This window comes from Proteus sp. HMSC14B05 (genome assembly GCF_001808035.1).
GTDB lineage: Bacteria > Pseudomonadota > Gammaproteobacteria > Enterobacterales > Enterobacteriaceae > Proteus > Proteus mirabilis.
Genome location: NZ_KV791996.1, coordinates 1 through 57,671 on the forward strand (window position 1 = coordinate 1; position 57,671 = coordinate 57,671).

Consider the following 57,671-nt stretch of genomic DNA (forward strand, 5'->3'; position numbering starts at 1 on the left):
GGTCGCGGGTTCGAGTCCCGTCCGTTCCGCCAACTATTTAGGGGCGTAGTTCAATTGGTAGAGCACCGGTCTCCAAAACCGGGTGTTGGGAGTTCGAGCCTCTCCGCCCCTGCCAGTTACCAATTAAGTAATAACAAAATTTATACTACTTTGTAGCCCAGTTAATTAACTGGGCTTTTTGTTATATAAAAACCACTATATTTTTCTCCAATCCTTCCAACTCTGCCAATCCTAAATCGTATTTATAACTTTATGTATCATCCAAATGATTAATCTAACATTATTCACATAATATTTTTCTGGGTATTGAGTCTGTTATTAGTAATAACATGTGCTTCAATCATCAATTTTATTACTGATATATCAATTTGACTGAAGCACAATGCTACTGATGGTTGGAGACAGGTTGAGAAAGTAGTTGCTGAATTAACACTTGTTGATCACTGGTATTGAGCCATACAGCAAATAGAGGTTTTTGGATGATCTCTACTGCTGCTGGTGAGAGATCGGGATATAAATCGAGCCAATGAGTAGGTAAAAAAGCAACGGCATTTGTTGTTTTCATTAACTGATAAGCAATCATAGCTGAATTTGTTGTCAAAATAGGTTCTGTTTTTGGTGCAGAGCTATTTTGTGAAAGTGGTGACAAATCAGCACTCCACTCAATTTTGATAAATTGTGCGCTTTGCTGGTTCAGATGTGATGCTCTTTTCATTAGTTGAAATGTGATATTACCAATTACTTTACTTTCCAACTCATCCATTTTGGGTGCTTCTGTAGTAAAAAGCAGATCTAGCTCACGAGCATGAAGCTGCTTTACTAGAGATTGCCTTGTAGAGACTCTAGATTCAATTCTAAGCTCATTTCTTTTTAAGTAAGCCTCTTGTAGCCAAGAGGTTAGATAAGCGTCCCAGAGCGATGCTGTCGCACCAATTGAAAGTTCTGAGTGTTGGGAGGCGTGGCTAATTTCTTTTTTTGCCTGTAACCAGGTATTCATTAATGACTCAGCATAAGGGATAAGCCTTTCTCCAGCGAGTGTTAAGCGAATATTGTTACGATGGCGAGTAAACAAATTTGTCCCAAGTTGGGTTTCTAATTGGCGTATTCTAAAACTGACCGCAGACTGTGTTAAATAAAGAGATTCAGCGGCTCGGCCAAAGTGTCTTGTCTTACTGACTTCCAAAAAGGTTTTCAGTAATTCGGTATCCACATCTATCTCCAAAAAAATTTGTCGTTACGATTTAAATATTTTGTTTTACAGAACCGCATGACTCCCTAATACTCCGCGCCATAAGTATGACGATAGAGAATTAGGAGTGTGTCAGATGGCAGAAAGTTTTATCACGACTAATCGTTTTTTTGACAATAAACATTATCCGCGTGGTTTTTCTCGTCATGGCGATTTCACTATCAAGGAAGCCCAGATATTGGAACGTCATGGTCAAGCTTTCAATGAACTTGATTTAGGCAAACGAGAGCCTGCAACTGAAGCGGAAAAATTATTTGTTGCCATGTGTCGTGGCGAACGAGAAGCAGCTACTGTTGAAGAAAAAATTTGGAAGAAATATACCAGTCGTATAAGTCGTCCAAAACGTTTTCATACCTTATCGGGTGGAAAGCCACAGCTCGATCCATCTGATGACTATACCGATTCTGATGATTAATATCATTAGTTTTAATTTAAAAGGGGCGTATTTCGCTCCTTTTTTACTTACCCTTCTAACTGTTTTTGTAAATAGATCATCAGTCTATCCATGGCGCGAAAACTCAACGCTTCAATAAGATGATTTCGTTGTATTTTTTGCTCATTCTCAAGATCGGCAATAGTTCTCGAAACTCTTAAAATTTTATGCCATGCACGAATAGATAAGCCTAATTTATTCAATGTCTCTTCAAGAAAGAGTGCATCTTCGGTATGTAATTGACAAAAATGTTCAATCTCTTTACTTGATAAATAAGTATTAAGCTTGCCACTTCGCTGGAACTGACGTTCCCTGGCTTGTAAAACTCGAGCTCGTATGATGCTACTCGATTCATTTGTATGGGTCGATTGTAGTAGTGCACCTTGAGGTAATAATGGCATTTCAACGGATAAGTCAAACCTATCTAAAAAAGGTCCCGATACTTTGCTTAAATAACGTAATACTTGTTTTACGGGCGTTCGATTATGAGTACCTTGATAGTGCCCTGTAGGACTTGGATTTAATGCACCGACAAGTAACACATTTGCGGGATAGCTAATTTTGGCTTTAGCGCGTGAAATGGTAATTTTGCGCGCATCAAGAGGCTCTCTAAGTGCATCTAACACACGTCTATCAAATTCCGGCAATTCATCTAAAAATAAAATGCCATGATGTGCAAGTGTAATTTCACCGGGTTTAGGAATAGATCCACCTCCGGTTAAAGCAACGGCAGATGCCGTATGATGAGGTGCTCTAAAAGGACGTAAAGGCCATTTACCATCATGATGTATCGTATTTGATAGGCTACTGATAATTAATACATCAAGGGCTTCTTTAGCTGTAAGTGGAGGTAAGAGAGTATTAATGCGTTGCGCCAACATTGTTTTTCCTGTGCCGGGAGGGCCAAGAAATAAAATGTTGTGATTTCCTGCTGCTGTGATTTCTGCAGCTCTTTTTGCGTTATTTTGTCCAATAATATCACTAATATCTTTATTATTTTGGTTTTCAATTGTTTTGTGATTAATATTGTTTTTAGCTTCAATTAATGGAGTGTTATTTTCTAAATGATGACAAATATCCAAAAGATGGCTAGCTAATAACGCGGATTTATTAGGTAAGAGCGAAACTTCTGATTGATGTTCAATAGAAATGATAGATATTCTATTATCTTTGTTGGCGCTTAAAATTGAGGGAATAACCGCATTCACTTTTTGTAATTTACCGGAAAGTGCAAGCTCACCGATAAATTCATAACTATTTAATTTATCAGAGATTAATTGCTCTGAGGCAATTAAGATAGCTAACGCAATGGGTAAATCATAGCGGGCTCCTTCTTTAGGTAAATCAGCGGGTGAAAGATTAATCGTAATTCTTTTTGCTGGATAACTATATCCACTATTTATTAATGCGCTTCTTACCCTATCTTTCGCTTCTTTTACGACAGTTTCAGGTAAACCAACTAAAGTGAGTCCTGGTAATCCCTGGCTAATATGAGCCTCAATAGTAATAAGTGGTGCAGAGATCCCTAATGAGGCTCGCGTATATATTACTGCTAATGCCATTTTTTTATTCTCCATTATTTTCTCTCTTTTTAATTTATTTTTATTAAGGTGTTAAATAAGAAGTTAATTAAATGAGAGATATCTCGTAAATATTTAATTTATTGAAAAATATAGAAAATAAATAAAGTTAAAAAATAATTATTGGATAAAAAATTATTATTTATACGAAACTTTTTATTTTTGAATTTAATTATTTCTATTAACAGAACAAATAGTAAATTAATGGTTTTTCTTTCAGTATTAACCACTGCAATATAATTATTAAGTAGTGTTATATTCTGGTGCGTGACGGAGAGATAAAAATAGCTATATGTTTCATGTGGTTAGAATTATTTTAAAAATAATCATTGTCAACATGAAAATATCATGGTAACTCTAAAAGGACAGAGTGAAAGAGAACACAACACATACTATTTTTTACTACAGAAAAAGAATTTTAATATTATGAATACTATCGTCCTAGTGATTAGCCTAATTATTGTCAGCGTGGTGGTGATTATTAACCCACTGTGCGGGGCTGCACTAGGACGAAGAAAGGCTAACTAAACTAGCCGGATCTCAGAAAAACCCCCGCACCGAAAGGCGCGGGGGTTTTTTTTGAGCCAAGGTTTTTAAAGAGAATAAAAAAGAAAATAAATTAATATTAAACAAGAAGTTAAGACGCAGGGTGAAAGAATGAATGGAGCACAGTGGTTAGTTCAAGCATTACGAAAACAGCGAGTGGAAACGGTCTTTGGTTATCCTGGCGGTGCGATTATGCCTGTGTATGACGCACTCTATGATGGCGGTGTCGAACATGTTTTGTGTCGTCATGAGCAGGGAGCCGCTATCGCTGCTATCGGATTTGCTCGTTCTACCGGTACAACTGGTGTCTGTATCGCGACATCAGGCCCAGGCGCTACTAATGTCATCACAGGTCTTGCTGATGCATTGTTAGATTCTGTGCCTGTTGTTGCTATCACAGGGCAAGTTGCTTCAAATTTAATCGGGACAGATGCTTTTCAAGAGGTGGATGTACTTGGGCTCTCTTTAGCATGCACCAAACATAGTTTTCTGGTTTCTGATGTGAATGAACTGCCAAGAGTCGTATCAGAAGCATTTTCGATCGCTAAGCAAGGGCGTCCAGGCCCTGTGTTAATTGATATTACTAAAGATGTGCAATTAGCAGATGCTTCACATTTAGCTGATTATCCATTGCCACAAGAGCAAGAGTTTCCCTATCCCGAACACGAAATCGCGCAGGCTCTGCAGATGTTAGCACAAGCGAAAAAGCCGATTTTGTATGTTGGGGGCGGTGTAGCAATGAGCCAAGGTGTTGAGGCGCTAAGATCGTTTGTAAAACAGACGCAAATCCCCGTTGTTTCGACATTGAAAGGGTTAGGTTGTGCTAATGCATTTGATGCCAATTATTTAGGTATGTTGGGTATGCATGGTACAAAAGCTGCTAATTATGCCGTTCAACGTAGTGATTTATTAATTGCTGTAGGCGCTCGTTTTGATGATCGCGTAACGGGTCGTTTAAATACTTTTGCACCCAATGCAAAAGTGATCCATATCGATATCGATTACGCAGAGCTTAATAAATTAAAACAAGCCCATATTGCTTTGTTAGGTGATGCCAAAGTGTTATTACCTAAGTTATCTCAACCGTTAGCTATTGAGGCATGGCAAGAAGAGGTACAGCAATTAATCGCTGAATATGCTTGGCGCTATGATCATCCCGGTGAAGCAATTTATGCTCCTTTGTTGTTAAAACAGTTATCTGATGCTAAGCCTGAAAATAGCATTGTGACAACAGATGTTGGACAGCACCAAATGTGGTCAGCACAGCATATGACATTTGATGCGCCAGAAAATTTTATTACTTCTAGTGGGTTAGGCACGATGGGATTTGGTATCCCCGCGGCTATTGGTGCGCAAATAGCTAGACCTGATGCGTGTGTTATCTGTGTCTCTGGTGACGGCTCTTTTATGATGAATGTGCAGGAGTTAGGCACCATTAAACGTAAGCAATTACCTATTAAATTGGTGTTATTGGATAACCAGCGGCTTGGTATGGTACGCCAATGGCAAGAGCTGTTTTTTGAGCAACGTTATAGTGAAACCATTTTAACGGACAACCCTGATTTTGTTGCTTTGGCAAAAGCTTTTGATATTCCGGGGCAGCGTATTACAGAAAAAGCACAGGTTGCTGAAGCAATTAAATGTTTATTAACCAGTGATGGCCCTTATTTATTACAGGTATCTATCGATGATGCAGAGAATGTCTGGCCTTTAGTCCCGCCGGGCGCAAGCAATGATGAGATGATGGAGAAATCAAAATGAACCAACACAATATCACAATTGAAGCCCGTTTTTGTCCAGAGATCTTAGAACGTATCTTGAGAGTTATCCGCCACCGTGGTTTTCATATATGCTCAATGAATATGAATATCACAGAAAGTAACTATATTAATTTAGCTCTGACTGTGAGCAGTCAACGACCTGTTGATCTTTTATGTAGCCAGTTAACAAAGTTAGCTGATGTTGCAGGTATTCAGGTCTTACATCAACAACAAAAAGAAAAATTACAATTCATAAGTGCACTTAGTGCCATGTAAGGATAGAAGAATGACAAAGCAAGCTGATTATATTTGGTTCAACGGTGAAATGGTTCCATGGGCTGAGGCAAAAGTACATGTCATGTCTCACGCACTACATTATGGAACGTCTGTATTTGAAGGAGTACGTTGCTACGATTCCCATAAAGGGCCTGTCGTTTTTCGCCATCGTGAGCATATGCAACGATTGCATGATTCTGCCAAAATTTATCGTATGCCTGTCGCGCAAAGTGTTGATGAGTTAATGGAAGCTTGTCGCGAAACATTGCGCAAAAACCAGTTAGTCAGCGCTTATATTCGTCCTTTAGTTTTTATTGGTGATGTCGGAATGGGGGTTAATCCACCAGAAGGTTATAAAACCGATATCATTATTGCTGCATTCCCATGGGGGGCATATTTAGGTGAAGAGGCGTTAGATAAAGGGATTGATGCGATGGTTTCTTCTTGGCATCGAGCAGCACCTAATACTATTCCTACGGCTGCCAAAGCAGGAGGTAATTATCTCTCTTCATTGTTAGTGGGCAGTGAAGCTCGTCGCCATGGTTATCAAGAAGGGATTGCATTAGATGTTCATGGTTATCTTTCTGAAGGGGCTGGTGAGAACTTATTTGAAGTAAAAGATGGCGTTATTTTTACTCCTCCATTTACCTCATCTGCGCTACCGGGGATCACTCGCGACGCAATTATTAAATTAGCGAAAGATCTCGGTTATGAAATTCGTGAACAAGTCCTGTCTCGAGAATCTCTCTATCTTGCTGATGAAGTGTTTATGTCTGGTACCGCTGCAGAAATTACACCAGTTCGTAGCGTTGATGGTATTCAAGTTGGTATTGGTCGCTGTGGTCCAGTAACAAAAGCTATTCAGAAAGCTTTCTTTGGTTTGTTTACGGGTGAAACCGAAGACAAATACGGCTGGTTAGATCCTGTCAATCCATAATCATAATTAAATACATTTATTGAGCGAGTAGTTCGTTCCCTACTCGCTGTTATTATCGCAGGAGTGTGAAAAATGCCTAAATACCGTTCAGCAACAACGACACATGGTCGCAACATGGCTGGCGCCCGCGCATTATGGCGTGCAACAGGAATGACTGACGCTGATTTTGGTAAACCTATTATCGCAGTTGTAAATTCATTTACTCAATTTGTACCCGGTCATGTGCATTTGCGGGATTTAGGAAAACTGGTTGCAGAGCAAATTGAAGCTGCGGGTGGTGTGGCTAAAGAATTTAATACTATTGCGGTGGATGACGGTATCGCGATGGGACATGGTGGCATGCTTTATTCGTTACCTTCCCGTGAGTTAATTGCTGATTCTGTGGAATATATGGTCAATGCACATTGTGCAGATGCCATGGTATGTATTTCTAACTGCGACAAAATCACACCGGGTATGCTGATGGCGTCTTTACGCTTAAATATCCCAGTCATTTTTGTTTCTGGTGGACCGATGGAAGCGGGTAAAACCAAGCTTTCTGATCAATTGATCAAGTTAGATCTGGTTGATGCGATGATCCAAGGGGCTAATCCTAATGTCAGTGATGCTGATAGTGAACAAATTGAGCGTTCTGCTTGCCCTACATGTGGATCATGCTCTGGTATGTTTACGGCAAACTCAATGAATTGTTTGACTGAAGCGTTAGGATTATCGCAACCGGGTAATGGTTCATTATTAGCAACCCATGCTGATCGTAAAACATTATTTATTAATGCGGGTAAGCGTATTGTTGAATTAACTAAACGTTATTACGAACAAGATGATCTATCTGCATTACCACGTAATATCGCTAAAAAAGAAGCATTTGAAAATGCGATGATCTTAGATATCGCCATGGGGGGATCAACAAATACCGTTTTACATCTATTAGCTGCCGCGCAAGAAGGTGATGTTGATTTTAAGATGGAAGATATCGACAGACTTTCTCGCCAAGTTCCTCATTTATGTAAGGTGGCACCAAGTACCCAAAAATATCATATGGAAGATGTGCACCGAGCAGGTGGGGTGATGGGGATTTTAGGTGAATTAGACAGAGCAGGATTACTTAATCGTAATGTTAATAATATCTTAGGCTTAAGTTTGCCTGAAACATTAGCACAATATGATGTGATGCTAAGCCAAGATGAGCAAGTGAAATCAATGTACCAAGCCGGTCCCGCAGGTATTCGTACCACAAAAGCTTTTTCACAAGATTGCCGTTGGCCGACTTTAGATACCGATCGTGAACAGGGGTGTATCCGAAGTAAAGCGCATGCTTATAGCCAAGATGGTGGTTTGGCCGTGTTATCAGGTAATTTAGCGCAAGATGGTTGCATTGTTAAAACCGCGGGTGTGGATGAAGATAATTTAGTGTTTAGTGGCCCTGCTAAAGTATACGAAAGCCAAGATGATGCGGTAGAGGCAATTTTAGGTGGCAAGGTCGTTGCGGGTGATGTGGTCATTATCCGTTATGAAGGCCCGAAAGGGGGGCCCGGTATGCAAGAAATGCTCTATCCAACCTCATATTTAAAATCAATGGGATTAGGCAAAGCGTGCGCATTAATCACGGATGGACGTTTTTCTGGTGGAACCTCGGGGTTATCTATCGGACACGTTTCACCGGAAGCGGCAAATGGTGGGATCATTGGTTTAGTGGAAGAAGGGGATATTGTTGATATCAATATTCCAAATCGCGAAATTAACTTACGGGTAGATGAGAAAACACTAGCAGCCCGTCGTGAAGCACAACTTGCTCGTGGAGATAAAGCGTGGACACCTAAAGATAGGCAGCGCCAAGTCTCTTTTGCTTTACGTGCCTACGCGTCTTTAGCAACCAGTGCAGACAAAGGTGCTGTACGTGACAAATCTAAACTAGGGGGCTAACTCATGGCAGCCTTTAGACCTTTAACTTCAGCACCCAGTAGTGCTGAATATTTAAAAGCCGCATTAAGTGCGCCTGTTTATGAAGCTGCTGTCGTGACACCTTTGCAAGAGATGGCAAAAATTTCTCAGCGTTTAGAAAATACCATTTTAGTTAAACGAGAAGACCGACAACCGGTGCATAGCTTTAAACTGCGTGGCGCTTATAACATGATTGCAGGGTTAACGCCGGAGCAAAAGGCAAAAGGGGTGGTTACTGCATCAGCGGGAAATCATGCCCAAGGGGTGGCGTTATCAGCTAATCGAATGGGCGTAAAAGCATTAATTGTGATGCCTATTGCAACGGCGGATATCAAAGTGGATGCCGTACGCCAGTTTGGTGGTGAAGCATTGTTGTATGGGGCTAACTTTGATGAAGCAAAAGCAAAAGCCATCGCTTTGGCAAAAGAGATGGGATATACCTTTGTGCCTCCTTTTGATCATCCCGCCGTGATTGCAGGGCAAGCAACATTAGCAATGGAGCTGTTACAACAGGACGTCCATCTTGATCGTATTTTTGTACCTGTTGGCGGCGGCGGTTTAATTGCTGGGGTTGCTGTATTAATTAAACAACTGATGCCTGAAATAAAGATCATTGGTGTTGAGGCGGAAGATGCTGCTTGTTTAAAAGCAGCGTTAGAAGCAGGACATCCTGTTGAATTACCTCGCGTTGGATTATTTGCCGAAGGTGTTGCTGTCAAACGTATTGGCGATGAAACCTTCCGTTTATGCCAAAAGTATGTTGATGATGTGATAACCGTTGATAGTGATGCAATTTGTGCCGCAGTAAAAGATCTGTTTGAAGACGTACGCGCTATTGCAGAGCCTTCTGGTGCTTTAGCATTAGCAGGGCTAAAAAAATATGTTGAGGAGCATCAGATCAAAGGGGAACGTTTAGCCCACGTACTTTCTGGCGCTAATGTCAATTTCCATGGCTTACGTTATGTTTCGGAACGTTGTGAACTAGGTGAAAAACGAGAAGCGCTATTTGCCGTTACAATTCCCGAACAAAAGGGTAGTTTTTTGCGTTTTTGCCAAATTTTAGGACAACGTGTTGTTACTGAATTTAACTATCGTTATAGCGATGCCGATCCAGAAAATGCACGTATTTTTGTCGGTGTGCGTTTAAGCCAAGGGCTACAAGAGCGTAAGGAAATCGTGCAACAGCTAACGGAGGCGGGTTATCAAGTCTCCGATCTCTCCGATGATGAGATGGCAAAATTGCATGTGCGTTATATGGTCGGTGGTCGCCCTAATCAGCCATTAAAAGAGCGTCTGTTTAGCTTTGAGTTTCCAGAAGCACCGGGTGCATTAATGAAGTTTCTTAAAACATTAGGGACTTACTGGAATATTACGCTATTTCATTACCGAAGCCATGGTACTGATTATGGCCGTGTGCTGGTGGCGTTTGAGTTACCTGAAACGGAAGGGCGTTTTGAACGACATTTAGATGCGTTAGGTTATGAATATCATGATGAGACAGGAAATCCGTCTTTTCAGTTATTTCTTTCACCACAAACAGCCAGCTTAGTGGTGGAGTAGGCGCCAAAACGCACTGATCACAGGCTCTTGAAGGCGTTTGTGTAAACCACAAACGCCAAGTTCAAAGGGTTCTACCAGCGATATATTATCGAGCAAAGAGATACGGTTTCGTACCGGCTCAGGGCAGTTATCGACGACAACTTGCGGAATAAGTGCGATACCACAACCAAGAGCAACCATTGAAACAATCGCTTCATGCCCTGAAACAGTGGCATAAATAAGAGGATTTTGAATTCGATGGCGTTTAAACCATAAAGCAATGCGCTGTCGTGATGGGCCGTGTTCAGGAATGATAAAGGGAATATTGAGCCAATCCGGTTTTTCTTGTGTAGCAAGGTGTCGAACATTACCCGGTAGAGCAGGGGCAATAAGAACTAAGGGGATCTCGCCTATTTTCTCAAAGCAGATATTTTCAGGCAACTTCTCTGGTTTTCCTGCAATACCTAAATCGGCTTCATCTGAGATAACTTTATCCACAGCATCTGCGGCATCACCGGTAGTCAATTTTATCTCGACTAAGGGATTTTCCGCACGAAAACGGTCAAGGATCGGCGGAAGGTGACTATAAGCTGCAGTGACTGAACAAAATAGACGTAGCTCTCCAGACAAGCTGGGACTGTTCTGGTTTAGCGTATGTTTGAGTTGCTTATATTGCAATAAGGTGTGTTGAGCATAACGTTTAAGTTGTTCCCCTGCATCAGTCAGTGTGACTTGGCGGTTATCACGCAAAAAAAGTGGATGCCCTAGTTGTTCTTCAAGACGCTGGATCTGACGTGAAAGCGTGGATGGACTGACATGCATGGCTTGCGCAGTCTTGGTGAAATGGCAACTTTCAGCAAGATGTAAGAAGAGTTTGAGATCGCGAATATCCATGGTCAGCCGCCTAGGTAAATAGTAAAAATAACGTTGCATTTATTGCAACATCATCTTGTAAATATATCAATTTAAGCAATGGCTTTCATCCCCTATAGTAAAGTCATGCAATACCTCACCGAGAGTGGGGATAACAATAGCAAACATATACACAACGATTTGGGAGTCGCTCATGGCCAATTATTTTAATACATTGAATCTGCGTCAGCAGTTGTCGCAACTGGGTAAATGTCGCTTTATGTCTCGTGACGAATTTGCCGATGAGGCTAATTATCTAAAAGGTAAAAAAGTCGTTATTGTTGGCTGTGGTGCACAAGGTTTAAACCAAGGTTTAAATATGCGTGATTCAGGACTGGATATCGCCTACGCATTACGCCAAGAGGCTATTGATGAAAAGCGTGCTTCATGGCGTCGTGCCACTGAAAATGGTTTTGAAGTAGGAACCTATGAAGCATTGATCCCGCAAGCCGATTTAGTGGTTAACTTAACGCCGGATAAACAGCACTCCGCCGTTGTTCAAGCCGTTCAACCACTGATGAAGTCAGGCGCCGCTTTGGGGTATTCTCATGGGTTTAATATCGTTGAAGTGGGTGAAAAAATTCGTGACGATATTACCGTTGTGATGGTTGCGCCAAAATGTCCAGGTACTGAGGTGCGCGAAGAGTATAAGCGTGGTTTTGGTGTACCTACCCTAATTGCTGTTCACCCAGAAAATGATGCTAAAGGTGAAGGTATGGCCATTGCGAAAGCATGGGCGGCAGCCACAGGTGGACATCGTGCGGGAGTGTTGGAATCATCTTTTGTTGCGGAAGTAAAATCAGACCTGATGGGCGAACAAACTATCCTGTGTGGTATGTTACAAGCCGGCTCTCTGCTGTGTTATGACAAAATGGTTGCTGAAGGTGTTGAACCGGGCTATGCAGGTAAGCTTATCCAGTTTGGTTGGGAAACGATTACAGAAGCTCTGAAACAAGGTGGTATTACCTTGATGATGGATAGATTATCTAATCCTGCCAAAATGCGTGCTTATGCTTTATCAGAGCAATTAAAAGAGATTATGGCACCACTGTTTGCTAAACATATGGATGATATTATTTCAGGTAAATTCTCTGAAACCATGATGGCAGATTGGGCAAATGATGATAAAAACTTGCTGACATGGCGTGAAGAAACGGGTGCAAGCGCATTTGAAAATTATCCTGAATATGAAGGTAAAATCAGCGAGCAAGAGTATTTTGATCATGGCGTATTGATGGTTGCGATGGTTAAAGCGGGTGTTGAGCTGGCGTTTGATACAATGATTGAAGCTGGCATTATCGCTGAGTCTGCCTATTATGAGTCACTGCATGAATTGCCATTAATCGCGAATACGATTGCGCGTAAACGTCTGTATGAAATGAATGTGGTTATTTCAGATACCGCAGAGTACGGTAACTATCTGTTCTCTTTTGCTGCCGTGCCGATGTTAAAAGAGTTTATGACGAGGTTGCAAAGTGGCGATTTAGCGAAGCATGTTCCAGATAGTGGGACAGATAATGCTCAATTGCGTGATATCAATGAAGCCATTCGTCAGCACCCTATTGAGATTGTCGGTAAGAAATTAAGAGGGTATATGACGGATATGAAAAAGATTGCTGTTGCCAACTAATTTTTCGTCGCTTTTTACGCGATAAGTGCGTTGGCTGCACTCGGTTACCCAAGTCACATACTAATGTATGCTCCTTGGGATAACCTCCTTTGCCGCCTTCTTCTCACGCAAATAGCTTAGAAAAATAAGTACTAATATATTTTAAAAGATAAAACAGAATATTTATTATCTTGAAATAGATAGCTTAGAAAAATAAGTGCTAAATATATTTTAAAAAGATAAAACCACATATCTATCAATTTGATATGTGGTTTTTATTTAAATAAATCAGAATGTGAGCCAGTTCTGTCAAAATGAACAGTATCATTGTCTATTTTATAAATAAGTAGCCAATCAGGTTCGATATGAAGATCTCGACGAGGCTTCCAGTTTCCTGTTAATGGATGATCTTTCAATTGAGCAGGTAGTCGTTTTCCTTGCACTAATAGTAATATAATCTCTTTTAGTTTATTAATATCCTTTCCTCGCTTTTCTGCGAGTTTTAAGTCTTTTTTAAATTGTCCTGAATAACTCACTTTTCGCATTTAGATATCCAATTTTTTGAATAAATCATGGGCATCTTCAGCATAAAAAACATCATCACCTTTATCTGTTTTTGCAAAAGTGTTTAATGTTTTTTCATTTGGTTGTGTTTGATTACTTTCCACATAAACTCGAATGAGATCTCTTAAGATTTGAGAGGCTGGTCTGTGTTTATTTCGAGCTATTGCAACAAAAGCCTCTTTGAGCTCTATATCAACTTTAGTGGCTATTAATTCGCTTTTTATACTCATAATATACACCTCCATATTTGTTTGAATATTATACAAAGTAAAACTTTATTAAACAAGGTTAAACTTCCTTTACCTAGAGAAATAAAGCTCAAAAAACTGAACCATTTTCCTATGCGCTTTCTGCTACAATGACTCCCCGTGATATTCTTGGTTAATGAAGTTTGGAAAAATTATGCGATTAAATCCCGGTCAGCAAAAAGCAGTTGAATATGTGTCAGGTCCTTGTCTGGTCTTGGCGGGGGCCGGCTCGGGTAAAACACGGGTGATAACCAATAAAATTGCTTACCTTATTCGTCAATGCCGTTATTCTGCTAAGCAGATTGCTGCGGTGACTTTTACCAATAAAGCGGCGCGTGAAATGAAAGAGCGTGTTGCTCAAACATTGGGAAAACAAGAGGCGAAAGGATTAATGATCTCGACCTTCCATACATTAGGATTGGAGATTATTAAGCGAGAATACAAAGCATTAGGCATAAAATCCAACTTTTCTTTGTTTGATGATCAAGACCAATCCGCATTATTAAAAGAATTAACGGTAGATTTATTAGAAGAAGATAAAGATTTGCTATCACAGTTAAAGAGTCAAATCTCTAACTGGAAAAATGACATGCTCACACCTGAGCAAGTGATTGGTAGAGCACAATCGCAGCAAGATCATACTTTTGCCGAGTGCTTTCGACGTTATGAGCAACATTTACTAAGCTGTAATGTATTGGATTTTGATGACTTAATCAGTAAGCCTACCTTGCTATTACGTACTAATGAAGAAGTAAGGGCGCGCTGGCAACAGCGTATTCGTTATCTGCTGGTGGATGAATATCAAGATACCAATACAAGCCAATATGAGTTGGTGAAATGGTTAGTGGGTGAAAGAGCTCGTTTCACTGTGGTGGGAGATGATGATCAGTCTATTTATTCATGGCGTGGTGCGCGTCCCCAAAATCTGGTGTTATTGCAAAAAGATTTCCCACAGCTAAATGTGATCAAACTGGAACAAAATTATCGCTCATCAGGGCGTATTTTAAAATCAGCTAATATTTTAATTGAAAATAATCCCCATGTATTTGAAAAACGGCTGTTTTCAGAATTAGGTTATGGGGATGAGCTACGAGTATTAACCGCTAATAATGAAGAGCATGAAGCTGAGCGTGTAGCGGGGGAACTGATTGCCCATCATTTTATTAATAAAACTAATTATAAAGATTACGCAATACTCTATCGAGGTAATCACCAGTCGCGTATTTTTGAAAAGTATTTGATGCAAAATCGCATTCCTTATCGCATTTCGGGTGAAACCTCGTTTTTTTCCCGTGAAGAGATCAAGGATATTTTGGCTTACTTAAGAGTGATCACTAATCCGGATGATGATGCTGCATTCTTACGTATCGTCAATAAGCCTCGTCGTGAAATAGGCCCGATGACTATCCAAAAGTTGGGGGAGTGGGCTAAAGTCCGTGATAAAAGCTTATTTAATGCCTGTTTTGACTTGGGATTAAGCCAAACGTTAACAGGGCGAGGTTTAAGTGCATTACAGGCTTTTTCACAGTGGATGGCGCGAATTGTACAACAATCAGAGCGTGAGCCTTTGCTTGCTGTACGTGATTTGCTTCATGAAATGGATTATGAAAGTTGGTTATATGAAACCTCTAGTAGCGCGAAAGCGGCTGAAATGAGAATGAAAAATATTAACCAGCTTTTTTCTTGGATGAGTGAAATGCTTGAGGGGGATGAGTTACATGAACCCATGACGCTCTCTCAAGTGGTCAACCGTTTTACTCTGCGCGATATGATGGAGCGTGGCGAAACCGATGAAGAGTTAGATCAAGTGCAATTAATGACGCTTCACGCCTCAAAAGGACTGGAATTTCCACATGTTTTTCTGGTTGGCATGGAAGAGGGGATCTTGCCTCATCAAAGTAGTATCGATGAAGATAACGTTGAAGAAGAGCGGCGTTTAGCTTATGTCGGTATTACTCGAGCACAAAAGACATTAACTTTCACATTATGTAAAGAGCGGCGTCAATACGGTGAATTAATTCGTCCAGAGCCCAGTCGTTTTCTATATGAATTGCCTCAAGACGATCTCCATTGGGATACCAATAAAAAGAAAGTGTTAAGTGCTCAAGAAAAGCAAGAAAAAGGGCAAAAAGGGGTCGCTGGGCTTAAAGCGATGTTGGCGAGACATAAACCTTAGCTGTCTGTCAGTAAAAAATAAAATCCCTTACTTGCATGATAAGTAAGGGATTATTTTGAATCTAGTTAGACGTTTTAACCTATGCGTGAGTTATTTTGCTCTTCAAGCATTAATGGCCAATGAACGTAGCTTTGTAACTGTATCTCTTCATGAAGATTTTCCGCACGTAAAGGATGTTCAGCGATCCATTGATGTGGCAAGGTAATGATTAATTTTTCATCTTCAGTACGTAAACGCAGTGCAGGTAAAGTATCATCACGACGACGACTGGCAAAAATAATTGCTAGGCGAAGTAAACGTACCAAGCGGTATGCTTGATTTATCGGTAGCGCATTTTGCTGATTCAAAGGTGCGAGATCGATAATCCCCTTCTGATTTCTTAAAAATGAGGCGATTAAACGTCGTTGCGCGGGTGTATAACCAGGTAAATCAAGGTGAGAAACTAAATAACTGGCATGTGAAGGCGCTTGGCGAAAATCAACACTTAAGCCGATTTCATGTAAGGCACAAGCGCTGGAAAGTAGCTCTCGACAGCGATTATCTAATTGCCAACTTTTACTGACTTGAATGAAAAAATGCTCTGCTAATTGTTGAACACGATGGGCTTGCTCAATATCAATTTGGAAACGGCGCTGAATATTACGCAAAGTACGTTGACGAATATCTTGCTCAATAGGTAAATGCAACATACCGTAGACTAAGCCTTCACGTAGTGCACCACCGGCTAAGATCATATTTTCAATATGCAGGGTTTCAAAAATAGCGATCAGAATGGCTAATCCGCTAGGGAAAACAAGCGCTCTTTCGAAAGTAAGGCCTTCGATTTCTAACTCTTCAAGCTTGCCACACTCAATGGCTTTTTGTTTCAGTCGCTCTAATTTAGGTAAGGTAATTAATTCATCCATTCCTTGAGCAATCATGATCTCTTGTAATGCTTGAACGGTGCCCGATGCCCCCACACAAACCTGCCAACCTTGTTGGATAAGTTTTTCTGCCACAGGTGCAAGGATAGCTTTTGCTGCCTGTTGTGCTTGAGCAAAGTTTTCTTCTGTTAATGAGCGATCGCTAAAATAGCGCTCTAGCCATGTTACACAACCCATGCTCAAACTCATTAGCTGTGTCGTTTTAGCCCCCGTACCGGTGACTAATTCTGTGCTACCGCCACCAATATCTACCACCAAGCGCTGTTCTGCACCACCCGTTGTATGGGCAACACCACGATAGATAAGGCGTGCTTCTTCCTCACCACTGATAACATGAACCGTATTGCCTAATATTTCAGACGCTTTAGCGACGAAAATATCTGCATTTTTAGCAATACGTAAGGTCGCAGTTGCAACGACTCGGATTTGTTCTGCGGGAATATCTCTGAGATATTCAGAAAACAGTCGCAAGCATTGCCAACCACGCTCCATAGCCTGCTCTGACAGCTCGTTTTCTTTATTTAGGCCAGCAGCAAGTCTGACTTTACGTTTAACGCGAGATAATACTTGGATAGATCCCGCGATCTCACGAACGACTAACATATGAAAGCTGTTAGAGCCTAAATCGATAGCAGCATAAAGTGATGAGGATTTCAGCATAATTTATGAGTGACTCGGGCGTTTATTACGGTTATTACGTTGAGTATTATTTCCTCTACGAGGTGCCGAATTATTACGACGAGGCTGACCTTGACGAGGACGATGACGACGTTTTGGCTCAGGTAAATCAGTTAATAATGCATCACTGTTATATTTACTAACAGGAATAGCATGTTGAATATAGGTCTCAATCGCCGGTAAATTCAACGCGTATTCTTCACAGGCTAAGCTAATTGAGTTACCACTTTTACCCGCACGTCCAGTTCTACCTATACGGTGTACATAATCTTCACAGTCATCAGGTAAATCATAGTTAAAGACATGTGTTACAGAAGGTATATGAAGACCACGAGCTGCAACATCGGTTGCCACAAGAATATCAATATTACCTTGGGTAAAATCTTCTAGGATACGCAGACGTTTTTTCTGTGGCACGTCACCTGTTAATAGACCTACGCGGTGTCCATCTGCGGCAAGATGCGCCCAAATATCATCACAACGATGTTTGGTGTTAGCAAAAATAATACAGCGCTCTGGCCACTCTTCTTCAATTAAGGTTTGCAGAAGACGCATTTTTTCTTCATTAGAAGGATAGAACAGCTCTTCTTTTATGCTAAACCCAGTTTTTTGTTCAGGTTCAACTTCTACATATTCAGGGTTATTCATCTGCTCGAAAGCTAACTCTCTGACACGATATGAGAGTGTGGCGGAAAAGAGCATATTCATACGCTCTGCGGCATTTGGCATGCGACGGAATAACCAGCGAATATCTTTAATAAAGCCCAGATCGTACATTCTGTCTGCTTCATCAAGTACGACAACTTGAATAGCGTTAAGATTAATGTGACCTTGTTTTACATAGTCAATTAAACGGCCCGTGGTACCGATAACGATATCTACACCGTTATTTAATACTTTAAGTTGTTCGTCATAGCCATCTCCACCATAGGCTAGACCCATTTTAACACCAGTGCTTTGTGCTAAAGGTTGTGCATCTGTATAAATTTGCACAGCTAATTCGCGCGTTGGCGCCATAATCAGTGCACGAGGTTGATTCTTTTCATGCCCTTCTTTTGCAGGGTGAGTTAAAAGATAATGAAACGTCGAGGTTAAAAACGCCAACGTTTTTCCTGTTCCTGTTTGGGCTTGCCCAGCAATGTCATGACCTTTTACAGTGATAGGTAACGTCAATGCCTGAATTTGTGTACAATTAGAGAACCCTTTTTTCTCAAGGGCTTCTATCACTTTTGGATGCAAGGCGAAGTCGGAAAACTTCTTTTCTGTCAAATATGTTTTGCTCATAATGTAATAGAATATCAGTTATAGGTTGCATTACAAAAGGATATCCGCTGAAATGCTGATAGTCTTTTGTTATTTAATGTTACACTGGTACGGTCAATATTATTCTTTGGAGTAGAACAATGAGCGATAAAATCCTTCACTTATCTGACAACACATTCGATGTTGATGTATTACAAGCAACCGGCCCCGTGCTCGTTGATTTCTGGGCTGAATGGTGCGGCCCATGTAAAATGATTGCTCCTATTCTAGATGAAGTTGCAACAGAATACGCGGGTAAATTAACAGTTGCGAAGCTAAATATCGATGAAAACCCTGCGACAGCACCAAAATACGGTATTCGTGGTATCCCTACACTGATTTTATTCAAAAATGGTGCAGTTGCTGCGACTAAAGTTGGTGCATTGTCAAAGACTCAATTAAAAGAGTTCTTAGACGAAAACATCTAATTTGATTTAAAGCACCAAAATAACGAAGGACGTTTAGATCTTGTTGGTATTTCTGTTACTGACCGCTAGACGTCCGCTTCGAAGCATGATAAGTTAGCGCCACTTACTTACATAATATAGCGGATTTTATTGGTCATATGATATGACATGGTTAATAAGTCTGAGATATTAAATATCAGGTTCAGATTGTTAGAGCTTTGATATAAACTATTTGAATATTGTATTTGAATAAACTATAAGTAATCTGAATTCATCTAACCAGTCCGGTTGTCTTAGAATAATCTATAGTATTCAAGGAATATAATTTTTCTATATATGTTCCTAACCCATAACTGAAAGTACAATCATCTTGTTACGGCAATGGATGTCACTTTCTGGGGACAGTGTTGTGACTGGTCTATATAGCATTAACATGCTTTCTAACATTATCACGATGTTTATACTGATGTTATAAAGTAGTAATCTGTAATTTTACACATGACGAAACTGACAGCGATTCGCTGTTATACTATTCACGTTCATAGTTCGAGAGTTACCCCGAGTTATTAAGAACCCACCATTATGAATCTTACCGAATTAAAAAATACGCCGGTATCAGAACTGATAGCACTTGGCGAAAATATGGGGCTAGAGAACCTAGCTCGAATGAGAAAACAAGACATCATTTTCTCTATCTTGAAGCAACATGCCAAAAGTGGAGAAGATATTTTCGGTGATGGAGTGCTGGAAATACTACAGGATGGCTTTGGCTTCCTACGTTCCTCAGACAGTTCCTACCTTGCTGGCCCAGATGATATCTATGTTTCTCCAAGTCAAATCCGTCGTTTTAACCTTCGCACTGGTGATACCATAGCAGGGAAAATTCGCCCACCTAAAGAAGGTGAACGCTATTTTGCCCTCCTTAAAGTGAATGAAGTTAACTTTGACAAACCAGAAAACGCCCGCAGTAAAATCCTCTTTGAAAACTTAACACCATTACATGCTAATAACCGCTTACGTATGGAACGTGGTAATGGTTCTACCGAAGATTTAACTGCCCGTGTACTCGACTTGGCTGCACCTATTGGTCGTGGACAACGTGGTTTAATCGTTGCCCCACCAAAAGCGGGTAAAACAATGTTGCTACAAAATATTGCGGCCAACATTGCTCATAACTATCCTGATTGCGTATTAATGGTACTTCTTATTGATGAACGTCCTGAAGAAGTCACAGAGATGCAACGTTTAGTTAAAGGTGAAGTTATTGCCTCTACCTTTGATGAGCCAGCATCTCGTCATGTGCAAGTAGCGGAAATGGTTATTGAGAAAGCCAAGCGTTTAGTAGAACATAAAAAAGACGTTATCATTTTATTAGACTCTATTACTCGTTTAGCCCGTGCTTATAACACCGTAGTACCTTCTTCAGGAAAAGTATTAACCGGTGGTGTGGATGCGAACGCGCTACATCGTCCAAAACGTTTCTTCGGGGCTGCTCGTAATGTAGAAGAAGGTGGTAGTTTAACCATTATTGCGACTGCATTGGTTGATACTGGCTCTAAGATGGATGAAGTTATCTACGAAGAGTTTAAAGGTACAGGTAATATGGAATTACACCTGTCGCGTAAGATTGCAGAAAAACGAGTATTCCCAGCAATTGATTACAACCGTTCAGGAACACGTAAAGAAGAATTACTGACATCGCAAGATGAGTTACAAAAAATGTGGATCCTGCGTAAAATTATCCATCCAATGGGTGAGATTGATGCAATGGAATTCCTCATTAATAAATTAGCGATGACAAAAACAAATGAAGAATTCTTCGACTTTATGAAACGCTCATAAAGTGTTATTACAAAATTGAGAGAGACAACAAAAAAAGAAAAAATTGTGTTGATGATAGAAAAATAAGTGATATCACACCAATTTAGAGGTTGTTAAACTCATTTACTTTGTGTAATTAACGATATGATAAAAACGCCACAAGTCAGTGGCGTTTTTTTTACATTGGACTTAGGTCTTTTATTATCATCGCAAAATGATAATTTGGTATGTATATTGCATATTTATAGTTTTAATAAAAATAGCGATAACATCAATAAAAATAGTTAAGGAAAATTTATTATTGATAAAGGGTGGTGGGTTACTGAGTAAACTCGTCGTGGTACAAGCTGGAGAAAGAATAAAAAACACATGGATGGGTAAATAACCAGCTATATTTATTATAGAGAACAGTACTGTGGATATACTAAAAATGAGCACAAATGTTTTTTACGTGTTCCTATTTTCTTTCGCTTTCCTATTTGTAGCTCGTAAGGTGGCAAAGAAGATTGGACTCGTAGATAAACCTAACTATCGTAAACGACATCATGGGTTGATCCCCCTTGTAGGTGGGATTTCAGTCTATTTTGGTATTGTTTTCGCTTTTTATGTTTCAGATATCTACATTCCTCACAAAGAGCTGTATTTGATTTGTGCGGGGATACTTGTTTTTATCGGTGCGCTTGATGATCGTTATGATATCAGTGTCAAAATCAGGGCAACTATCCAAGCGTTAGTGGGTATTGCTATGATGGTATTCGGTGGTTTAAAACTTGAATCACTTGGTCATGCTTTTGGGCCTTGGGATATGCATTTAGGGCCTTTTGGTTATATCGTCACGCTATTTGCTGTTTGGGCTGCAATCAATGCCTTTAATATGGTGGATGGTATTGATGGTTTATTAGGCGGTCTTTCTTGCGTTTCGTTTGGTGCGCTGGGTATTTTACTTTACCAAAGTGGAAGCTCTGCACTTGCGTTTTGGTGCTTCTCATTTATTGCCGCGATTTTACCTTATATCATGTTAAACCTTGGTGTTTGTGGTAAAAAATTTAAAGTCTTTATGGGCGATGCGGGAAGTACGCTAATAGGCTTTACTATTATTTGGCTATTAATTTCCTCTACTCAAGTTGATCCTCATCCAATCAATGCGGTTACTGCATTATGGATCATTGCTATTCCTCTTATGGATATGGTGGCAATTATGTACCGCCGTTTACGTAAAGGAATGAGTCCTTTTTCACCAGACCGTCAACATATCCACCATTTAATTATGCGAGCAGGTTTTACCCCTCGCCAAGCTTTTGTTTTGATCACGCTTGCAGCCGCGGTGTTGGCCGCTATTGGTATTATTGGTGAAAACTTATCTTTTGTACCAGAATGGGTAATGTTGGCATTGTTTTTGCTTGCTTTTGTTATGTACGGTTATTGCATTAAACGCGCGTGGCGAGTCGCTCGTTTTATTAAACGATATAAACGTCGCCTACGTAAAGCGACACAACTTAAGCATTAAATAAGCAGAGGTCTTTTAACGTGATGAACTCGGAAAATAACGTCTCCCGACAGGGGTTTTCACCCGATAATGAACTCGATATTCGAGGTCTTTGTTGTGCACTATGGTCAGGAAAACGCTGGATAATAGGGTTCGCGCTGCTTTTTGCGCTGATTGCATTAGGGGCATCTTACTTGATGCAACCTAAATGGAGCGCTATTGCGATGACAGAGAGACCTACTGTGAATAATTTAGGTAGTTATTATTCTCAGTCTCAGTTCTTACGTAATCTTGATACGCAAATTAATCCGTCTGTGACTGTTTCTCAGTTAAGTATCCCTGATGAAGCTTATCAAGAGTTTGTAACACAGATTTCAGCTTTTGATACACGACGTGAGTTTTGGCTGCAAACGGATTATTACAAACAACGTAAAGAAAATGATGCGCAAGCAGACGCGGCATTATTAGATGAGCTCATCAATAATATTCAATTTACACCGGCTGATGAGAAGAAATTGGTTAATGATCAATTGAAACTCATTGCTGAAACGGCCAACGATTCGAGTCAACTGCTCAATGAATATATCGCTTTTGCGAATAAACGTGCCGCAGAGCATCTAAATGAAGAAGTGATTGCCGCATGGGCAACTCGAACACAATCGATGAAAGCCTTAGTGAAACGCCAAGAAATGGCCGCTCAAGCTGCTTATCAACGACAAATTAATTTACTCAAACAATCGATTAAAGTTGCTGAGAAACAAGGTATTTCTCAAAAACAGACCTCGATTGCGATAGATGAATTACCGGATTCGAAGCTGTTTCTACTCGGCGTGCCTTTATTGCAATCACAGTTAGAAACATTAATGGCAACAGGACCAGATTTTGATAGTGATTATGATCAAAATACGGCAATGTTATCCACCCTCGCGGTAGGTGCTAAATTACAAGATAACTTCCAAACTTACCGTTTCTTACGTACACCTGAAGATCCTGTGAAACGAGATAGTCCTCGCCGTGCCTTTATGATGGTGCTTTGGGGTGCTATTGGTGTTTTAGTGGGCGCGGGTGTGGCATTAGTCAGACGTAGTTCATTAAAAAAATAATCATTATTACCTTTTTATCATTTTAATAATAACGAGACATCAGGTGTATTTTCACCTGATGCCCCTGAGAATAAGGGCATATTGCTTTCCCAAAAATAAGCAATATAACAAAGAAAAAAGAGAGCCACTGTGAAAGTGTTGACTGTTTTTGGCACACGCCCTGAAGCGATCAAAATGGCACCTTTAGTGCACGCTTTAGCAAATGATGATTCGTTTGAGGCGAAAGTTTGTGTTACGGCCCAACATCGAGAAATGCTTGATCAGGTATTAAATCTTTTCGAGATCAAACCAGATTATGATCTCAATATTATGAAACCAGGACAAGATTTAACAGATATAACCTGTCGCATTTTAGAAGGTTTAAAACCTGTTCTAGCGTCATTTCAACCTGATGTTGTGTTAGTACATGGTGATACAACCACCACCATGGCGGCAAGCCTTGCTGCTTTTTATCAACAAATCCCCGTCGGTCATGTTGAAGCGGGATTACGTACCGGTAATCTCTATTCTCCTTGGCCAGAAGAAGCGAATCGGACAATTGCCGGCCATTTGGCGATGTACCATTTTGCTCCCACTGAAACTGCAAAGTTAAATCTGGTGCGAGAAGCGGTTGCGGATAAAAATATTTTTGTTACCGGCAATACCGTTATTGATGCGCTATTTTGGGTTAGCGAGCGAGTGATGGGAAATCAAACCCTGCTCGATGAACTTGCTGTGCAATATCCCTTTATTCAGCCAGAAAGAAAGATGATCTTAGTTACGGGACATCGCAGAGAAAGCTTTGGGGGTGGTTTTGAGCGCATTTGCCAAGCATTAGCAGAGATTGCATTGGCTCACCCCGATGTTGAAGTTGTCTATCCTGTTCACTTGAATCCTAATGTAAGTGAACCCGTAAAGCGTATTCTGCATGGAATTAATAATATTAAATTAATTCAACCGCAAGATTACCTGCCTTTTGTTTATTTAATGAACCACGCTTACCTTATTTTAACTGATTCAGGTGGTATTCAAGAAGAGGCGCCTTCATTAGGTAAACCTGTTCTTGTTATGCGCGATACAACAGAGCGCCCTGAAGCAGTTGAAGCCGGTTCTGTGCGTTTAGTGGGTACAGATACTAAACGTATTGTTAGCGAAGTAACCTCTTTATTGACAGACGAAAACGCATATCACCAAATGAGTAAAGCAACAAATCCTTATGGTGATGGTCATGCCTGCCAACGTATTCTTGAAGCATTGAAAAATAATCAGGTGACATTATGAGTTTTGAAACTATTTCTGTTATCGGCCTCGGCTACATTGGATTACCAACAGCGGCAGCTTTTGCCTCTCGTAAAAAAAGTGTTATTGGTGTGGATGTTAACCAACACGCTGTTGATACCATTAATAAAGGTCAAATTCACATCGTTGAACCTGATCTGGATAAAGTGGTAAAACAAGCTGTTGAAGAAGGGCATTTAAAAGCCTATACCACACCACAACCCGCAGACGCTTACCTTATTGCAGTTCCAACCCCCTTTAAAGGCGAACATGAACCTGATCTGGCTTATGTTGAAGCCGCTGCGCGTTCAATAGCACCTGTACTTAAGAAAGGTGATTTGATTATTTTAGAATCAACCTCACCCGTTGGAACAACAGAACAAATGTCACAGTGGCTTGCGCAGGCACGTGAGGATTTAACTTTCCCACATCAACAAGGTGAAAATGCCGATATTGATATCGCTTATTGCCCTGAGCGTGTATTGCCAGGACAAGTGATGGTTGAACTTATCCGCAATGACCGTGTTGTGGGGGGCATGAACCGTAAATCATCAGAGCGTGCCAGCGAGTTATACAAAATTTTCCTTGAAGGTGAATGTGTTATCACTAATGCCCGTACTGCAGAGATGTGTAAGCTAACAGAAAATAGCTTCCGTGATGTGAATATTGCATTTGCTAATGAGTTATCCCTGATTTGTGCCGACCAAGATATTAATGTGTGGGAGCTAATTAGTTTGGCTAATCGTCATCCTCGCGTGAATATTTTACAGCCGGGTCCTGGTGTCGGTGGACACTGTATTGCCGTTGATCCTTGGTTTATCGTGTCTCAAAATCCTAAACAATCACGCTTAATTCATACTGCCCGTTTGGTCAATGATGGCAAACCTGTATGGGTTATCGATCAAGTTAAAGCCGCTGTGGCGGATTGTTTAACTGAAACCGGTAAACGTGCTAACGAGATCAAAATTGCCTGCTTTGGTTTAGCCTTTAAACCTAATATTGACGATTTACGTGAAAGTCCAGCAATGAATATCACCCAACAAGTTGCTAACTGGCATAGTGGGAAAACATTTGCTGTGGAGCCAAATATTCATGAATTACCGACTAAATTAAAAGGTATCACTGAATTAGTCTCTACAGAGCAGGCATTAAAAGAGGCGGATATTGTTTTAATGTTAGTCGACCATCAACAGTTTAAAGCGATACCTGGTAGCCAAGTTACCCAAAAATGGATTGTCGATACAAAAGGAGTATGGCGTTGAGACGTATTTTAGTCACAGGTGGCGCCGGTTTTATCGGCTCCGCAGTTGTTAGACATATTATTGATAACACCAATGACAGTGTCGTCGTGGTAGATAAACTGACTTACGCGGGAAATTTAGAGTCACTTGCCCCAGTGGCAAACAGTGAACGTTACGCGTTTGAACAGGTTGATATTTGCGATCTCGCTGCACTTGATAGTCTATTTGCGCAATATCAACCAGATATCGTGATGCATTTAGCCGCGGAAAGCCATGTTGACCGCTCTATTGATGGGCCTGCAGCGTTTATTGAAACTAATATTGTTGGTACTTACACCTTATTAGAAGCTGCACGTCATTTCTGGTCAGTATTACCTGAAGATAAAAAAGCGGCATTTCGTTTCCACCATATTTCAACTGATGAAGTGTATGGCGATTTAGAAGGAACGGATGATTTCTTTACTGAAACGACACCTTATGCACCAAGTAGCCCTTATTCAGCTTCTAAAGCATCCAGTGACCACCTTGTACGAGCATGGTTGCGTACCTATGGCTTGCCAACATTGATCACCAATTGTTCAAATAACTATGGCCCTTATCATTTTCCTGAGAAATTAATCCCGCTGATTATTTTGAATGCAATTTCAGGAAAACCACTGCCTGTTTATGGCAAAGGTGAACAAATTCGCGATTGGCTCTATGTTGAAGATCATGCCCGTGCATTGTATTTAGTGGCAACAACGGCTCAACCGGGTAAAACATATAATATTGGTGGTCATAATGAACGCCGTAATATTGATGTAGTGACAACTATTTGTGAATTGCTCGAAGAGTTGCATCCTAATAAACCTGCTGGTGTGGCGAAATATGTTGATTTAATTACCCATGTAAAAGACAGACCGGGTCACGATCTACGCTATGCTATTGATGCCGCTAAAATTGCAGCAGAGTTAGGTTGGAAACCACAAGAGACCTTTGAGTCAGGTATTCGTAAGACGGTATTGTGGTATTTAAATAACCAAACTTGGTGGCAACGAGTACTAGATGGCTCTTATGCAGGAGAGCGTTTAGGACTGGGTGATTGATTACGTGAAGGATAAATGATGAAAGGTATTATTTTAGCGGGTGGCTCTGGTACACGCTTACATCCGATAACGAAAGGGGTATCGAAACAGCTGTTACCTATCTATGATAAACCCATGATCTATTATCCGCTCTCAGTACTTATGTTAGCGGGAATTCGTGATATTTTGATTATCACCACTCCTGATGATCTCACTTCATTTCAACGTTTATTGGGTGATGGCTCTGCATTTGGTGTCCATCTGCAATATAAAGTTCAGCCATCTCCTGATGGCTTAGCTCAAGCCTTTATTTTAGGGGATGAGTTTATTGGTGATGAGCACTGTTGTTTAGTCTTAGGCGATAATATCTATTTTGGTCAAGGGTTTAGCCCCAAACTAAAACAAGTTGCTCAACGTCAGCGGGGCGCAACAGTATTTGGTTATCAAGTGATGGATCCGGAGCGCTTCGGTGTTGTTGAATTTGATGATGATTTCAAAGTGCTGTCAATAGAAGAAAAACCTCAACAGCCTAAATCGAATTGGGCGGTCACTGGGCTTTATTTCTATGATAACCGCGTGGTTGATTTTGCGAAAAAGGTGAAACCTTCTGTTCGTGGTGAGCTTGAGATAACCTCGATTAATCAGATGTATCTTGAGTGTGGTGAGCTTAATGTGGAGCTATTGGGACGCGGTTTTGCTTGGTTAGATACGGGGACTCACGATAGTTTAATTGAAGCCAGTACTTTTGTACAAACCGTTGAAAAACGTCAAGGTTTTAAAGTGGCGTGTCTGGAAGAGATCGCTTGGCGTAATGGTTGGTTAACTGACGAACAAGTTAGAGAAAGCGCAAAATCACTCGCCAAAACAGGTTATGGCCGCTATCTATTGGATTTATTACATGTCCGTCCTCGCCAATATTAATTATCTTGAGTGGGAGAGCGATTTTTTCTCCCTCAATACAGGCCGTCTTGAGTTTAGTGCTCAAGCGCCTGTTTTAACACAAGATAGGCTTGAGCAATTTACGGTTGTTCATGCCAAAGTTGCTTCCTATGATCTTCTACTGATTGATAACTTAATGCAATTAGGATTTCAATTCGCTGAAGGTGAAATAGATTTCAAATTGCCAATTGGCACAGAAAATGCTTGTGAAAATATTGCTGAAATACATTTTCGCACTGCCAATGAAACTGATATCCCATTATTAATGACAACGGCTTCTGCGGCTTTTGTACAAAGTCGCTTTCGAGCGCCATGGTATCAAGAAGGTGATAGCAGCCGTTTTTATGCATTATGGGTAAAAAAAGCGGTTTTAGGCACTTTCGATGATAGCTGTTTATTGACGATGGATCGCGAAAATAAGGTTACAGGGTTTGTAACATTACGTCGGATTTCTGAGAGTGAAGCAAGAGTGGGATTACTTGCTGTAATGCCCAATAGAACAGGACAAGGCATTGGTAAGCAACTGATGTCGGTGGCGAAGTATTGGTGTCAACAGCAAGGTCTATCAACCCTCTATGTTGCAACACAAATTAGCAATATTGCAGCTTCGCGTTTATATACACAAAGCGGTGCTTTAATTGATAGCACTACTTATTGGTTATACAGGGGATAATATGATTCCGTTTAATAAACCACCCGTTGTTGGCACAGAATTAGAGTATATGAAACAGGCGATGGAAAGTGGCAAGCTCTGTGGTGATGGCAACTTCACAAAAAAATGTGAAAAGTGGTTAGAAGAACAATTTCATTGTCATAAGACGCTGTTAACACCTTCTTGTACAGCATCGTTAGAAATGGCGGCTATCCTTCTGGATATCAAACCCGGCGATGAAGTGATTATGCCGAGTTTCACTTTTGTTTCGACTTCGAACGCCTTTGTTTTACGTGGTGCGACTATTGTGTTTGTCGATATTCGTCCAGATACCATGAACCTTGATGAAACAAAAATTGAAGCGGCGATTACGGAGAAAACGCGTGCGATAGTGCCCGTTCATTACGCAGGTGTTGCCTGTGAAATGGATACCATTATGGCAATCGCCAAAAAGCATAACCTGTTTGTCGTTGAAGATGCTGCGCAAGGGGTAATGTCGACTTATAAAGGCAGAGCCTTAGGAACTATCGGTCATATTGGTTGCTATAGCTTTCATGAGACGAAAAACTATTCATCAGGTGGTGAAGGTGGGGCAACACTGATTAACGATCCGGCTTTAATTAATCGTGCGGAAGTGATCCGTGAAAAAGGCACCAATCGTAGTCAATTTTTCCGTGGGCAAGTTGATAAATACACTTGGCGTGATATTGGCTCTAGCTATTTGCTGTCTGATTTGCAAGCCGCTTATCTTTGGGCGCAACTCGAACAAGCCGATAAAATTAATGAACGTCGTTTAGCATTCTGGCAAATCTATTACGATGCATTAACGCCGTTAGCCGAACAAGGTTTGTTAACATTGCCTGTTGTACCAGACGGTTTAGAGCATAATGCCCATATGTTCTATATTAAACTTAATGATATAGAGCAGCGTACGGCTTTTAATGAGTATATGAAAGCACAGGGCGTCTTAACAGTATTCCACTATGTATCACTGCATACGAGTCCTGCAGGAATGAAGTTTGGTCGTTTTGATGGTAAAGATATTTTCACTACACAAGAGAGTGAACGCTTGGTGCGCTTACCGATGTTCTACAACATGACTGAAGAAGAGCAGCAAACCGTTATTCATCATATTCGTCATTTCTTTGCTTGATATGTCGTTAGCTAAAGCTTCAATTTGGACAGCTGGGTCAACCTTGATAAAAATCGGGGCTGGCCTGTTGGTCGTAAAGTTATTGGCGGTCTCCTTTGGTCCCTCCGGAGTGGGACTTGCGGGTAACTTCCGCCAATTAATTACCGTTCTTGGTGTACTGTCAGGGGCGGGTATTTTTAATGGTGTAACAAAATTGATTGCGCAATATCAAGATGATGCAGTACAACGCAAAAATGTGTTGGGTACATCATCATCAATGATATTGCTGTTTTCTACACTACTTGCCATTTTATTTCTTATTTTTACCACACCAATTAGTCGCGTTTTATTTGGTGATGACTATCTGCAATATCTAGATATTGTCAGAATGGTTGCCTTTATTCAGATGGGGATTGCCTATGCCAACTATTTTCTGGCGATATTAAAAGGTTATCGAGATGCATCTGGAAACGCTTTAGCGATTATTGCGGGAAGTTTAATTGGTGTTATTGCCTATTATCTCTGTTATCTCGTTGCCGGTTATCATGGTGCATTAATTGGCTTAGCTTTAGTACCTGCACTGATTTTATTGCCAGCGATGGTTATCTTAATAAAACGTAAGCGTTTTGCTCTCAGTGAATTAAAACCAAGTTGGGATAAGGCTATCGCCAGTCATCTTGGTAAATTTACCATTATGGCGCTACTGACTTCTATCACTTTACCCGTCGCTTATATAATGATGCGTAACTTGTTAGCAGAACATTATAGCTGGGATGATGTTGGCATTTGGCAAGGGGTTAGCAGTATATCGGATGCTTATCTACAATTTATTACAGCATCATTTTCTGTTTACTTATTACCCACACTTTCACGATTAACGCAAAAAAGTGAGATAGCCAAAGAGATAACCAAGTCACTGAAATTCGTCTTGCCAGCGGTGGCAGTGGCTAGTTTTATGGTTTGGTTATTGCGAGATTTTGCCATTTGGTTGCTATTTTCTGAAAAATTTATCGCTATGCGAGAGTTATTTGCTTGGCAACTGGTTGGTGATGTGTTGAAAGTAGGGGCTTATGTTTTTGGCTATCTGGTGATTGCAAAGGCTGCTTTGCGTTTTTATATTCTGACAGAAGTGAGCCAATTTGCCTTATTAACGCTTTTTTCACGCTGGCTTATTCCTGAACATGGTGCTTTAGGTGCAGCTCAAGCCTATATGGCAACCTATATTATTTACTTCCTTCTCTGTAGTTCTGTTTTCGTGATTTATTGCAGGCGCAAATGACAACTTTGATTTACGTACTAGGTTCAGACATTGTGCATCATAACAACACAATGTTACGCTTTTTTAACGACCACCTCGTGACTGAGGCGGCATTAACGTATAAACCTCGTTTTATCGTTGCCAGTAAAGATAACTCGTTATCATCACTTTATCCTCATTTAGAGATTGAGTGTTTAGCGGATAAAAAACAAGTCGCGCAGAGAGTGGTAGCATTAGCTAAAGCAGATAGAAAACAACGTTTTCTATTTCTGGGGCAATTTAATGCGCCTATTTGGCTTGCTTTATTGATGGGCAAAATTAAACGTCATCAGTTCTGGTGGCATATTTGGGGTGCTGATCTTTATCAGGATGCTAAGCAATTAAAATTTAGACTGTTTTATCTATTGCGTAAACTTGCGCAAAAACGGGTTGGACGTGTGTTTGGTACACGGGGTGATCTAAATTATTTTGCTCAATCAAATGTTAATATCCCCGCGAATTTGCTCTATTTCCCAACAAGAATGGATCCGGCGCTGACGCTTACAGAAAAGAAGGCCGTTGATCCTCAGCATATTACTATTGTATTAGGTAACTCAGGCGATAAATCTAACCGCCATATCGATGCTTTAAATGCGATTGCTGAACAATTTGGTCATAAAGCAAAAGTGATCATTCCTATGGGATATCCCGCTAATAACGAGGATTATATTCAGCAAGTATCTGATGCAGCGACAAACTTATTTCCAACAGAACACGTTGAGATATTACGACATAATCTTGCCTTTGATGATTATCTCGCACTCTTAAAAACCTGTGATTTAGGTTATTTTATTTTCCAACGTCAGCAGGGTATTGGTACGTTATGCCTGTTGATCCAATTTGGGATCCCTTTTGTGATTAGCCGTCAAAATCCATTTTGGCAAGACTTAACAGAGCAAAGTGTTCCCGTTTTCTTCTCTGGTGATAAACTTGATGTGGCGTTAATTGAAGAAGCGCAACGTCAATTATTGCTACTGGATAGGAAGAATATCACCTTCTTTGCACCTAACTTTATCCAAGGTTGGAAGCAATTGATTGAGATGAGCACAGGAGACACCCAATGACATTGGCGCAATTGGGGGGGTTAACCCTTGTCTACTTTATCTCGTTGGGGTTTATTTTATTACTGACCTACCAAGAGTTTCGTCGGGTACGCTTTAATTTTAATGTCTTCTTTTCCATGCTTTATTTGCTGACATTCTATTTTGGCTTTCCATTAACTTGTTTATTAGTCTTTCAGTTTGATGTGGCAGTTGTTCCTGTCGATGCCTTATTACACGCTCTATTAGCCGCTACTAGCTTTTATGCGATTTATTATGTCACTTATAAGGTAAGGCTAAGAAAAGCCTCTAGCGAGCCTTCTAGGCCGTTATTTACGATGAATCGGGTAGAGACCAACCTAACTTGGATACTGTTAGCGTTAATTGCTATCGTCACTGTGGGCATATTTTTCTTACAAAATGGTTTCTTACTCTTTAAGTTGAAAACATATAGCCAAATTTTTTCAAGCCAAGTATCAGGTGTGGCGCTAAAACGCTTTTTCTATTTTTTTATTCCTGCAATGCTGGTGGTCTATTTCTTAAAGCCCACACAACAACGTTGGCTTTTTTTCCTTTGTGCGACGGTCGGCTTTGGCATTTTGACCTATGTTATCGTCGGGGGAACACGCGCAAATATCATTATTGCGTTTGCACTATTTTTATTTATTGGCATCGTACGTGGTTGGATAACCTTATGGATGTTAATCGCTGCAGGTGTGATGAGCATTGTCGGTATGTTTTGGTTAGCACTAAAACGTTACGGGCTTGATGTCAGTGGTGCCGAAGCTTTTTATACCTTTTTATATCTGACTCGCGATACCTTCTCTCCTTGGGAAAATCTTGCATTATTGTTGAATAATTACGACAAAATCGAGTTTCAAGGACTCGCACCTATTATTCGCGATTTTTATGTGTTTATCCCTTCATGGGTTTGGCCACAAAGACCAGATGTCGTACTAAATTCAGCAAACTATTTTACTTGGGAAGTGCTTAATTATCATGCAGGACTTGCCATTTCACCAACGTTAATTGGCTCCTTGGTGGTGATGGGGGGCGTTGTATTTATCCCCTTAGGCGCGGTGGTTGTTGGGCTTATTATTAAGTGGTTTGATTGGCTCTATCAGCAGGGGTTAAATGAACACAATCGCTACAAATCTGCCATTCTTCAAGCATTTTGCTTTGGTGCTATTTTTAACATGATTGTTTTAGCGCGTGAGGGCGTTGATTCGTTTGTGTCTCGCGTGGTCTTTTTCTGTTTAGTATTTGGTGCCTGTTTAATTGCAGCCAAACTCCTGTATTGGTTATTTGAAAGTGCAGGATTAGTTCGTCACTATGTTATTAATCAAGTGCGCAATAAACCTCGTTTAGAACAAAAGGAAAAGTAATGGATACAAATTCAATTCCGAAGTATTCCATCCGTGGGCACAATATCTGGGGATTTAAAGATATGGCGCATTTTTTGGATTATCTTTATCAAGGTGCGCAAATTAAAAGTGGCTCTTTAATTGCGATTAATGCAGAAAAAATCTTAACCGCAGAAACAGATAAAGGCCTAAATCAGTTATTAGATGAAGCGGATTATTTGTACGCCGATGGCATTAGTGTTGTTCGCGGCATTCGACGTAAATATCCTGATGCACAAGTATCTCGTATTGCGGGAGCTGATTTGTGGGAAGCTTTAATGGAGCGTGCCGGGAAAGAAGGCACACCGGTCTTTTTAGTTGGTGGCAAACCTCAGGTATTGGCGCAGACGGAAAGTAAATTAAAGGCACAATGGAATGTGAATATTGTCGGTAGCCAAGATGGTTACTTTACGCCACAAGATAGAGATGCACTTTTTGAACGTATCAAAGCTTCTGGGGCAAAGATTGTGACCATTGCCATGGGCTCACCTAAGCAAGAGCTATTTATTCGTGCTTGTCGGCAAGTACACCCAGACGCGTTATATATGGGCGTAGGTGGCACTTACGATGTTTTTACAGGGCATGTTAAGCGTGCGCCAAAAGCATGGCAAAATTTAGGCCTAGAGTGGTTATATCGTTTACTGTCACAACCTAGTCGGATCAAGCGCCAATTTAAGTTATTAAAATTTGTTGGTTATTACTATTCCAATAAATTGTAAGTTGCGTGAGTATTTTTTGTCGGCAATAAGTGTTAAATAGCAAAAATCTCAATCTTTACTGGTATCTTGATTGTTTGATTATTATACTAATGGGGCGTTGAGTGGGTAAAAACGCTCCATTTATCGACGAAATGCACAAACTATCGTCAAACAAACTTTTTTTTTCAAAAAGCACTAGACAGACAGTGCGTAAATCCGTACTATCCTCTCCCGCAACGGCGTGAAGCGCCCGTAGCTCAGCTGGATAGAGCGCTGCCCTCCGGAGGCAGAGGTCTCAGGTTCGAATCCTGTCGGGCGCGCCATTAAAGCGTGCTAAGAGTTACGGTGAAGAGCGTTGTTGTCGAAGTAGTAAGATAGCTGTTATGGTGGCTATAGCTCAGTTGGTAGAGCCCTGGATTGTGATTCCAGTTGTCGTGGGTTCGAGTCCCATTAGCCACCCCATCTTATCTTAGTTTTTGTTTATGCGAGGGTGGCGGAATTGGTAGACGCGCTAGCTTCAGGTGTTAGTGTCCTAACGGACGTGGGGGTTCAAGTCCCCCCCTTCGCACCATAAACAAGATAAGTGCAGTCATTCAGACGGCGAGTAGCGCAGCCTGGTAGCGCAACTGGTTTGGGACCAGTGGGTCGGAGGTTCGAATCCTCTCTCGCCGACCAATAAGAAAAAGCCTCGATATATATCGAGGCTTTTTTGCATTTATTATCAAGCTATTGACAGCGATATTGTCTTATTTCATTTATATTGTTGTATCTTCCTTCTGTCCTTTCTCTTTTGTCCTTTTGCTACTGTCCTAAACACAATAGACCGTTTATCTATGATTCATGATTAAAGCAGGTTGTTGGCTCTTTTAGTTTAAAAAGGGAGATCATTAGGCTATTTGTTTACAGGGCAGTGTAAGTATATTAGTTAAAGATTATTAATAATTTGTATTACCGCCTGATTTTATACTACATAAAAAGAGCATCATGAGAAAGTTAAATGATTTATGTAACCGTATGAATTTAAATGAAATATTTTTTATTGTCGGTAAAAAACAACACATGGCAAATTTGATGTCGCTAAAAGGTGACATTTAACTCAATGATTTTTATATATTATATACTGGTGTTCGCTTAACTGTCGTGAAACAGAGACGAGTTGGCAAATTTATTTTTTCTCTTTTATTTAACAATAGCCTGATAAAAATACGCTCTCTGATCTTTTATATTTTAAATACGCCATACAGGCGAAGGCGCCTAAAAAATTCAATTAGTTAGTTTTATGCTGTTTGGGAATTAATTTTTTATTGGCGGAAAATACAAGTTGGCACGCTAAATGCATTACTTATCCTGTAGATGCTCATTCCACTCCTTATGACAGCATATGACTTCATAAACCTAGGAATGATGCAGAGCCGATTATCGGTGCCTACGTCCACGTTATCGATGAAACACCATTCATCACCAACAGGACGAAACGTTGAGTGAGGCACCATCCGTCTGTAGACCTGATTGTATATTTTATGCACCTGTATTTTTTAATACGGGTGTTTTTTTGTCTGTTTTTTATCTCATCCCTTTTGAATTGATAACACTATCACGCTATTATCCAGCGCAAGGGTAAATAGGGGGTAGTATCACGATGATAAATAACCAAAAAGCGTATCTTGCGCAAGAAAGGCTCTTTTTGATAGATAAGTTTGGCCCATTGCTGTTTTTTTTGATCCCGCTGATCATGCTGATTATCGGTGGAAAATCATGGGCGAAGTATGTTGCTTTTCTGTGTCAGGGGATCGCACTGATTTATATCGTGGTGTTTTACCAAGCAAGAAAATATTATTTGTCATTTACACACCAAAATAACAAAGGGATACCTTATCGTTTTTATCGTATCGCTTGGGTCTATTTATTTTTAATTTTGTGTCTTGAAGTAGTACTACTGGTTCAACACGCTTTTTAAAAGTAATAAAAAACCCTCAATTTTGTGTTTGAGGGTTTTGGTCAATAAATGAAATGATGTATTTATTGCAGTGCTTTATTTGTTTTAGGCTCGTCAAAAATAACAGAGTCTTTTTTTAACGTCATTAATAGCGCATCTTTGCGTACTTTGGCTGACTCAACGGATTTATTCTGTTTATCTAGCACATCAGCCAACCACGCAAAATCATGAACATCTGGACGCTGCTTTAATGCATTGCGAAATGCTGTTTCTGCTTGTGCCCATTGCCCTTGTTGCATGGCAATTTGACCGACGGTGCTATTGAGTAATGGTGTCGGACCATGTTGTTTAATTAGTGAGTTAAGCACTTTTAAAATTGAGTCTGGATCGCTGTTTTTTAAGCGCGGTAACAATAAGATCAGGCGTTCATCATAGTGACGTTTGATCCCATCTAAAATGATCGTCTGCGCAGTTTGCGGATCGTTGCACTCAATAAGGTGTTCTGCTAATACAAATCGTAGTCCATTATCATGTTGGATCTTACGAGGCTGTGCCTTCCACCAATTTTTCAGTCCATCACAACCATTTTCGGACATCTTCTGTCCCATCAGCCCAATATAGGCTTGTTGACGTAATTGCTCTAATTCATCATCTGTATGTAGGGCTATTTTCTGCATTGAAGGGATGATATCAAGTAGTGCTTGCCAAGCTTCTGTACGTATATACGCAGTTTCTGCTAAGCGTAATACTTCCGGATGACGAGGCACTTGATTGAGTAATTCATCGACCCCAGTACGAGCAGCATGGTTTTCATTTTGTGCCAGTAAAATGCGCACTCGGGTAATATCAACGGGTAACTGATTGGTATCAGCAAGCTCAGAAGCTCGCTCCAGATGTTGCTGTACTCTAAACTCATCACCCCGTTGTTGTGCTGCTTCTGCTGCTAGTAAATAGTTTACTACAGGTTGTTCCGCATAATCGGCATTGCGGCTCATCAGCTTTTCTACTTGTTTGAAATCACCTTCCGCAAGTTTCATTAATGCTAACCGTGTTTGTTTACGTGCTCGGCTGCGTTTGCGCAAAGAGAACCAACTATAGGCTTTAGAGCCTGTACCAATAAAACGACGATAACACCAGCCAAGCAAGAGCAATATCAGTTGCAGTAGGACAAACATGATCACAAGACTGGTAACGCTAGTTTCAATATCCCAATTATCGGTTTGTATAAAGACATAACCTTGATGACCCGCTAATACAGGCCCAAAGATTATCCCAGCAATCAATACCACAAACAGGAGTAAGATCTTGAACATAAATTTATTCTCCTTGTGGTGCTACGGTTGTTGATGTCGTTGTTCCTGATGTTGCACTATCTTGTGCTGCATCAACCGCATAAGGGGCTTGTGTAGCTTCGGCATCTTTGGCTTCAACCGCTTCTGGCTGTGATGTCTCGTTTTGGGTCAGCAAATTACGGATCTGCTTTTCTACTCGTTTTTCTAACAGAGAGAGGCTTTTTAATTCTGTTGGCATTGCAAGAGTAATAGGCTGCTTTTCAAGCTCATTAATACTGTCTAAGAAAGCCGTTGTATTCGGATCGGTGGTATCAAAATAGGCGCGTACCCAAGTAGATACCGCTTCTAATGATTGTTGATAAATCTCTGTTTGATGGCGAGGTACCGCTTGAGAAGCAATTAATAAACGAGAGCGGATATTTTCTCGCAGATAAATATCTTGGTTTGGGGCTAATAGTGGAATAGCGGTACTGTCTCGACGACGGATAGTAATAAAGTCATCCATAAAGCTTTTCCAGCTTTTACTGAGGTTTTGCTTCCAGTCAGAAAGTGAGCCTGAAATGGCTTCATCATTTTTATCCATCGGTGAGCCATCACGCTCAAATCCAGATAAGCGTAGGTTATCAACCTGATTAGCTAACTGATTTAATTGTAAAATAGTACCATCATTATCAATTTTGCTCAGCGCGGCTAAGTTGCCAATATCTTCATTAATGGCGCGGCGGATGGCCAATAAGCTTGGGTCATTCATTTCTGCTAAGCTACTATCTGCACCTTTTAATAAACTTACCGCTGTGACGACATCTTGGTCATTCCATAATTTGCGGCCCGCCATTTTTACCATAAAATCAGCTTGCGCTAATAGCCAGCTCTTTACATCTGCACTTGAGATAGCAGCAAATTGCGTTTGTAAATTTTGGATTTGACGCTCAGTAACTTGGCGTTCATTTTGCAGTTTATCAATAGTGAGTTTTTGTGAGTTAAACTGACTGTCAATATTGTCAAAACGTTGTTGATAAGTATCTTGCAATTGTTGTAATTGTGCCAATTGTGATTTTAGCGATTGGTTTTCTGTACTTAGTTTAGTCGCTTGTTGAGTGGTGTAATAATAAAGACCACCACCGATTGCCAGAATAACGAGGATCGCAACGGCACTCCCTATCAAACCTGAACGCTTATTGTTTACAGGTTTTACTTCTTGATAGCGGATATCGTCATCAGCCTTTGATGTACCATTCTGCAAGTCATTTTCATTCGTATTTTTCTGTTCCGTCATATCGGCGTCTCATTTAAGTTCTATATTAATGCATGAAATAAAGCATCATTATTGGCACTTTCAGCAACGGTTATTTTTTTAAAGCCTAATGTGCTAGCTATTGTTGCTAATCGTTTACTGACCACCACTAAATGACTGTCTAACAGCCATGCTTTTTCAGATCCAGCGACTAGATAAAAGAGTTGTTGCAACATTTCGCCACTGGTGACCACAAAGGTATCCACTTGGGCATTTTTCCACTTTAGCGCAAACTCTTCAGATACATAATCAATAAATAGACGCTGATAACATTCACATTCATCAACAATTGCACCGCGTTGACGTAATGTTGTGGCAAGTAGTTCGCGACCACCATTGCCTCTTAGTAGTAGTACTCGCTTGTTTTCTATTTGTTGAAGTGAAGACAAGGCCAGTAGGTCTTCACTGGTTTCTCCAAATTCTGGATAACGTATAGAATGTCCTGTTAATTGCTGAAACTCTTCTGCGGTGCTTTGACCTATTCCATAATAGAATAGCGTATCTGGCCATGATTGTTGTAATTGATTTAGTTGCCAGTTTGCGTACCACACCGCATTTTTAGAAAGTAAAAAAAGGTAATCACCCGTACTTAGCTTATTTAATTTGTTTTCTAATATGGAAAGCTCTTTACCCGCGGCTATTTCTATTAAAGGTGCATGAAAAGCATGCTTTCCCGCATCAATTAAGCGTTGCGTAAGTTGTTCTCCTGCTGGGCTAGGACGAGTGATTAAAATACTCATATCGCTGTATTACCTTGATATACAGCGGTTAAAATCTCTCTAGCTCCTTTATCTAGTAGCTCTTCGGCAAGAGAAATACCAGCTTGCTCTGCATCTTCAGGTGATACTAAGCGTTCGCCACGTAAAATAGTTTTACCATCAGGGGAGCCAACTAATGCTCGTAGCCAAATTTTGTCGTTTTGCCAAATTGCATAACTACCAATAGGTACTTGGCACCCCCCCTCAAGGCGAGTGTTCATCGCACGTTCTGCTTTTACACAAGTTGCAGTATCTGCGTGGTTAAGGGCGGCTAATAAGGCTTGAGTATCATGATCATCTAAGCGACACTCAATGCCAACGGCACCTTGTCCTACCGCAGGAAGAGATTGTTCCGCAGACAAAGAAGAACGAATACGCTCAGTTAATTTAAGACGTTTTAAGCCCGCGACAGCAAGAATAATAGCATCATAGTCGCCATTATCGAGTTTACTTAAACGGGTTCCTACATTACCGCGTAAATCACGAATAATTAAATCGGGGCGCAGTGCTTTTAATTGGCATTGGCGACGTAGGCTTGAGGTACCAACGACACTTCCGGCTGGCAGTTGTTCTAATGAATCATAATGATTAGAGACAAAGGCATCACGGGGATCTTCTCGCTCACAAATCGTCACCAATCCCAGACCTTCAGGAAAATCAATGGGGACATCTTTCATTGAATGTACGGCAATATCTGCACGAGAGCTGAGTAGTGCAAGTTCTAGCTCTTTGACAAATAACCCTTTACCACCCACTTTCGCTAATGGGGTATCTAAGATGATGTCGCCTTTCGTGACCATCGGTACTAATTCAACGACTAAGCTCGGATGAGCGATTTGTAGTTGTTCTTTAACATAAAGCGCTTGCCACATAGCAAGAGGGCTTTGGCGTGTAGCAATACGGATGGTACTTTTTGACATAATATTATTATCTCTTCCGAGCGAGTTAGCATAATTTCTGTTTATAAATAAGGCTTTGTTTTAACACTTTAAGGTTCATTTTTCCAGTTAAGGCGTGGTGTGGTAAGGAAACAATGAAACATAAAGAGGTTTTAAATCAATATTAGTGAGGTAAAAAATAAAAAAGGGAATTACAAATAGTAAAAATCGTTATTTTTATCTTTTTACTGTTTTATATCTATATAAAAAGTGTGGTTATTTACAATATTTAAACATTAAATTAATTTATTTAACAATAGTGAGAGGAGAGAAAGGAGAGACTTACAGAATTTTCTGAACACATTGATAAAACAACCATTATTTTAAGGTGACCCTTTTCTATCTATTTTTTCTATAATATAAAACCACCCAAAAAATTAACAAAAATATTAATTAATAAAAAAGAAATAAAATAATTAAATAAATAATGAAAATTTAAATTTTATTTAAATAGACAATGATGAAGTTTGAATATGTCTTTAATTAATTTTATTGTTTATATTGTTATTATTTACTTATTTTTATAGATAATTCATAAAAAAAAGCAATACTATATATAGTTATTATATATCAATGGGTTATGTTTATTATTATTTTTTTACTCTTTTTTAGGTAAAGGTAAGTATTTTTTTCAACTTGTTATCACAAGGTAACTCGTCGATTTTAGCTGTTTTATGGCCGATCAACACTTTTTTCTATATGTTTTCTCTATAAGTAAAATAGACTATCTCTATGATATAAAAGTCATTATTTGCTCTGCTTTATACGATTAAGCGACTAAAAAAGCAATTTAGATCTTGGTGCTATATTTTGAGATCCTCTTTACGCCTTGCTTGCAAGGTGTTAAATTGATCACGTTTCCGAGATTTTGTTAGTAAAGTTTTATCTATTAATAATTGAATAATTAAAGCTCGGTAATTTATAAACTCAGATTCTACTATTTTCTTAGTATTGTTCAGGCGAAACTCTTGTATCTTTATATTGAAACACTGAAGCAACGGCTGGATGCGATTAATCAACTCAGGCTGGAACGTGCATTTGCATCGATGAGTGATGTGTTTAAACAGGTGTATGGTTTAATTCCTGTTTTACTGCATTACCACCACCCTCAGTTGCCAGGCTATATTCAAGGAAATGTCCCTCATGGTACATGTTTCTTTGAACCTGATGACGTGCAACGTCAATGGGTCAATAAGCTGACTAATGCATCATGTGATGAGCCAATGAATGGATACACCAGCGGAGAGTTACCTATTACGGGTATCTATTCGATGGGAAGTACTTCCTCGATTGGGCAAAGTCACTGCTCCGATATTGATATTTGGGTCTGTCACCAATCTTGGCTGGACCAAGATGAGCGTGCACGTTTACAACGTAAATGTTTACTGATCGAACAATGGGCGGGAGAATTAGGTATTGATGTTACTTTTTTCTTAATTGATGAGAACCGCTTCCGTCATCATGCAAGTGGTAGCTTAGGTGGGGAAGATTGCGGCTCAACTCAGCATATCCTGTTACTTGATGAGTTCTACCGTACCGCTGTTCGCCTTGCAGGTAAACGTTTGTTATGGACGATGGTACCAGTAGAAGAAGAGTACCATTACGATGAATATGTTAATTCACTCTATGCCCAAGGTGTATTAACGCCCAATGAATGGCTTGATTTAGGTGGATTAGGTGAGCTTTCTGCCGAAGAGTATTTTGGTGCAAGCCTGTGGCAACTCTATAAGAGTGTTGATTCACCTTATAAAGCCGTATTAAAAAGTATTTTATTGGAAGCCTATTCCGCGGATTACCCTAATGGCAAATTGTTGGCATTAGAAATGAAACAGCATCTTCATCGTGGTGAAATCGTAAATTACGGTTTAGATGCATATTGTATGATGCTTGAGCGCGTAACCCGCTATTTAGTTTCGATTAATGATTTAACCCGCCTTGATTTAATCCGTCGCTGTTTCTACCTGAAAGTTTGTGAAAAATTATCTAATGAAAAAAATGAGAATGAACCTGCAGGTTGGCGACGCCAAGTATTATCTCAGTTAGTCACGCAGTGGCAGTGGGATCACGAACGTTTAGCGATATTAGATAATCGTGATAGCTGGAAAATAGAGCGCGTTCGTAACGCACATAATGAATTATTAGATACGATGATGCAAAGCTATCGTAATCTTATTCGTTTTGCGCGCCGTAATAACTTAAGTGTCAGTGCTAGTCCACAAGATATTGGTGTATTAACACGTAAGCTTTATGCCGCTTTTGAAGCGCTACCGGGTAAAGTAACCCTGGTTAATCCACAGATTTCTCCTGATTTATCCGAGCCTCATTTAACCTTTATCTATGTGCCACCGGGACGCGCTAATCGTAGTGGTTGGTATCTTTATAATCGGGCTCCTGATTTTGCACATATTGTTGGTCATCAACCGTTAGAATATAACCGTTACTTAAATAAATTAGTGGCGTGGTCTTATTTTAATGGGTTACTTACTAAAGATTCACAGGTTTATATTCATCAAGGTGACTCCTCTTGTGATGAAATTAAACTTCATGAATTAGTGCGGGATATCTCGAGTCATTTTCCTATTCGTTTACCTGCCCCGACGCCTAAAGCACTGTATAGCCCTTGTGAAATTAGACATTTAGCCATTATTGTCAATTTAGAAGTCGACCCAACAGAGCGTTTTTCTGATCAAGTGGTGCATTTTGATTTTAGAAAGTTGGATGTATTTAGCTTTGGCGAGGAAGAGCAATGCTTAATTGGCAGTATCGATTTACTCTATCGTAACTCTTGGAATGAAGTGAGAACGCTGCATTTTAATGGTACGCAATCGATGTTGGAATCGTTAAAAACTATTTTAGGTAAAATGCACCAAGATGCGGCCCCACCTGCATCGGTTGAAGTTTTTTGTTATAGCCAGCATCTACGTGGTTTAATTCGCACCCGTGTTCAACAGTTAGTCTCAGAATGTATTGAATTGCGTTTATCAACCAATAGATTAGAGCCAGGGCGTTTTAAAGCATTACGTATTGCAGGGCAAACATGGGGATTGTTCTTTGAACGTCTTAATGTTTCTGTACAAAAGTTGGAGAATGCCATTGAATTTTATGGTGCTATTTCATACAACAAATTGCATGGATTACCCGTTAAATTAGGCAAAGATGCCCGTTATCTGCCCGCGGTGATTGATGGTTTTGCTTGTGAAGGGATTATTCAGTTCTTCTTTGAAACAACAGAGGATAATAATGTCTTTAATATCTATATCTTAGATGAAGCTAATCGAGTGGAGATTTATTCTCACTGCGAAGGTAGTAAAGAAGAGCTAGTAAAAGATGTCAGCCGTTTTTACTCTTCATCTCATGATCGCTTTACTTATGGCTCAAGCTTTATCAACTTCAATTTGCCACAGTTTTATCAAATCGTGAAAGTGGATGGAGCAACGCAAGTACTGCCTTTTGCTGGGGGATCGTTTGGTAAGCTAAGTGATCTAGGTAAAACAGCGCCAAAAGAAGAGATGAGTACTAAGCCTATTCAAGGATTTAATGATTATCAGGCTGTACATCATCATTGATAATCGACACGGCAAAACCGATAGAGAAGTGATGGGGACTTTCCAGCACCCATCACTTAGTTGTTTGTGTTAAAAAGAAAATGCTTCACCACTTTGTTCGCTGATTGCTTGAGCCAACATGGTTAAAAATTCCCCGCCACTACGATCGCAAACCCACTGTGTACCTTTCCAATCAAAATGATAACCGCCAGAACGCGTTGCTAACCATACTTGATGAAAGGCTTCCTGACGATTAATGATAATTTTACTATGATTTTCAAAGGTTAATGTCATTACGCCACCATTGATTTCACAATCAATATCCGCATCACCTTCATAATTATCAATGGTTTGTTCTATTTCTGACATCAATTCGTCAGCTAATTGGTGAAATTCACTATCGTTCATCTTCATTTTCCTATTTGCTTTTCGAGATCTAACTGCGATTATAGAGGATATTAACCAAATTAATGATAGGCAGATTTCGAATGAAAACGTATTTACGTTGCACCCTTGCTATAATAACACTGATTTCTCTTTCTGGTTGTGGCTTGAAAGGCCCTCTCTATTTCCCGCCTGAAGATACTCAGGCAAATATGACTCAGTCATCCCAGCCAACCCAGCAAGTTGAGACTTCCTCAACACAAAACAATTAGTCAATATTAGAAACGGGACACCCGTTTCAGGCAGGGTTAAGATGCAATTTTCAAAAATGCATGGGTTAGGCAATGACTTTATGGTTGTTGATGCTGTTACCCAAAATGTTTATTTTTCACCAGAATTAATTTGCCGGTTAGCCAATCGACATACTGGTGTTGGGTTTGATCAACTGTTAGTAGTTGAAGCACCTTATGATCCTGAATTGGACTTTCATTACCGCATTTTTAATGCTGATGGGAGTGAAGTCGCACAATGTGGCAATGGTGCTCGCTGTTTTGCTCGATTTGTGAGACTAAAAGGGCTTACAAATAAAAGAGAAATAAAAGTCAGTACCCAGTCTGGCAGAATGACCTTACATGTTATGGATAATGAAGATGTTTGTGTCAATATGGGAGAGCCAGAGTTTGAACCACAAAAAGTACCGTTTCGTGCTCAAAAAGTAGAAAAAACCTATATTATCAGAGCGATGGAACGAACAGTTCTATGTGGTGTGGTGTCAATGGGAAATCCGCACTGCGTGATCCAAGTGGAAGATATCAAAACTGCGGAAGTTGAGTCATTGGGCTCAGTATTGGAACAACACGAACGCTTTCCAGAGCGCGCCAATATTGGTTTTATGCAGGTGGTTGATAGAAATACATTGCATTTACGGGTATTTGAACGTGGTGCTGGAGAAACTCAAGCTTGTGGAAGCGGTGCCTGTGCCGCTGTCGCGGTGGGGATCTCCCAAGGTTTATTAGATAGAAAAGTGAAAGTTAATTTACCGGGTGGATCATTATCAATTGAATGGAAAGGTACAGGAAACCCACTTTATATGACAGGACCTGCTGTGCATATTTATGATGGAACAATCCAGCTATAATATTATTTTTGAGAGGTGCTTGGTATGACGGATAAGAATGAGCAGTTTTGTTACCCTGAGAAAAACGAACTCAACGATCAAACCATCATTGATTATCTCAAGGAGCATCCTGGTTTCTTTATCCGTAATGCCAGCTATATTGAGCAAATGCAAGTTCCTCACCCAGTAAGAGGGAGTATCTCATTAGTTGAGTGGATAATGTCACGTCAGCGAACACGTATCCATTATCTTGAAGAGGATATGCGTTTGTTGATTGAGCAAGCTGCAGAAAATGAATCTCTATTTAGCCAATTACTAAGGCTTATCTCTGAGTTATCCCGCTGTAATTCATTAAAGGAAATGCTGGAACAGTTAAATCTTTGGGCGAAGGAGTTAGGGCTTTACTCAGTACAACTGCGTCTTTTCACCGATCGTTGGCAATTACAACCCCCTTTAGATGCTCAAACACTCGCACTATCTCGTCAAACATTTGAGCATTTCCGTATTCAGCGTATGGGCGATAATAATCACTATTTGGGGCCATTAAATGGCCAAGAAATGATGTTATTAATGCCTAATGTTCGTCGTTCTGGCTCTGTGGCACTCTCATTATTAGGGCATTATGGCGATTTAGGGGTGATCATTTTTAATAGTCGAGATAGCCAACATTTTCAAGAAGGTATGGGAACGGCAATGTTGGATAAACTCGCGCAGATATTACCTGAGTTATTAACTCGCTGGATCGCAAGACAATGAGCCAAATTATTGACGTCCCTGAAACACTCTCATTAGCCATTGATAGCTTCTTAAGTTATATCGAAGTTGAACGGCGATTAAGTCCGGTAACGGTAGAAAATTACCAGCGACAATTAATGACCATTGCACAAATGATGGTTGCAATAAAAATCAACCAATGGTCGTTACTGGAAAGCCAACATGTGCGTATGTTATTGGCTAAAAGCCATCGCAGTGGATTACAACCTGCAAGTTTAGCATTGCGCTTTTCAGCATTGCGTAGCTTCCTTGATTGGCAAGTTTCTCAAGGAATGTTAGCAGTAAACCCCGCCAAAGGGGTTCGAACACCCAAATCAGGTCGTCACTTGCCTAAAAATATGGATGTTGATGAAGTCAGTCAATTGATGAATATCGACTTAAAAGATCCCCTCTCTGTAAGGGATAGAACGATGCTGGAAGTGATGTATGGCGCTGGATTACGTTTATCTGAACTGACTAACTTAAATATCAATGATATTGATCTCCAAGAAGGCGAAGTCCGAGTATTAGGTAAAGGCAGTAAAGAGCGTAAAGTTCCCTTGGGAAGAAAAGCCGTAGAGTGGTTACAGCATTGGTTTGCCATGCGGGAGCTGTATTCTCCTGAGGATACTGCGGTTTTTATCTCAACGAAAAGCGGTAAACGATTATCTGTTCGCAGTGTGCAAAAACGTTTTGAACTTTGGGGGGTGAAACAAGGACTCAGTAGCCATGTCAATCCTCATAAACTGCGCCACTCTTTTGCCACTCATTTACTTGAATCAAGTGGTGATTTGCGAGCAGTACAAGAGCTATTAGGCCACGCTAATTTATCAACCACACAAGTTTATACTCACTTAGATTTTCAGCATTTAGCGAAAGTCTATGATGCTGCTCATCCAAGAGCTAAGAGAGAAAAATCATAATGCACTTTTATCGCACTCTGATGCCGATTGCAGCGATGACTTTTGATTTAGACGATACGCTGTATGACAATGTTCCTGTGATGGATAAAACAGAAGAAGAGACCTTAGCGTTTATCCGTCAGTATGATGAGCGTTTTCACCATTTTACTGAACATGATGTAGATGCTTACAAACAGCCACTATTAGAAAATAATCCTGATATTTTTCACGATATCACTCAGTGGCGTTGGTTAGCGGCTAAAAATATGTTGTTAGACTATGGCTATAGTGAAACTAAAGCACAGCAAGGTGCTGATGAAATTATGGCTCATTTTGCTTATTGGCGTAGCCGTATTAATGTCCCTAATAATACCCATCAAGTGTTGACACAACTGGCGGAAAAAATCCCATTAATCGCTATTACTAATGGTAATGCTAATCCATTAAGCTGTGGGTTGGGGCAATACTTTACACATATTTTAAAGGCAGGGCCTGATGGGCGCTCTAAGCCTTATCCTGATATGTTTGATAAGGCAGCTTCGTTACTTAAACTCCCTCATCAGAATATTTTGCATGTAGGCGATCATCTAGTGACGGATGTAGAAGGCGCGGTTAAAAGTGGATTACAGGCGTGTTGGATTAATTTAGATAATCGCAGTTTGTTTACCGAAGGTGAAACGCGTGTTATGCCTCATATTGAGATCACTGAATTAGCTAAACTGGTTGAATTAATTTAATCATAGACGCGCTCTGTGCAGGTCTTTATCCACTTTTCAGTGGGCATAGTTTTGCATCGGGCGTAAAATCCTGTTAGTTTGTTGCTTAATAAACTAACTTCTGTATATATCCACAGTATTTCTCTTCACTCAATGATTGGTAATTATGGACGTCTCATATCTGCTCGAAGGCCTTAACGATAAACAGCGCGAAGCCGTTGCAGCACCGCGTGTAAATATGCTGGTACTTGCAGGTGCTGGTAGTGGTAAAACACGCGTATTAGTACATCGCATTGCTTGGTTATTATCTGTTGAACAAGCCTCTCCTTTTTCCATTATGGCAGTAACATTTACTAATAAAGCTGCAGCAGAAATGCGTCATCGTATTGAGGACTTGATTGGTACTAGTCAAGGGGGAATGTGGATAGGTACCTTCCATAGTCTCGCCCATCGTTTATTACGGGCGCATTATCTTGATGCTGGTTTACCTCAAGACTTCCAAATCATTGATAGTGATGATCAATACCGTTTAATTCGTCGTATCGTAAAATCCATGGCTCTTGATGATAAGCAATGGCCTCCTCGTCAAGGTATGTGGTATATCAATGGAAAGAAAGATGAGGGACTCCGCCCACAACATATTCAGACCTATGGTAACCCCGTGGAAACCACATGGTTAAAAGTCTATCAAGCTTATCAAGAAGCTTGTGATCGTGCAGGCTTAGTGGACTTTGCGGAGTTGTTATTGCGTGCCCATGAGTTGTGGCTGAATAAACCACAAATTCTAGAACACTATCAACACCGTTTTACCAATATCTTAGTGGATGAATTCCAAGATACTAACCGTATTCAATATGCTTGGATCAGGATGTTGGCAGGACAGACTGGTAAGGTGATGATAGTCGGTGATGATGATCAATCTATTTACGGTTGGCGTGGGGCTCAAGTTGAAAATATTCAAAACTTTTTAAATGAATTTCCCGGTGCTGAAACCATCCGCTTAGAGCAAAATTACCGCTCCACCAGTAATATTCTAAAAGCCGCTAATGCCTTAATTGCTAATAATAGCGATCGCTTAGGTAAAAACCTATGGACAGAAGGGGCTGAAGGCGAGCCGATTTCACTCTATTGTGCATTTAACGACCTAGATGAAGCGCGTTATGTAGTAGGGCGTATTAAGCGTTGGCATGAAGAGGGAGGCGCCCTTGCAGATTGTGCCATTCTTTATCGTAGTAATGCCCAATCGCGCATCATGGAAGAAGCGCTATTACAAGCGAATATGCCTTATCGTATTTATGGTGGACAGCGTTTCTTCGAACGTCAAGAGATCAAAGATGCCCTCTCTTATATGCGTTTAACAGCGAATCGTCACGATGATGCCTCTTTTGAACGTGTTGTGAATACGCCAACGCGTGGAATTGGTGATAGAACCTTAGATGTGGTTCGCCAAGTAGCTAGAGATAACCAAATCACATTATGGGAAAGTGCATTACAGGTTATTGAGCATAAAATGCTAGCAGGCCGGGCTATTGCCGCAATTGCGCGCTTTTTAGAATTAATTGAGACGTTAGCAAATGAAACAGCGGATATGCCGTTGCATGTGCAAACAGACCGTATTATTCGCGATTCTGGCTTAAAAGCGATGTATGAGCAGGAAAAGGGTGAAAAAGCACAAGCGCGGATTGAAAACTTGGAAGAGCTAGTGACGGCGACTCGTCAATTTAGCTATCAAGATGAAGACGAAGATTTAATGCCATTGCAAGCTTTTCTCTCTCATGCGGCATTAGAATCAGGAGAAGGACAGGCTGATGCGTATCAAGATGCTGTTCAATTGATGACACTACACTCGGCGAAAGGGCTAGAGTTCTCACAAGTGTTTATTGTCGGGGTTGAAGAAGGCATGTTCCCAAGCCAGATGTCCTTGGATGAAGGTGGGCGCTTAGAAGAAGAGCGTCGGCTAGCTTATGTTGGCGTGACGCGTGCCATGAAAAAGTTAACACTTACTTACGCTGAAAACCGCCGTTTATATGGTAAAGAAGTGAGCCATCGACCTTCGCGCTTTATTGGCGAGTTACCAAAAGAGTGTGTTGAAGAAGTACGGTTACGGGCGACGGTTTCACGTCCCGTGAATCATCATCGTTTAGGTACACCGATTGTTAGTAATGATACAGGTTACTCCCTTGGTCAACGGGTTAAGCACCCTAAATTTGGTGAAGGTACTATTATTAATATCGAAGGTAGCGGTGAACACTGCCGATTACAAATAGCCTTTAATGGTGAAGGTATTAAGTGGTTGGTTGCTGCTTTTGCACGATTAGAGTGATTGGCTATTTATTGACACTGTTAATTTTTTAAAAGAGAGCAATATAAAAAAACACCCTTACTAATCTAGAAGATAGTTAAGGGTGTTTTTTTTAATGAACATATAATTAACCGAATTAATAATTCCGTTACAGATTATTTTAACGGAGTTAGCTGATGAAAATTACTTCTGTATTATTTGATACTTATTATCCAATTAAGCCTGTGACAAAAATCACTGAGGATTTCTCTGTTGATAAAATGCCTCCTGTGGAGCCTATTTATGAGCAGCGTTTTGATACTTACCATCCTAGTGCTCCTGCCAACCCGTTTGAAGAAGATCTCTATTGTCGATTATTACGACATCAACGTGATTTTGTGCCGCGCATGAATCTCTATTTAAGTGGGGTGATCGGTGCTATCCGTGTTGCAACTAATTCTACATCAACATTCTTTAGACGCTCACAACGCCGTATAGAAGCGATAGCAATGGGTTGTAATATAAAAGAAGAGCACTCAAGCCCTGCCAGAAAGGGGTATCTTTCTGGCGCTTTCATTAGTATTGATAATTTAGCTCAATAGTAAGTATGTGCTAACTTCGTCTTAAACGTTGCTGAGTGTAGAGTGCATCTAAAGTAAATAAGATAAGGGCGACCCAAATAAACCCAAAGGTCACTAAACGCTCCGCATCGATTTGTTCTCCATACACCATAGTGGCGAGAATAAACATCAATGTGGGTCCTATATACTGGAAAAATCCTAGGGTAGATAGACGCAAATGTTGAGCTGCTTCGGTAAAGAGCAGTAAGGGTACGGTGGTGATAACCCCTGCAGCAATCAGTAATGTATTTAGCGACCAGCTATTTTCTAACATATTGCTGGTGGGTGAATGGGTAAAAAAGAGGATATAAACTAAAGCAACAGGAAACAGCCACAGTGTTTCTATTGTCATACCCGTTTGTGCATCTACCCCAAGTTTTTTACGTAATAGTCCATATAGGCCGAATGTGACTGCTAAACTAAGGCCGATAACAGGTACAGAGCCGAATTGCCATAATTGGATAAAGACGCCAGTAAAGGCTAAACTTACGGCGAACCATTGCATACGGCGAAAGCGCTCGCCTAAAAAAATCATACCGAATAACACATTAACTAATGGATTAATAAAGTAACCAAGGCTGGCTTCTAACATAAATCCGTGGTTAACCGCCCATATATAGATAAGCCAGTTACTGGCAATAATCACCGCAGTAAGTGCTAACATTAGTACTTTTTTGGGCTGACGAACAAGTTGGCGTAAATAGGGCCAATGGCGAGTGATCGACATTAAAAGCAACATAAAGAAGAATGACCATAAAATACGGTGTGTTAAGATCTCTTCTGCGGGCACTTCTTGAATGCTTTTAAAATAGACAGGGGCAATACCCCAGATCAAATAGGCGCCTAGGGCACATAAAACGCCTTTTAAAGTGTTTTTCTGGCTCATGCTATCTCTGGTATTGATGGAAATGAAATATGTGACGGGGTTATCATACCCAATGACATTATCTAATGTGTCATTAGGCATGTTTTTTTACAAGTAATTAATATTAATCTACCCAAGATAATGGATAAGTCGCATCAGCCAACAATATAAGTTGCTGTGCCGCTGGCGATATGAACTTGTTTTTCATTGTGTAATTCAACCCTTGCCACAGAAACTTTATTACCACTACGTAGTATATGACTACTTGCGGTAAAACATTCCCCTCGCCCTGGGCGTAAATAATCAACACGTAGATCGATAGTGCCCATTTTGGCCAGTTTTTGTTCGAGTTGCTCTTGGGATATAGGGGCTAGACGTGTTAGGGCATTACCTACACAGACTAAACCTGCACTTACGTCTAACACCGAGGCTATCATGCCACCATGTAAAATGCGTTGTGCGATATTGCCAACCAGTTTGTCTTGGTAGCGAAATTGGATCTCAGCATAATCTTGTTCGAAGCGAATTAATTCTAAACCTATCAGTTGATTAAAAGGCATTTGATAGACAAAAACATGTCCAATCAACGCTTGTGCTTCTTCCAGTGTTAATATTTTCTCCATTTTAAAGTTCCTCGACATTTTATTATTAGGTTAATGTTTTGTTAATAATAGATGACAAAAAGGTAATTTCCCATTCATCAGGTTAATAGAGTGTCGAGAAAATATATGAGATTTAATGGAAATAACGTGTAAAATATGGACGCCTAACGCGAATAAAGCTGATATATAAGCGCTCACGACAAATATTAAGTGCTATCTTTTATATTGTTCACTAATAATACAGGATAATTAACTATGCGTTACATCCGTTCTTTACTCACGGTGATTTTAACCTACCCTGTATGGGGAGTGGCGGCGGAGATATCACCTGTATCATCTCCAACACCGTTGGTTCAGGGCAGTATTATTTCCGGTCTATTACAAGAGTATGATTCACCCTTTGTACTTTACCCTTATGAATCTAATTATATTATTTACACAAAAACCTCCGATATGAATAAAGAGGCGATTGCTAGTTATGATTGGGGTCATAAGGCTAAAAAAGATGAAGTTAAATTTCAGATAAGTCTTGCATTCCCGCTGTGGCGTGGCATTGCCGGGGAAAATTCTGTATTAGCGGCTTCCTATACGCAACGCTCTTGGTGGCAGCTAAGTAATAAAAAAGAGTCTGCGCCGTTTCGTGAAACCAACTATGAACCACAACTATTTTTAGGTTGGGCGACGGATTATCAATTTGCCGGTTGGACATTAAGAGAAATTGAAACGGGATTTAACCATGAATCGAATGGCCGCGCAGAGCCTACTTCACGAAGTTGGAATCGTGTTTATGCACGTTTTATGGCGCAAAAAGGTAATTTCCAACTCGATCTGAAACCTTGGTACCGTTTTAATGAAAGTGCTAAAAATGATGATAATCCCGATATTAATCGCTATATGGGATATTACCGCTTAAAAGCGGGTTATCGTTTAGGCGAAAGTACGTTTACTTTAACAGGGCGTTATAACTGGAGTAGCGGATACGGTGCTGCTGAGCTAGGCTGGAGCTATCCTATTACCAAGCATGTACGCTTTTATACCCAACTATTTAGTGGGTATGGGGAATCGATGATTGATTATAATTTCCGTCAAACTCGTATCGGTGTCGGCGTTATGCTCAATGATATGCTGTAATTTTCTTCATTCTAGGGTAGCATAACACGACAAGTGGTGATGGCACCTTTATACTGGTGCCTTTTCTTTTACTCCTCATTATCGTTCTTACCAGCTTTTCAGAGGAATGGCGTGTCCACAGCAGAAGTTCTTAATTCAATGCCATCAGCTCAGGTTATTTTGCGCGAAACCTTTGGTTATCAGCAATTTCGACCAGGCCAGCAAGAGATTATTGATACCATTATCACCGGGCGCGACTGTTTAGTCGTCATGCCGACGGGAGGGGGAAAATCGCTTTGCTATCAAATACCTGCGCTTTTGCTTGATGGCTTAACCGTAGTTGTTTCTCCGTTGATTTCCCTAATGAAAGATCAAGTTGATCAACTCTGCTTACATGGTATTGACGCGGCATTTCTTAACTCAACTCAAAGCCGAGATGAACAACTGCAAGTACAAATGCGTTGTCAACGGGGCGAAATAAAACTGTTATATATTGCACCTGAACGCCTAATGATGGAGAGTTTTCTTCACCATTTAGTGCAATGGCAGCCTGCTTTATTAGCGGTGGATGAAGCACACTGTATTTCTCAATGGGGTCATGATTTTCGCCCTGAATACCGAGGAATTGGCTTATTAAGACAGTATCTTCCTGATGTCCCTATTATTGCGTTAACGGCGACAGCTGATAATACAACACGTCATGACATTATTAATCAGCTCGCGTTACGCACTCCTTTAGTTCATATTAGCAGTTTTGACCGCCCAAATATTCGTTATACTTTAGTTGAAAAATATAAACCGCTCGATCAACTTTGGCTGTTTATTCGTGGGCAGAAAGGAAAATCAGGCATTATCTATTGTAATAGTCGCAGCAAAGTAGAAGAGACCGCTGAACGACTAGGCAAGCGAGGATTAAGTATCGCGGCTTATCATGCGGGTATGGATATTGCCACACGAGCGAAAGTGCAAGATGCTTTTCAACGCGATGATTTGCAGATTGTGGTCGCAACGGTCGCTTTCGGTATGGGAATTAATAAACCTAATGTACGTTTTGTGGTTCATTTTGATATTCCGCGTAATATTGAATCTTACTATCAAGAAACGGGACGTGCAGGACGCGATGGTTTACCTGCACAAGCGGTACTGTTTTATGATCCCGCGGATATGGCTTGGCTACGTCGTTGTTTAGATGAGAAGCCAGAAAGTGAACAAAAAGCGATTGAATCCCATAAATTAAATGCCATGGGGGCTTTTGCCGAAGCACAAACTTGTCGACGTTTAGTGTTACTTAATTACTTTGGTGAACACCGCCAACAAGCTTGTGGTAACTGCGATATTTGCCTTGATCCACCTAAACAATATGATGGGTTAGTGGATGCACAAAAAGCATTATCTTGCATCTATCGTACCGGACAACGTTTTGGTATTGGTTATATTGTTGAAATTTTACGCGGTGCCAATAATCAACGCATTCGCGATAATGGTCATGATAAATTGCCAGTTTATGGTATTGGTAAAGCCCATAGCCATGAATATTGGATGAGTGTGATCCGCCAATTGATCCATTTAGGTATGGTTGCGCAAAATATCGTTCATCGTTCTGCATTACAATTGACTGAGATAGCTCGACCGATATTGCGTGGTGAGGTGTCATTACCCTTGGCAGTACCACGACTATTAAGCCCAACAAAAAGCCGTTATCAGCAAACAAAAAATAGTCATCGACAGTACGATAGGAAATTATTTGCGAAACTACGCAAATTACGTAAATCTATTGCTGATGAAGAAAATATTCCACCCTTTGTGGTATTTAATGATGTCACACTGATTGAAATGGCGGAACAATGCCCTGTCTGCCCTGATGAATTGTTGTTGATCAATGGGGTAGGACAACGAAAACTAGAACGATTTGGGCCAGCATTTATGACACTTATCCGTGATCATATTGAGGGGTTCGAATAGCGCCAACGAGGAGGAGCCGAATGACAACCACACTTTTTCAGCACATGTGGTTATCTCGTGAAAAGCAATTCTCTGCTTTTACGAATGGTATCTTATTGGACTTTTGGAACCAACGACAGGAAGGCGAATTTACCGGAGTCGATGGCGTGAGCATTCGCTATGTTCATTGGCGCTCTTCATCACACAAAAAAGCGTTGGTGATCTGCTCTGGTCGTAGTGAAAGTTATGTAAAATATCCTGAAGTGGCCTTCGATTTTTATCATCTTGGTTATGATATTTTTCTTCTCGATCATCGGGGGCAAGGATTATCAGGGCGCTTATTAGATGATCCGCAAAAAGGCCACGTAGAAAAATTCAGTGATTATGTCGATGATTTATCGACATTTATTGATACTATCGTTTTGCCTTATCACTATCAGCACTATTTTGCGTTAGCCCATTCGATGGGCGGCGCTATTTTAGCCAGCTACCTATTACGTAAACCTGATATTTTCCAAGCCGCCGCACTGTGTGCGCCGATGTTTGGGATTAATTTACCAATACCACGCTGGGTGGCTAATTTTTTAGTTAACCGTGCAGAACAAAGTGTTTCAGAACGAAATAATTACGCGGTATCAACGGGCAAATGGTTTCCTTTGCCATTTATCTTGAATGTATTGACTCATAGCCATGAAAGGTATCGTCGATACTTACGTTACTATGCCGATTTCCCTCAATTACGTTTAGGTGGGCCGACCTATCATTGGATGAAAGAGAGCCTAGAAACGGGGGATTGGCTGATTGAACATGCAAAAGAGATTAACACCCCTTTGCTAGTACTTGAAGCTGAGCTAGATAAAGTGGTGGATAATCGGGGAGTAAGGGCTTTCTGTGATGGTTATAGTCAGTCCAGAACAAGAGAAGAAAAGCAAAAATTGCCACTTGTGATTGAAGGTGCGCACCATGAAATCTTGTTCGAAATAGATAAGCTACGCTCACAAGCATTAATTGAAATCTGTGAGTTTTATGATAAGCATTTATTTTAATCAGGAATGTGTATGTATTCGATAGTTGCTTCTGATCTTGATGGCACCTTGTTATCACCTAACCACTTATTAACTCCCTATACCAAAGAAACGTTACATCTGCTTATTGAAAAAGGGATCCATTTTGTGTTTGCCACAGGACGTCATCATATCGATGTGGCACAAATTCGTGATGGGCTTGGTATTGACGCGTATATGATCACTTCAAATGGGGCTCGAGTACACAATACGCAAGGCACTCTTATTTTCAGTCAAGATCTTGAACCTGAAATCGTTTATGACTTAGCCCTAATGGTGTTTGATCACCCAGATATTGCAACGAATATTTATAGCAGTGATGACTGGTATATCAATAAAGAAACGCCTGAATTAAAAGAATTTTTTAAAGAATCGGTATTTAATTACCGTCTATTTGAGAAAACAGGCTTCCCAACAACGCAGGTGTGCAAAGTCTTTTTTACCTCAGAAGATCATGAATTGTTAGTTGAGTTAGAAAAGAAAATTAATCAACGTTGGGGTAATAAAATTAACGCAAGTTTTTCGTTGCGTAATTGTCTAGAGATTATGGCGGGTGGGGTATCAAAAGGAGAGGCACTACAAAAAGTCGCTAAGCTGATGCAACATTCAGTCAAAGATGCCATTGCATTTGGTGATGGTATGAATGATAAAGAGATGCTACAGATGGCGGGTAAGGGCTGCATTATGCAAAATGCCCACCAGCTACTAAAAGATCTATTACCGGATATGGAAGTGATTGGCTCAAATGTTGATGATGCTGTTGCACACTATTTACGTAAGTTGTATCAGGTTTAATCACAACCAATGGGATAAATTAAAAGGCGGATAATACTTCCGCCTTTTAGTTTAAGAGCGCAATTTACTTAATGATATTGCAGGGTAAATTGCAGTGTTCCATCAGCTTTGCCTGCGGTGGTAGTCTCAGAAGTTTGTATATAACCCGCTTCTAAAGGAATAGAAAAATTACCACTGTTATTCTTTTCGCTCACCGTTATCAATTTTCCTAACTCAATAGGTTGGTTTTGGTATTTCACCTGAATGCCATAGCCTTTGGCTGTATTGCTATCATTGGCATTATTAAGGCTAATTGTGCCGGCGGTTTGGCTAGCATCAGGGGTGCCATCGAATTTTATCTTAATGGGTGAAACGGGATCACAATCTAAATCGATATTCACATCTTGTAGACTATCAGGGCTAACAGAGCCAACACCATTAAAGCTCGATTTTGCCACAGAGCCTAAAGGAACATTAATATTATTATTGATAACTTCACAGCCACTGGAAACAATATTAAGGGGATTAAGGTAAACCTTTGGTTCAGTACGGCCAGTATTGTCACT

Annotated in this window: 51 protein-coding genes and 5 tRNA genes (1 of these 56 running past the window's edge); 41 read left to right on the forward strand and 15 right to left on the reverse strand. The window is 40.3% G+C overall.

Going from position 1 to position 57,671, the window contains the following annotated elements; all coding sequences use genetic code 11:
* Nucleotides 1-39 precede the first annotated feature (39 nt).
* Nucleotides 40-115 (forward strand) — tRNA-Trp (locus HMPREF3129_RS12465).
* 270 nt (nucleotides 116-385) lie between these two features.
* On the opposite strand, the gene hdfR is transcribed toward HMPREF3129_RS12465, so the two are convergent.
* Nucleotides 386-1,210, reverse strand: a complete 825-nt coding sequence (gene hdfR / locus HMPREF3129_RS12470) for an HTH-type transcriptional regulator HdfR (RefSeq protein WP_036919565.1) — start codon at nucleotides 1,208-1,210, stop codon at nucleotides 386-388.
* 115 nt (nucleotides 1,211-1,325) lie between these two features.
* On the opposite strand from hdfR, the gene HMPREF3129_RS12475 reads away from it, so the two are divergent.
* Complete coding sequence (locus tag HMPREF3129_RS12475) at nucleotides 1,326-1,664, forward strand: MaoP family protein (protein WP_004246370.1); 339 nt, start codon at nucleotides 1,326-1,328, stop codon at nucleotides 1,662-1,664.
* A gap of 47 nt (nucleotides 1,665-1,711) precedes the next feature.
* On the opposite strand, the gene HMPREF3129_RS12480 is transcribed toward HMPREF3129_RS12475, so the two are convergent.
* On the reverse strand, nucleotides 1,712-3,244 hold the full coding sequence (locus HMPREF3129_RS12480) for a YifB family Mg chelatase-like AAA ATPase (RefSeq protein WP_036920151.1): 1,533 nt from the start codon (nucleotides 3,242-3,244) through the stop codon (nucleotides 1,712-1,714).
* A 444-nt stretch (nucleotides 3,245-3,688) separates the two neighbouring features.
* Between HMPREF3129_RS12480 and ilvL the strand changes: the two genes are divergently transcribed.
* The 6 genes from ilvL (at nucleotide 3,689) to ilvA (ending at nucleotide 10,282) form a co-directional block, all read left to right on the forward strand.
* Nucleotides 3,689-3,790 (forward strand): ilv operon leader peptide, encoded by a 102-nt coding sequence (gene ilvL / locus HMPREF3129_RS12485; RefSeq protein WP_017827031.1) that lies wholly within the window; start codon nucleotides 3,689-3,691, stop codon nucleotides 3,788-3,790.
* A gap of 129 nt (nucleotides 3,791-3,919) precedes the next feature.
* Nucleotides 3,920-5,569: an acetolactate synthase 2 catalytic subunit gene (gene ilvG, locus HMPREF3129_RS12490; protein ID WP_004246367.1), complete on the forward strand. Its 1,650-nt coding sequence runs from the start codon at nucleotides 3,920-3,922 to the stop codon at nucleotides 5,567-5,569.
* Nucleotides 5,566-5,844 (forward strand): acetolactate synthase 2 small subunit, encoded by a 279-nt coding sequence (gene ilvM, locus HMPREF3129_RS12495; RefSeq protein ID WP_004246366.1) that lies wholly within the window; start codon nucleotides 5,566-5,568, stop codon nucleotides 5,842-5,844. Before ilvG ends, ilvM begins: the two co-directional genes overlap by 4 nt.
* Before the next feature lie 10 nt (nucleotides 5,845-5,854).
* Nucleotides 5,855-6,781: a branched-chain amino acid transaminase gene (locus HMPREF3129_RS12500; protein ID WP_004246365.1), complete on the forward strand. Its 927-nt coding sequence runs from the start codon at nucleotides 5,855-5,857 to the stop codon at nucleotides 6,779-6,781.
* Nucleotides 6,782-6,853: 72 nt separating this feature from the next.
* Nucleotides 6,854-8,704: a dihydroxy-acid dehydratase gene (ilvD, locus tag HMPREF3129_RS12505; protein WP_004249676.1), complete on the forward strand. Its 1,851-nt coding sequence runs from the start codon at nucleotides 6,854-6,856 to the stop codon at nucleotides 8,702-8,704.
* Nucleotides 8,705-8,707: 3 nt separating this feature from the next.
* Nucleotides 8,708-10,282 (forward strand): threonine ammonia-lyase, biosynthetic, encoded by a 1,575-nt coding sequence (gene ilvA, locus HMPREF3129_RS12510; protein ID WP_004246363.1) that lies wholly within the window; start codon nucleotides 8,708-8,710, stop codon nucleotides 10,280-10,282.
* On the opposite strand, the gene ilvY is transcribed toward ilvA, so the two are convergent.
* Nucleotides 10,268-11,155, reverse strand: a complete 888-nt coding sequence (gene ilvY, locus HMPREF3129_RS12515; protein ID WP_004246362.1) for an HTH-type transcriptional activator IlvY — start codon at nucleotides 11,153-11,155, stop codon at nucleotides 10,268-10,270. The two genes, ilvA and ilvY, sit on opposite strands and share 15 nt — an antisense overlap.
* A 172-nt stretch (nucleotides 11,156-11,327) precedes the next feature.
* Here ilvY and ilvC point away from each other — a divergent pair, with 172 nt between their 5' ends.
* Nucleotides 11,328-12,803, forward strand: a complete 1,476-nt coding sequence (ilvC, locus tag HMPREF3129_RS12520; protein ID WP_004249675.1) for a ketol-acid reductoisomerase — start codon at nucleotides 11,328-11,330, stop codon at nucleotides 12,801-12,803.
* A gap of 254 nt (nucleotides 12,804-13,057) precedes the next feature.
* Here the strand turns inward: ilvC and HMPREF3129_RS12525 are convergent, their stop codons facing one another.
* On the reverse strand, nucleotides 13,058-13,327 hold the full coding sequence (locus tag HMPREF3129_RS12525; RefSeq protein WP_004246360.1) for a type II toxin-antitoxin system YafQ family toxin: 270 nt from the start codon (nucleotides 13,325-13,327) through the stop codon (nucleotides 13,058-13,060).
* A complete protein-coding gene (locus HMPREF3129_RS12530; RefSeq protein ID WP_004253075.1) occupies nucleotides 13,328-13,576 on the reverse strand; it encodes a hypothetical protein in 249 nt (82 codons plus the stop codon).
* Nucleotides 13,577-13,748: 172 nt separating this feature from the next.
* Here HMPREF3129_RS12530 and rep point away from each other — a divergent pair, with 172 nt between their 5' ends.
* On the forward strand, nucleotides 13,749-15,770 hold the full coding sequence (rep, locus tag HMPREF3129_RS12535; RefSeq protein WP_004249673.1) for a DNA helicase Rep: 2,022 nt from the start codon (nucleotides 13,749-13,751) through the stop codon (nucleotides 15,768-15,770).
* Between the two features lie 74 nt (nucleotides 15,771-15,844).
* On the opposite strand, the gene gppA is transcribed toward rep, so the two are convergent.
* On the reverse strand, nucleotides 15,845-17,353 hold the full coding sequence (gene gppA / locus HMPREF3129_RS12540) for a guanosine-5'-triphosphate,3'-diphosphate diphosphatase (protein WP_004246357.1): 1,509 nt from the start codon (nucleotides 17,351-17,353) through the stop codon (nucleotides 15,845-15,847).
* 3 nt (nucleotides 17,354-17,356) lie between these two features.
* On the reverse strand, nucleotides 17,357-18,655 hold the full coding sequence (rhlB, locus tag HMPREF3129_RS12545) for an ATP-dependent RNA helicase RhlB (protein ID WP_004246356.1): 1,299 nt from the start codon (nucleotides 18,653-18,655) through the stop codon (nucleotides 17,357-17,359).
* A 119-nt stretch (nucleotides 18,656-18,774) separates the two neighbouring features.
* Here rhlB and trxA point away from each other — a divergent pair, with 119 nt between their 5' ends.
* The 19 genes from trxA (at nucleotide 18,775) to HMPREF3129_RS12640 (ending at nucleotide 36,170) form a co-directional block, all read left to right on the forward strand.
* The gene (gene trxA, locus HMPREF3129_RS12550) at nucleotides 18,775-19,101 is read left to right on the forward strand and encodes a thioredoxin TrxA (protein ID WP_004246355.1); all 327 of its coding nucleotides are present in this window, start codon (nucleotides 18,775-18,777) and stop codon (nucleotides 19,099-19,101) included.
* A 561-nt stretch (nucleotides 19,102-19,662) separates the two neighbouring features.
* Nucleotides 19,663-20,922, forward strand: a complete 1,260-nt coding sequence (gene rho / locus HMPREF3129_RS12555; protein WP_004246354.1) for a transcription termination factor Rho — start codon at nucleotides 19,663-19,665, stop codon at nucleotides 20,920-20,922.
* Nucleotides 20,923-21,316: 394 nt separating this feature from the next.
* Complete coding sequence (gene wecA, locus HMPREF3129_RS12560) at nucleotides 21,317-22,408, forward strand: UDP-N-acetylglucosamine--undecaprenyl-phosphate N-acetylglucosaminephosphotransferase (protein WP_004246352.1); 1,092 nt, start codon at nucleotides 21,317-21,319, stop codon at nucleotides 22,406-22,408.
* A gap of 23 nt (nucleotides 22,409-22,431) precedes the next feature.
* A complete protein-coding gene (wzzE, locus tag HMPREF3129_RS12565; protein ID WP_004249670.1) occupies nucleotides 22,432-23,490 on the forward strand; it encodes an ECA polysaccharide chain length modulation protein in 1,059 nt (352 codons plus the stop codon).
* Between the two features lie 129 nt (nucleotides 23,491-23,619).
* On the forward strand, nucleotides 23,620-24,750 hold the full coding sequence (wecB, locus tag HMPREF3129_RS12570; RefSeq protein WP_004246349.1) for a non-hydrolyzing UDP-N-acetylglucosamine 2-epimerase: 1,131 nt from the start codon (nucleotides 23,620-23,622) through the stop codon (nucleotides 24,748-24,750).
* Nucleotides 24,747-26,009 (forward strand): UDP-N-acetyl-D-mannosamine dehydrogenase, encoded by a 1,263-nt coding sequence (wecC, locus tag HMPREF3129_RS12575; protein WP_004246348.1) that lies wholly within the window; start codon nucleotides 24,747-24,749, stop codon nucleotides 26,007-26,009. The genes wecB and wecC overlap by 4 nt, the downstream gene beginning before the upstream one ends.
* Nucleotides 26,000-27,073, forward strand: coding sequence for a dTDP-glucose 4,6-dehydratase (gene rffG / locus HMPREF3129_RS12580; RefSeq protein WP_175437871.1), 1,074 nt, complete (start codon nucleotides 26,000-26,002; stop codon nucleotides 27,071-27,073). Before wecC ends, rffG begins: the two co-directional genes overlap by 10 nt.
* 18 nt (nucleotides 27,074-27,091) lie before the next feature.
* The gene (rfbA, locus tag HMPREF3129_RS12585; RefSeq protein WP_004249667.1) at nucleotides 27,092-27,973 is read left to right on the forward strand and encodes a glucose-1-phosphate thymidylyltransferase RfbA; all 882 of its coding nucleotides are present in this window, start codon (nucleotides 27,092-27,094) and stop codon (nucleotides 27,971-27,973) included.
* Complete coding sequence (rffC, locus tag HMPREF3129_RS12590; RefSeq protein WP_036919570.1) at nucleotides 27,951-28,664, forward strand: dTDP-4-amino-4,6-dideoxy-D-galactose acyltransferase; 714 nt, start codon at nucleotides 27,951-27,953, stop codon at nucleotides 28,662-28,664. Before rfbA ends, rffC begins: the two co-directional genes overlap by 23 nt.
* 1 nt (nucleotide 28,665) lies before the next feature.
* Nucleotides 28,666-29,796: a dTDP-4-amino-4,6-dideoxygalactose transaminase gene (gene rffA, locus HMPREF3129_RS12595; RefSeq protein WP_036919573.1), complete on the forward strand. Its 1,131-nt coding sequence runs from the start codon at nucleotides 28,666-28,668 to the stop codon at nucleotides 29,794-29,796.
* A 1-nt stretch (nucleotide 29,797) separates the two neighbouring features.
* Nucleotides 29,798-31,054 carry a lipid III flippase WzxE gene (gene wzxE / locus HMPREF3129_RS12600; RefSeq protein WP_004246342.1) on the forward strand — a complete coding sequence of 419 codons (1,257 nt, stop codon included), beginning with the start codon at nucleotides 29,798-29,800 and terminating at the stop codon, nucleotides 31,052-31,054.
* A complete protein-coding gene (locus HMPREF3129_RS12605) occupies nucleotides 31,051-32,136 on the forward strand; it encodes a TDP-N-acetylfucosamine:lipid II N-acetylfucosaminyltransferase (protein ID WP_004249664.1) in 1,086 nt (361 codons plus the stop codon). The genes wzxE and HMPREF3129_RS12605 overlap by 4 nt, the downstream gene beginning before the upstream one ends.
* Nucleotides 32,133-33,497 (forward strand): ECA oligosaccharide polymerase, encoded by a 1,365-nt coding sequence (gene wzyE, locus HMPREF3129_RS12610; RefSeq protein WP_004246340.1) that lies wholly within the window; start codon nucleotides 32,133-32,135, stop codon nucleotides 33,495-33,497. The genes HMPREF3129_RS12605 and wzyE overlap by 4 nt, the downstream gene beginning before the upstream one ends.
* A complete protein-coding gene (gene wecG / locus HMPREF3129_RS12615; protein ID WP_004246339.1) occupies nucleotides 33,497-34,234 on the forward strand; it encodes a lipopolysaccharide N-acetylmannosaminouronosyltransferase in 738 nt (245 codons plus the stop codon). The genes wzyE and wecG overlap by 1 nt, the downstream gene beginning before the upstream one ends.
* Nucleotides 34,235-34,459: 225 nt before the next feature.
* A tRNA-Arg gene (locus tag HMPREF3129_RS12620) sits at nucleotides 34,460-34,536 on the forward strand.
* 63 nt (nucleotides 34,537-34,599) lie between these two features.
* Nucleotides 34,600-34,675 (forward strand) — tRNA-His (locus HMPREF3129_RS12625).
* Nucleotides 34,676-34,697: 22 nt separating this feature from the next.
* A tRNA-Leu gene (locus HMPREF3129_RS12630) sits at nucleotides 34,698-34,784 on the forward strand.
* Between the two features lie 27 nt (nucleotides 34,785-34,811).
* Nucleotides 34,812-34,888: transfer RNA gene (locus tag HMPREF3129_RS12635), tRNA-Pro, on the forward strand.
* A 964-nt stretch (nucleotides 34,889-35,852) separates the two neighbouring features.
* Nucleotides 35,853-36,170, forward strand: a complete 318-nt coding sequence (locus HMPREF3129_RS12640) for a hypothetical protein (RefSeq protein ID WP_004246335.1) — start codon at nucleotides 35,853-35,855, stop codon at nucleotides 36,168-36,170.
* 62 nt (nucleotides 36,171-36,232) lie between these two features.
* Here the strand turns inward: HMPREF3129_RS12640 and hemY are convergent, their stop codons facing one another.
* Genes hemY through hemC form a run of 4 tightly spaced genes read right to left on the reverse strand, consistent with a single transcriptional unit; the run spans nucleotide 36,233 to nucleotide 40,413 of the window.
* On the reverse strand, nucleotides 36,233-37,462 hold the full coding sequence (hemY, locus tag HMPREF3129_RS12645; protein ID WP_004246334.1) for a protoheme IX biogenesis protein HemY: 1,230 nt from the start codon (nucleotides 37,460-37,462) through the stop codon (nucleotides 36,233-36,235).
* 4 nt (nucleotides 37,463-37,466) lie between these two features.
* Nucleotides 37,467-38,717 carry a uroporphyrinogen-III C-methyltransferase gene (hemX, locus tag HMPREF3129_RS12650; protein ID WP_004246333.1) on the reverse strand — a complete coding sequence of 417 codons (1,251 nt, stop codon included), beginning with the start codon at nucleotides 38,715-38,717 and terminating at the stop codon, nucleotides 37,467-37,469.
* A 20-nt stretch (nucleotides 38,718-38,737) separates the two neighbouring features.
* Nucleotides 38,738-39,475 carry a uroporphyrinogen-III synthase gene (hemD, locus tag HMPREF3129_RS12655; RefSeq protein ID WP_004246332.1) on the reverse strand — a complete coding sequence of 246 codons (738 nt, stop codon included), beginning with the start codon at nucleotides 39,473-39,475 and terminating at the stop codon, nucleotides 38,738-38,740.
* Nucleotides 39,472-40,413, reverse strand: a complete 942-nt coding sequence (gene hemC / locus HMPREF3129_RS12660; RefSeq protein ID WP_036919576.1) for a hydroxymethylbilane synthase — start codon at nucleotides 40,411-40,413, stop codon at nucleotides 39,472-39,474. The genes hemD and hemC overlap by 4 nt, the downstream gene beginning before the upstream one ends.
* A gap of 986 nt (nucleotides 40,414-41,399) precedes the next feature.
* Between hemC and HMPREF3129_RS12665 the strand changes: the two genes are divergently transcribed.
* The gene (locus tag HMPREF3129_RS12665) at nucleotides 41,400-43,997 is read left to right on the forward strand and encodes a class I adenylate cyclase (RefSeq protein WP_004246330.1); all 2,598 of its coding nucleotides are present in this window, start codon (nucleotides 41,400-41,402) and stop codon (nucleotides 43,995-43,997) included.
* Nucleotides 43,998-44,066: 69 nt separating this feature from the next.
* On the opposite strand, the gene cyaY is transcribed toward HMPREF3129_RS12665, so the two are convergent.
* Entirely contained in the window at nucleotides 44,067-44,384 is a 318-nt protein-coding gene (gene cyaY / locus HMPREF3129_RS12670; RefSeq protein ID WP_004249659.1) for an iron donor protein CyaY, read from the reverse strand.
* Nucleotides 44,385-44,464: 80 nt separating this feature from the next.
* On the opposite strand from cyaY, the gene lptM reads away from it, so the two are divergent.
* The 7 genes from lptM to HMPREF3129_RS12700 all read left to right on the forward strand — a co-directional run bounded on the left by lptM (nucleotide 44,465) and on the right by HMPREF3129_RS12700 (nucleotide 50,731).
* Nucleotides 44,465-44,632 (forward strand): LPS translocon maturation chaperone LptM, encoded by a 168-nt coding sequence (gene lptM / locus HMPREF3129_RS18365; RefSeq protein WP_004246328.1) that lies wholly within the window; start codon nucleotides 44,465-44,467, stop codon nucleotides 44,630-44,632.
* Between the two features lie 41 nt (nucleotides 44,633-44,673).
* Nucleotides 44,674-45,498, forward strand: a complete 825-nt coding sequence (gene dapF, locus HMPREF3129_RS12675; protein WP_004246327.1) for a diaminopimelate epimerase — start codon at nucleotides 44,674-44,676, stop codon at nucleotides 45,496-45,498.
* Between the two features lie 24 nt (nucleotides 45,499-45,522).
* Entirely contained in the window at nucleotides 45,523-46,233 is a 711-nt protein-coding gene (locus tag HMPREF3129_RS12680) for a DUF484 domain-containing protein (protein WP_004249657.1), read from the forward strand.
* Nucleotides 46,230-47,153: a tyrosine recombinase XerC gene (gene xerC, locus HMPREF3129_RS12685; RefSeq protein ID WP_004246325.1), complete on the forward strand. Its 924-nt coding sequence runs from the start codon at nucleotides 46,230-46,232 to the stop codon at nucleotides 47,151-47,153. The genes HMPREF3129_RS12680 and xerC overlap by 4 nt, the downstream gene beginning before the upstream one ends.
* Nucleotides 47,153-47,869 (forward strand): 5-amino-6-(5-phospho-D-ribitylamino)uracil phosphatase YigB, encoded by a 717-nt coding sequence (gene yigB, locus HMPREF3129_RS12690; protein ID WP_004249656.1) that lies wholly within the window; start codon nucleotides 47,153-47,155, stop codon nucleotides 47,867-47,869. Before xerC ends, yigB begins: the two co-directional genes overlap by 1 nt.
* A gap of 145 nt (nucleotides 47,870-48,014) precedes the next feature.
* Nucleotides 48,015-50,171, forward strand: coding sequence for a DNA helicase II (gene uvrD / locus HMPREF3129_RS12695; RefSeq protein ID WP_004246323.1), 2,157 nt, complete (start codon nucleotides 48,015-48,017; stop codon nucleotides 50,169-50,171).
* Nucleotides 50,172-50,326: 155 nt separating this feature from the next.
* A complete protein-coding gene (locus tag HMPREF3129_RS12700) occupies nucleotides 50,327-50,731 on the forward strand; it encodes a hypothetical protein (protein WP_036919579.1) in 405 nt (134 codons plus the stop codon).
* A 10-nt stretch (nucleotides 50,732-50,741) separates the two neighbouring features.
* Here HMPREF3129_RS12700 and rarD read toward each other — a convergent pair whose 3' ends face one another.
* Both rarD and HMPREF3129_RS12710 read right to left on the reverse strand, forming a co-directional pair.
* Nucleotides 50,742-51,635 (reverse strand): EamA family transporter RarD, encoded by an 894-nt coding sequence (rarD, locus tag HMPREF3129_RS12705; RefSeq protein WP_004249653.1) that lies wholly within the window; start codon nucleotides 51,633-51,635, stop codon nucleotides 50,742-50,744.
* Between the two features lie 134 nt (nucleotides 51,636-51,769).
* A complete protein-coding gene (locus HMPREF3129_RS12710) occupies nucleotides 51,770-52,237 on the reverse strand; it encodes a thioesterase family protein (RefSeq protein WP_004249652.1) in 468 nt (155 codons plus the stop codon).
* A 234-nt stretch (nucleotides 52,238-52,471) separates the two neighbouring features.
* On the opposite strand from HMPREF3129_RS12710, the gene pldA reads away from it, so the two are divergent.
* The 4 genes from pldA to yigL all read left to right on the forward strand — a co-directional run bounded on the left by pldA (nucleotide 52,472) and on the right by yigL (nucleotide 57,126).
* Nucleotides 52,472-53,347, forward strand: a complete 876-nt coding sequence (pldA, locus tag HMPREF3129_RS12715) for a phospholipase A (RefSeq protein WP_004246319.1) — start codon at nucleotides 52,472-52,474, stop codon at nucleotides 53,345-53,347.
* A 111-nt stretch (nucleotides 53,348-53,458) separates the two neighbouring features.
* The gene (gene recQ / locus HMPREF3129_RS12720) at nucleotides 53,459-55,288 is read left to right on the forward strand and encodes an ATP-dependent DNA helicase RecQ (RefSeq protein ID WP_004246318.1); all 1,830 of its coding nucleotides are present in this window, start codon (nucleotides 53,459-53,461) and stop codon (nucleotides 55,286-55,288) included.
* Between the two features lie 20 nt (nucleotides 55,289-55,308).
* Nucleotides 55,309-56,313, forward strand: a complete 1,005-nt coding sequence (gene pldB / locus HMPREF3129_RS12725; RefSeq protein ID WP_036919582.1) for a lysophospholipase L2 — start codon at nucleotides 55,309-55,311, stop codon at nucleotides 56,311-56,313.
* A gap of 12 nt (nucleotides 56,314-56,325) precedes the next feature.
* Nucleotides 56,326-57,126, forward strand: coding sequence for a sugar/pyridoxal phosphate phosphatase YigL (gene yigL, locus HMPREF3129_RS12730; protein WP_004246316.1), 801 nt, complete (start codon nucleotides 56,326-56,328; stop codon nucleotides 57,124-57,126).
* 68 nt (nucleotides 57,127-57,194) lie between these two features.
* Here yigL and HMPREF3129_RS12735 read toward each other — a convergent pair whose 3' ends face one another.
* On the reverse strand, nucleotides 57,195-57,671 hold the 3' end of the coding sequence (locus tag HMPREF3129_RS12735; RefSeq protein ID WP_004249648.1) for a fimbrial protein. The gene runs 543 nt beyond the window's last position; only the last 477 of its 1,020 coding nucleotides appear in the window; the start codon falls outside the window, past its right edge; the stop codon is at nucleotides 57,195-57,197.

Coding starts and splice junctions, on each gene's coding strand:
- HMPREF3129_RS12475 (WP_004246370.1), top strand. CDS start 1,326: ATGGCAGAAAGTTTTATCACGACTAATCGTTTTTTTGACAATAAACAT.
- HMPREF3129_RS12480 (WP_036920151.1), bottom strand. CDS start 3,244: ATGGCATTAGCAGTAATATATACGCGAGCCTCATTAGGGATCTCTGCA.
- ilvL (WP_017827031.1), top strand. CDS start 3,689: ATGAATACTATCGTCCTAGTGATTAGCCTAATTATTGTCAGCGTGGTG.
- ilvG (WP_004246367.1), top strand. CDS start 3,920: ATGAATGGAGCACAGTGGTTAGTTCAAGCATTACGAAAACAGCGAGTG.
- ilvM (WP_004246366.1), top strand. CDS start 5,566: ATGAACCAACACAATATCACAATTGAAGCCCGTTTTTGTCCAGAGATC.
- HMPREF3129_RS12500 (WP_004246365.1), top strand. CDS start 5,855: ATGACAAAGCAAGCTGATTATATTTGGTTCAACGGTGAAATGGTTCCA.
- ilvD (WP_004249676.1), top strand. CDS start 6,854: ATGCCTAAATACCGTTCAGCAACAACGACACATGGTCGCAACATGGCT.
- ilvA (WP_004246363.1), top strand. CDS start 8,708: ATGGCAGCCTTTAGACCTTTAACTTCAGCACCCAGTAGTGCTGAATAT.
- ilvY (WP_004246362.1), bottom strand. CDS start 11,155: ATGGATATTCGCGATCTCAAACTCTTCTTACATCTTGCTGAAAGTTGC.
- ilvC (WP_004249675.1), top strand. CDS start 11,328: ATGGCCAATTATTTTAATACATTGAATCTGCGTCAGCAGTTGTCGCAA.
- HMPREF3129_RS12525 (WP_004246360.1), bottom strand. CDS start 13,327: ATGCGAAAAGTGAGTTATTCAGGACAATTTAAAAAAGACTTAAAACTC.
- HMPREF3129_RS12530 (WP_004253075.1), bottom strand. CDS start 13,576: ATGAGTATAAAAAGCGAATTAATAGCCACTAAAGTTGATATAGAGCTC.
- rep (WP_004249673.1), top strand. CDS start 13,749: ATGCGATTAAATCCCGGTCAGCAAAAAGCAGTTGAATATGTGTCAGGT.
- gppA (WP_004246357.1), bottom strand. CDS start 17,353: ATGCTGAAATCCTCATCACTTTATGCTGCTATCGATTTAGGCTCTAAC.
- rhlB (WP_004246356.1), bottom strand. CDS start 18,655: ATGAGCAAAACATATTTGACAGAAAAGAAGTTTTCCGACTTCGCCTTG.
- trxA (WP_004246355.1), top strand. CDS start 18,775: ATGAGCGATAAAATCCTTCACTTATCTGACAACACATTCGATGTTGAT.
- rho (WP_004246354.1), top strand. CDS start 19,663: ATGAATCTTACCGAATTAAAAAATACGCCGGTATCAGAACTGATAGCA.
- wzzE (WP_004249670.1), top strand. CDS start 22,432: ATGAACTCGGAAAATAACGTCTCCCGACAGGGGTTTTCACCCGATAAT.
- wecC (WP_004246348.1), top strand. CDS start 24,747: ATGAGTTTTGAAACTATTTCTGTTATCGGCCTCGGCTACATTGGATTA.
- rffG (WP_175437871.1), top strand. CDS start 26,000: ATGGCGTTGAGACGTATTTTAGTCACAGGTGGCGCCGGTTTTATCGGC.
- rfbA (WP_004249667.1), top strand. CDS start 27,092: ATGAAAGGTATTATTTTAGCGGGTGGCTCTGGTACACGCTTACATCCG.
- rffC (WP_036919570.1), top strand. CDS start 27,951: ATGTCCGTCCTCGCCAATATTAATTATCTTGAGTGGGAGAGCGATTTT.
- rffA (WP_036919573.1), top strand. CDS start 28,666: ATGATTCCGTTTAATAAACCACCCGTTGTTGGCACAGAATTAGAGTAT.
- wzxE (WP_004246342.1), top strand. CDS start 29,798: ATGTCGTTAGCTAAAGCTTCAATTTGGACAGCTGGGTCAACCTTGATA.
- HMPREF3129_RS12605 (WP_004249664.1), top strand. CDS start 31,051: ATGACAACTTTGATTTACGTACTAGGTTCAGACATTGTGCATCATAAC.
- wzyE (WP_004246340.1), top strand. CDS start 32,133: ATGACATTGGCGCAATTGGGGGGGTTAACCCTTGTCTACTTTATCTCG.
- wecG (WP_004246339.1), top strand. CDS start 33,497: ATGGATACAAATTCAATTCCGAAGTATTCCATCCGTGGGCACAATATC.
- HMPREF3129_RS12640 (WP_004246335.1), top strand. CDS start 35,853: ATGATAAATAACCAAAAAGCGTATCTTGCGCAAGAAAGGCTCTTTTTG.
- hemY (WP_004246334.1), bottom strand. CDS start 37,462: ATGTTCAAGATCTTACTCCTGTTTGTGGTATTGATTGCTGGGATAATC.
- hemX (WP_004246333.1), bottom strand. CDS start 38,717: ATGACGGAACAGAAAAATACGAATGAAAATGACTTGCAGAATGGTACA.
- hemD (WP_004246332.1), bottom strand. CDS start 39,475: ATGAGTATTTTAATCACTCGTCCTAGCCCAGCAGGAGAACAACTTACG.
- hemC (WP_036919576.1), bottom strand. CDS start 40,413: ATGTCAAAAAGTACCATCCGTATTGCTACACGCCAAAGCCCTCTTGCT.
- cyaY (WP_004249659.1), bottom strand. CDS start 44,384: ATGAACGATAGTGAATTTCACCAATTAGCTGACGAATTGATGTCAGAA.
- lptM (WP_004246328.1), top strand. CDS start 44,465: ATGAAAACGTATTTACGTTGCACCCTTGCTATAATAACACTGATTTCT.
- dapF (WP_004246327.1), top strand. CDS start 44,674: ATGCAATTTTCAAAAATGCATGGGTTAGGCAATGACTTTATGGTTGTT.
- HMPREF3129_RS12680 (WP_004249657.1), top strand. CDS start 45,523: ATGACGGATAAGAATGAGCAGTTTTGTTACCCTGAGAAAAACGAACTC.
- xerC (WP_004246325.1), top strand. CDS start 46,230: ATGAGCCAAATTATTGACGTCCCTGAAACACTCTCATTAGCCATTGAT.
- yigB (WP_004249656.1), top strand. CDS start 47,153: ATGCACTTTTATCGCACTCTGATGCCGATTGCAGCGATGACTTTTGAT.
- uvrD (WP_004246323.1), top strand. CDS start 48,015: ATGGACGTCTCATATCTGCTCGAAGGCCTTAACGATAAACAGCGCGAA.
- HMPREF3129_RS12700 (WP_036919579.1), top strand. CDS start 50,327: ATGAAAATTACTTCTGTATTATTTGATACTTATTATCCAATTAAGCCT.
- rarD (WP_004249653.1), bottom strand. CDS start 51,635: ATGAGCCAGAAAAACACTTTAAAAGGCGTTTTATGTGCCCTAGGCGCC.
- HMPREF3129_RS12710 (WP_004249652.1), bottom strand. CDS start 52,237: ATGGAGAAAATATTAACACTGGAAGAAGCACAAGCGTTGATTGGACAT.
- pldA (WP_004246319.1), top strand. CDS start 52,472: ATGCGTTACATCCGTTCTTTACTCACGGTGATTTTAACCTACCCTGTA.
- pldB (WP_036919582.1), top strand. CDS start 55,309: ATGACAACCACACTTTTTCAGCACATGTGGTTATCTCGTGAAAAGCAA.
- yigL (WP_004246316.1), top strand. CDS start 56,326: ATGTATTCGATAGTTGCTTCTGATCTTGATGGCACCTTGTTATCACCT.